The sequence below is a fragment of the Bartonella sp. DGB1 genome, assembly GCF_041345015.1.
In the GTDB taxonomy this organism is placed as follows: Bacteria; Pseudomonadota; Alphaproteobacteria; order Rhizobiales; family Rhizobiaceae; genus DGB1.
In genome coordinates this window covers 980,416-1,034,297 of the sequence record NZ_CP166769.1, presented here as the reverse complement: position 1 = coordinate 1,034,297, position 53,882 = coordinate 980,416, and the positions used below count along the sequence as shown (strand labels likewise).

Annotated in this window: 74 protein-coding genes, 3 tRNA genes and 1 pseudogene (2 of these 78 only partly in view); 44 read left to right on the top strand and 34 right to left on the bottom strand. The window is 31.6% G+C overall.

The genetic code is table 11. The features are described from left to right. Both asd and AB6T46_RS05270 read left to right on the top strand, forming a co-directional pair. A protein-coding gene (gene asd / locus AB6T46_RS05275; protein WP_370931103.1) for an aspartate-semialdehyde dehydrogenase crosses the window boundary here: on the top strand, positions 1–232 show its final stretch. 887 nt of this gene lie to the left of the window's left edge; the window shows 232 of its 1,119 coding nt (coding positions 888–1,119); the start codon falls outside the window, past its left edge; it ends in the stop codon at positions 230–232. Between the two features lie 60 nt (positions 233–292). Continuing rightward, a complete protein-coding gene (locus AB6T46_RS05270; RefSeq protein ID WP_370931102.1) occupies positions 293–1,198 on the top strand; it encodes an EamA family transporter in 906 nt (301 codons plus the stop codon). Between the two features lie 382 nt (positions 1,199–1,580). Here the strand turns inward: AB6T46_RS05270 and AB6T46_RS05265 are convergent, their stop codons facing one another. The 5 genes from AB6T46_RS05265 to AB6T46_RS05245 form a co-directional block, all read right to left on the bottom strand. Then, positions 1,581–2,351 (bottom strand): ABC-2 family transporter protein, encoded by a 771-nt coding sequence (locus tag AB6T46_RS05265; protein WP_370931101.1) that lies wholly within the window; start codon positions 2,349–2,351, stop codon positions 1,581–1,583. A gap of 1 nt (position 2,352) precedes the next feature. Continuing rightward, positions 2,353–3,186 carry an ABC-2 family transporter protein gene (locus AB6T46_RS05260; protein WP_370931100.1) on the bottom strand — a complete coding sequence of 278 codons (834 nt, stop codon included), beginning with the start codon at positions 3,184–3,186 and terminating at the stop codon, positions 2,353–2,355. Continuing rightward, entirely contained in the window at positions 3,161–4,180 is a 1,020-nt protein-coding gene (locus AB6T46_RS05255; RefSeq protein ID WP_370931099.1) for an ATP-binding cassette domain-containing protein, read from the bottom strand. The genes AB6T46_RS05260 and AB6T46_RS05255 overlap by 26 nt, the downstream gene beginning before the upstream one ends. Positions 4,181–4,479: 299 nt before the next feature. Continuing rightward, positions 4,480–4,569, bottom strand: a tRNA-Ser gene (locus tag AB6T46_RS05250). 113 nt (positions 4,570–4,682) lie between these two features. Next, entirely contained in the window at positions 4,683–4,949 is a 267-nt protein-coding gene (locus AB6T46_RS05245) for a CopG family antitoxin (protein ID WP_370931098.1), read from the bottom strand. Between the two features lie 559 nt (positions 4,950–5,508). Here AB6T46_RS05245 and AB6T46_RS05240 point away from each other — a divergent pair. Together AB6T46_RS05240 and AB6T46_RS05235 are read left to right on the top strand one after the other, a co-directional pair. Beyond that, positions 5,509–6,102 carry a hypothetical protein gene (locus AB6T46_RS05240; RefSeq protein WP_370931097.1) on the top strand — a complete coding sequence of 198 codons (594 nt, stop codon included), beginning with the start codon at positions 5,509–5,511 and terminating at the stop codon, positions 6,100–6,102. A gap of 1,148 nt (positions 6,103–7,250) precedes the next feature. Next, positions 7,251–7,427, top strand: coding sequence for a hypothetical protein (locus AB6T46_RS05235; RefSeq protein WP_370931096.1), 177 nt, complete (start codon positions 7,251–7,253; stop codon positions 7,425–7,427). Positions 7,428–8,108: 681 nt separating this feature from the next. Here AB6T46_RS05235 and AB6T46_RS05230 read toward each other — a convergent pair. Then, positions 8,109–8,183: transfer RNA gene (locus AB6T46_RS05230), tRNA-Thr, on the bottom strand. A 127-nt stretch (positions 8,184–8,310) separates the two neighbouring features. Between AB6T46_RS05230 and AB6T46_RS05225 the strand changes: the two genes are divergently transcribed. Further along, positions 8,311–8,475: a hypothetical protein gene (locus AB6T46_RS05225; RefSeq protein WP_370931095.1), complete on the top strand. Its 165-nt coding sequence runs from the start codon at positions 8,311–8,313 to the stop codon at positions 8,473–8,475. 33 nt (positions 8,476–8,508) lie between these two features. Continuing rightward, positions 8,509–9,375, top strand: coding sequence for an RNA polymerase sigma factor RpoH (gene rpoH, locus AB6T46_RS05220; protein WP_370931094.1), 867 nt, complete (start codon positions 8,509–8,511; stop codon positions 9,373–9,375). Between the two features lie 300 nt (positions 9,376–9,675). On the opposite strand, the gene AB6T46_RS05215 is transcribed toward rpoH, so the two are convergent. From AB6T46_RS05215 to AB6T46_RS05205, 3 genes are all read right to left on the bottom strand, one after another. Continuing rightward, complete coding sequence (locus AB6T46_RS05215; RefSeq protein ID WP_370931093.1) at positions 9,676–10,866, bottom strand: hypothetical protein; 1,191 nt, start codon at positions 10,864–10,866, stop codon at positions 9,676–9,678. A gap of 26 nt (positions 10,867–10,892) precedes the next feature. Next, positions 10,893–12,185: an adenylosuccinate synthase gene (locus AB6T46_RS05210; protein ID WP_370931092.1), complete on the bottom strand. Its 1,293-nt coding sequence runs from the start codon at positions 12,183–12,185 to the stop codon at positions 10,893–10,895. Positions 12,186–12,258: 73 nt separating this feature from the next. Then, a complete protein-coding gene (locus tag AB6T46_RS05205) occupies positions 12,259–13,428 on the bottom strand; it encodes a phosphoserine transaminase (RefSeq protein ID WP_370931091.1) in 1,170 nt (389 codons plus the stop codon). Between the two features lie 124 nt (positions 13,429–13,552). Between AB6T46_RS05205 and AB6T46_RS05200 the strand changes: the two genes are divergently transcribed. The 3 genes from AB6T46_RS05200 to AB6T46_RS05190 all read left to right on the top strand — a co-directional run bounded on the left by AB6T46_RS05200 (position 13,553) and on the right by AB6T46_RS05190 (position 15,833). Continuing rightward, positions 13,553–13,628 (top strand) — tRNA-Phe (locus AB6T46_RS05200). 815 nt (positions 13,629–14,443) lie between these two features. Next, complete coding sequence (locus AB6T46_RS05195) at positions 14,444–15,481, top strand: GNAT family N-acetyltransferase (protein ID WP_370931090.1); 1,038 nt, start codon at positions 14,444–14,446, stop codon at positions 15,479–15,481. After that, positions 15,459–15,833, top strand: coding sequence for an ASCH domain-containing protein (locus AB6T46_RS05190; protein ID WP_370931089.1), 375 nt, complete (start codon positions 15,459–15,461; stop codon positions 15,831–15,833). The genes AB6T46_RS05195 and AB6T46_RS05190 overlap by 23 nt, the downstream gene beginning before the upstream one ends. Before the next feature lie 383 nt (positions 15,834–16,216). On the opposite strand, the gene AB6T46_RS05185 is transcribed toward AB6T46_RS05190, so the two are convergent. The 4 genes from AB6T46_RS05185 to AB6T46_RS05170 form a co-directional block, all read right to left on the bottom strand. Next, entirely contained in the window at positions 16,217–16,435 is a 219-nt protein-coding gene (locus tag AB6T46_RS05185; RefSeq protein WP_370931088.1) for a hypothetical protein, read from the bottom strand. A 112-nt stretch (positions 16,436–16,547) separates the two neighbouring features. Beyond that, on the bottom strand, positions 16,548–16,760 hold the full coding sequence (locus AB6T46_RS05180) for a hypothetical protein (RefSeq protein WP_370931087.1): 213 nt from the start codon (positions 16,758–16,760) through the stop codon (positions 16,548–16,550). Positions 16,761–16,772: 12 nt separating this feature from the next. Beyond that, a complete protein-coding gene (locus AB6T46_RS05175; RefSeq protein WP_370931086.1) occupies positions 16,773–16,907 on the bottom strand; it encodes a hypothetical protein in 135 nt (44 codons plus the stop codon). Continuing rightward, positions 16,891–17,118: a hypothetical protein gene (locus AB6T46_RS05170; protein ID WP_370931085.1), complete on the bottom strand. Its 228-nt coding sequence runs from the start codon at positions 17,116–17,118 to the stop codon at positions 16,891–16,893. Before AB6T46_RS05170 ends, AB6T46_RS05175 begins: the two co-directional genes overlap by 17 nt. A 255-nt stretch (positions 17,119–17,373) precedes the next feature. Here AB6T46_RS05170 and AB6T46_RS05165 point away from each other — a divergent pair, with 255 nt between their 5' ends. Further along, positions 17,374–17,898: a Panacea domain-containing protein gene (locus AB6T46_RS05165; protein ID WP_370931084.1), complete on the top strand. Its 525-nt coding sequence runs from the start codon at positions 17,374–17,376 to the stop codon at positions 17,896–17,898. Further along, on the top strand, positions 17,858–18,289 hold the full coding sequence (locus tag AB6T46_RS05160; RefSeq protein WP_370930971.1) for a hypothetical protein: 432 nt from the start codon (positions 17,858–17,860) through the stop codon (positions 18,287–18,289). The genes AB6T46_RS05165 and AB6T46_RS05160 overlap by 41 nt, the downstream gene beginning before the upstream one ends. Before the next feature lie 72 nt (positions 18,290–18,361). Here AB6T46_RS05160 and AB6T46_RS05155 read toward each other — a convergent pair whose 3' ends face one another. Then, a complete protein-coding gene (locus tag AB6T46_RS05155) occupies positions 18,362–19,009 on the bottom strand; it encodes a Rha family transcriptional regulator (protein WP_370932050.1) in 648 nt (215 codons plus the stop codon). Positions 19,010–19,515: 506 nt separating this feature from the next. On the opposite strand from AB6T46_RS05155, the gene AB6T46_RS05150 reads away from it, so the two are divergent. Then, entirely contained in the window at positions 19,516–19,695 is a 180-nt protein-coding gene (locus AB6T46_RS05150; protein WP_370931083.1) for a hypothetical protein, read from the top strand. Between the two features lie 166 nt (positions 19,696–19,861). On the opposite strand, the gene AB6T46_RS05145 is transcribed toward AB6T46_RS05150, so the two are convergent. The 13 genes from AB6T46_RS05145 to AB6T46_RS05085 all read right to left on the bottom strand — a co-directional run bounded on the left by AB6T46_RS05145 (position 19,862) and on the right by AB6T46_RS05085 (position 25,678). After that, positions 19,862–20,080, bottom strand: a complete 219-nt coding sequence (locus AB6T46_RS05145; RefSeq protein ID WP_370931082.1) for a hypothetical protein — start codon at positions 20,078–20,080, stop codon at positions 19,862–19,864. A gap of 12 nt (positions 20,081–20,092) precedes the next feature. Further along, entirely contained in the window at positions 20,093–20,428 is a 336-nt protein-coding gene (locus AB6T46_RS05140) for a hypothetical protein (RefSeq protein ID WP_370931081.1), read from the bottom strand. After that, positions 20,425–20,802 (bottom strand): hypothetical protein, encoded by a 378-nt coding sequence (locus AB6T46_RS05135; RefSeq protein WP_370931080.1) that lies wholly within the window; start codon positions 20,800–20,802, stop codon positions 20,425–20,427. The genes AB6T46_RS05140 and AB6T46_RS05135 overlap by 4 nt, the downstream gene beginning before the upstream one ends. A gap of 27 nt (positions 20,803–20,829) precedes the next feature. Then, positions 20,830–21,582, bottom strand: a complete 753-nt coding sequence (locus tag AB6T46_RS05130) for a phage antirepressor KilAC domain-containing protein (protein WP_370931079.1) — start codon at positions 21,580–21,582, stop codon at positions 20,830–20,832. Between the two features lie 31 nt (positions 21,583–21,613). Continuing rightward, on the bottom strand, positions 21,614–21,829 hold the full coding sequence (locus AB6T46_RS05125) for a helix-turn-helix transcriptional regulator (RefSeq protein WP_370931078.1): 216 nt from the start codon (positions 21,827–21,829) through the stop codon (positions 21,614–21,616). Further along, positions 21,822–22,184, bottom strand: coding sequence for a single-stranded DNA-binding protein (locus tag AB6T46_RS05120; protein WP_370931077.1), 363 nt, complete (start codon positions 22,182–22,184; stop codon positions 21,822–21,824). Before AB6T46_RS05120 ends, AB6T46_RS05125 begins: the two co-directional genes overlap by 8 nt. 9 nt (positions 22,185–22,193) lie before the next feature. Beyond that, positions 22,194–22,388 (bottom strand): hypothetical protein, encoded by a 195-nt coding sequence (locus AB6T46_RS05115; RefSeq protein WP_370931011.1) that lies wholly within the window; start codon positions 22,386–22,388, stop codon positions 22,194–22,196. Next, positions 22,388–23,008: a lambda exonuclease family protein gene (locus tag AB6T46_RS05110; protein WP_370931076.1), complete on the bottom strand. Its 621-nt coding sequence runs from the start codon at positions 23,006–23,008 to the stop codon at positions 22,388–22,390. Before AB6T46_RS05110 ends, AB6T46_RS05115 begins: the two co-directional genes overlap by 1 nt. Then, complete coding sequence (locus tag AB6T46_RS05105; RefSeq protein ID WP_370931075.1) at positions 22,995–23,735, bottom strand: recombinase RecT; 741 nt, start codon at positions 23,733–23,735, stop codon at positions 22,995–22,997. The genes AB6T46_RS05110 and AB6T46_RS05105 overlap by 14 nt, the downstream gene beginning before the upstream one ends. Positions 23,736–23,744: 9 nt before the next feature. Next, positions 23,745–24,143, bottom strand: coding sequence for a hypothetical protein (locus tag AB6T46_RS05100; protein WP_370931074.1), 399 nt, complete (start codon positions 24,141–24,143; stop codon positions 23,745–23,747). 186 nt (positions 24,144–24,329) lie between these two features. Then, positions 24,330–24,839, bottom strand: coding sequence for a hypothetical protein (locus tag AB6T46_RS05095; RefSeq protein WP_370931073.1), 510 nt, complete (start codon positions 24,837–24,839; stop codon positions 24,330–24,332). A 196-nt stretch (positions 24,840–25,035) separates the two neighbouring features. Next, a complete protein-coding gene (locus AB6T46_RS05090) occupies positions 25,036–25,161 on the bottom strand; it encodes a hypothetical protein (RefSeq protein ID WP_370931072.1) in 126 nt (41 codons plus the stop codon). A gap of 205 nt (positions 25,162–25,366) precedes the next feature. After that, positions 25,367–25,678 carry a helix-turn-helix domain-containing protein gene (locus AB6T46_RS05085; RefSeq protein ID WP_370931071.1) on the bottom strand — a complete coding sequence of 104 codons (312 nt, stop codon included), beginning with the start codon at positions 25,676–25,678 and terminating at the stop codon, positions 25,367–25,369. A 96-nt stretch (positions 25,679–25,774) separates the two neighbouring features. Here AB6T46_RS05085 and AB6T46_RS05080 point away from each other — a divergent pair, with 96 nt between their 5' ends. The 9 genes from AB6T46_RS05080 to AB6T46_RS05040 all read left to right on the top strand — a co-directional run bounded on the left by AB6T46_RS05080 (position 25,775) and on the right by AB6T46_RS05040 (position 30,514). Beyond that, a complete protein-coding gene (locus tag AB6T46_RS05080) occupies positions 25,775–26,011 on the top strand; it encodes a helix-turn-helix domain-containing protein (RefSeq protein WP_370931070.1) in 237 nt (78 codons plus the stop codon). 39 nt (positions 26,012–26,050) lie between these two features. Then, on the top strand, positions 26,051–26,386 hold the full coding sequence (locus tag AB6T46_RS05075) for a hypothetical protein (RefSeq protein ID WP_370931069.1): 336 nt from the start codon (positions 26,051–26,053) through the stop codon (positions 26,384–26,386). Between the two features lie 14 nt (positions 26,387–26,400). Beyond that, entirely contained in the window at positions 26,401–26,895 is a 495-nt protein-coding gene (locus tag AB6T46_RS05070; protein ID WP_370931068.1) for a hypothetical protein, read from the top strand. 28 nt (positions 26,896–26,923) lie between these two features. Next, on the top strand, positions 26,924–27,169 hold the full coding sequence (locus AB6T46_RS05065) for a hypothetical protein (protein WP_370931003.1): 246 nt from the start codon (positions 26,924–26,926) through the stop codon (positions 27,167–27,169). A gap of 165 nt (positions 27,170–27,334) precedes the next feature. Continuing rightward, positions 27,335–27,565 (top strand): helix-turn-helix domain-containing protein, encoded by a 231-nt coding sequence (locus AB6T46_RS05060; protein WP_370931067.1) that lies wholly within the window; start codon positions 27,335–27,337, stop codon positions 27,563–27,565. Positions 27,566–27,612: 47 nt separating this feature from the next. Beyond that, on the top strand, positions 27,613–28,449 hold the full coding sequence (locus AB6T46_RS05055; RefSeq protein ID WP_370931066.1) for a DUF1376 domain-containing protein: 837 nt from the start codon (positions 27,613–27,615) through the stop codon (positions 28,447–28,449). After that, positions 28,436–29,023 (top strand): hypothetical protein, encoded by a 588-nt coding sequence (locus tag AB6T46_RS05050; protein WP_370931065.1) that lies wholly within the window; start codon positions 28,436–28,438, stop codon positions 29,021–29,023. The genes AB6T46_RS05055 and AB6T46_RS05050 overlap by 14 nt, the downstream gene beginning before the upstream one ends. A 6-nt stretch (positions 29,024–29,029) precedes the next feature. Further along, positions 29,030–29,911 (top strand): bifunctional DNA primase/polymerase, encoded by an 882-nt coding sequence (locus tag AB6T46_RS05045; RefSeq protein ID WP_370931064.1) that lies wholly within the window; start codon positions 29,030–29,032, stop codon positions 29,909–29,911. A gap of 96 nt (positions 29,912–30,007) precedes the next feature. Continuing rightward, positions 30,008–30,514 (top strand): hypothetical protein, encoded by a 507-nt coding sequence (locus AB6T46_RS05040; protein WP_370930999.1) that lies wholly within the window; start codon positions 30,008–30,010, stop codon positions 30,512–30,514. A gap of 225 nt (positions 30,515–30,739) precedes the next feature. Here the strand turns inward: AB6T46_RS05040 and AB6T46_RS05035 are convergent. Further along, positions 30,740–31,495: pseudogene (locus AB6T46_RS05035) on the bottom strand (outer membrane protein); the annotation flags it as partial. 442 nt (positions 31,496–31,937) lie between these two features. Between AB6T46_RS05035 and AB6T46_RS05030 the strand changes: the two are divergent. The 23 genes from AB6T46_RS05030 to AB6T46_RS04920 all read left to right on the top strand — a co-directional run bounded on the left by AB6T46_RS05030 (position 31,938) and on the right by AB6T46_RS04920 (position 50,387). Further along, entirely contained in the window at positions 31,938–32,147 is a 210-nt protein-coding gene (locus AB6T46_RS05030) for an HNH endonuclease (protein WP_370931063.1), read from the top strand. Positions 32,148–32,245: 98 nt separating this feature from the next. Next, a complete protein-coding gene (locus AB6T46_RS05025) occupies positions 32,246–32,701 on the top strand; it encodes a hypothetical protein (protein WP_370931062.1) in 456 nt (151 codons plus the stop codon). Continuing rightward, entirely contained in the window at positions 32,691–32,936 is a 246-nt protein-coding gene (locus AB6T46_RS05020) for a hypothetical protein (protein WP_370931061.1), read from the top strand. Before AB6T46_RS05025 ends, AB6T46_RS05020 begins: the two co-directional genes overlap by 11 nt. Before the next feature lie 2 nt (positions 32,937–32,938). Continuing rightward, on the top strand, positions 32,939–34,420 hold the full coding sequence (locus AB6T46_RS05015; protein WP_370931060.1) for a terminase TerL endonuclease subunit: 1,482 nt from the start codon (positions 32,939–32,941) through the stop codon (positions 34,418–34,420). Between the two features lies 1 nt (position 34,421). Next, on the top strand, positions 34,422–35,609 hold the full coding sequence (locus AB6T46_RS05010) for a phage portal protein (protein ID WP_370931059.1): 1,188 nt from the start codon (positions 34,422–34,424) through the stop codon (positions 35,607–35,609). Further along, entirely contained in the window at positions 35,590–37,338 is a 1,749-nt protein-coding gene (locus AB6T46_RS05005; protein WP_370931058.1) for a phage major capsid protein, read from the top strand. Before AB6T46_RS05010 ends, AB6T46_RS05005 begins: the two co-directional genes overlap by 20 nt. 71 nt (positions 37,339–37,409) lie before the next feature. After that, positions 37,410–37,994: a hypothetical protein gene (locus tag AB6T46_RS05000; protein WP_370931057.1), complete on the top strand. Its 585-nt coding sequence runs from the start codon at positions 37,410–37,412 to the stop codon at positions 37,992–37,994. 4 nt (positions 37,995–37,998) lie between these two features. Then, the gene (locus AB6T46_RS04995; protein WP_370931056.1) at positions 37,999–38,364 is read left to right on the top strand and encodes a hypothetical protein; all 366 of its coding nucleotides are present in this window, start codon (positions 37,999–38,001) and stop codon (positions 38,362–38,364) included. After that, positions 38,351–38,815, top strand: coding sequence for an HK97-gp10 family putative phage morphogenesis protein (locus AB6T46_RS04990; RefSeq protein WP_370931055.1), 465 nt, complete (start codon positions 38,351–38,353; stop codon positions 38,813–38,815). The genes AB6T46_RS04995 and AB6T46_RS04990 overlap by 14 nt, the downstream gene beginning before the upstream one ends. Continuing rightward, entirely contained in the window at positions 38,815–39,216 is a 402-nt protein-coding gene (locus AB6T46_RS04985; RefSeq protein WP_370931054.1) for a DUF3168 domain-containing protein, read from the top strand. The genes AB6T46_RS04990 and AB6T46_RS04985 overlap by 1 nt, the downstream gene beginning before the upstream one ends. Further along, the gene (locus AB6T46_RS04980) at positions 39,201–39,809 is read left to right on the top strand and encodes a phage tail tube protein (protein ID WP_370931053.1); all 609 of its coding nucleotides are present in this window, start codon (positions 39,201–39,203) and stop codon (positions 39,807–39,809) included. Before AB6T46_RS04985 ends, AB6T46_RS04980 begins: the two co-directional genes overlap by 16 nt. After that, positions 39,809–40,147 carry a gene transfer agent family protein gene (locus AB6T46_RS04975; protein WP_370931052.1) on the top strand — a complete coding sequence of 113 codons (339 nt, stop codon included), beginning with the start codon at positions 39,809–39,811 and terminating at the stop codon, positions 40,145–40,147. Before AB6T46_RS04980 ends, AB6T46_RS04975 begins: the two co-directional genes overlap by 1 nt. Positions 40,148–40,339: 192 nt before the next feature. Then, positions 40,340–40,927 carry a tape measure protein gene (locus AB6T46_RS04970; protein WP_370931051.1) on the top strand — a complete coding sequence of 196 codons (588 nt, stop codon included), beginning with the start codon at positions 40,340–40,342 and terminating at the stop codon, positions 40,925–40,927. 34 nt (positions 40,928–40,961) lie between these two features. Next, positions 40,962–42,932, top strand: coding sequence for a hypothetical protein (locus AB6T46_RS04965; protein WP_370931050.1), 1,971 nt, complete (start codon positions 40,962–40,964; stop codon positions 42,930–42,932). Then, positions 42,892–43,224, top strand: a complete 333-nt coding sequence (locus tag AB6T46_RS04960) for a hypothetical protein (RefSeq protein WP_370931049.1) — start codon at positions 42,892–42,894, stop codon at positions 43,222–43,224. The genes AB6T46_RS04965 and AB6T46_RS04960 overlap by 41 nt, the downstream gene beginning before the upstream one ends. 12 nt (positions 43,225–43,236) lie before the next feature. Next, complete coding sequence (locus AB6T46_RS04955; RefSeq protein WP_370931048.1) at positions 43,237–43,842, top strand: hypothetical protein; 606 nt, start codon at positions 43,237–43,239, stop codon at positions 43,840–43,842. Beyond that, positions 43,839–44,045: a hypothetical protein gene (locus AB6T46_RS04950; RefSeq protein ID WP_370931047.1), complete on the top strand. Its 207-nt coding sequence runs from the start codon at positions 43,839–43,841 to the stop codon at positions 44,043–44,045. Before AB6T46_RS04955 ends, AB6T46_RS04950 begins: the two co-directional genes overlap by 4 nt. Continuing rightward, on the top strand, positions 43,997–44,455 hold the full coding sequence (locus AB6T46_RS04945) for a hypothetical protein (protein ID WP_370931046.1): 459 nt from the start codon (positions 43,997–43,999) through the stop codon (positions 44,453–44,455). Before AB6T46_RS04950 ends, AB6T46_RS04945 begins: the two co-directional genes overlap by 49 nt. 25 nt (positions 44,456–44,480) lie before the next feature. Then, positions 44,481–44,957, top strand: a complete 477-nt coding sequence (locus tag AB6T46_RS04940) for a hypothetical protein (protein WP_370931045.1) — start codon at positions 44,481–44,483, stop codon at positions 44,955–44,957. A 23-nt stretch (positions 44,958–44,980) separates the two neighbouring features. Beyond that, positions 44,981–47,431, top strand: a complete 2,451-nt coding sequence (locus tag AB6T46_RS04935; protein WP_370931044.1) for a tail fiber protein — start codon at positions 44,981–44,983, stop codon at positions 47,429–47,431. A 485-nt stretch (positions 47,432–47,916) separates the two neighbouring features. Continuing rightward, a complete protein-coding gene (locus AB6T46_RS04930; protein WP_370931043.1) occupies positions 47,917–48,330 on the top strand; it encodes a hypothetical protein in 414 nt (137 codons plus the stop codon). Positions 48,331–48,471: 141 nt separating this feature from the next. Then, the gene (locus tag AB6T46_RS04925; RefSeq protein ID WP_370931042.1) at positions 48,472–49,149 is read left to right on the top strand and encodes a lysozyme; all 678 of its coding nucleotides are present in this window, start codon (positions 48,472–48,474) and stop codon (positions 49,147–49,149) included. Between the two features lie 590 nt (positions 49,150–49,739). After that, positions 49,740–50,387, top strand: coding sequence for a Rha family transcriptional regulator (locus AB6T46_RS04920; protein WP_370932049.1), 648 nt, complete (start codon positions 49,740–49,742; stop codon positions 50,385–50,387). Positions 50,388–50,448: 61 nt separating this feature from the next. Here AB6T46_RS04920 and AB6T46_RS04915 read toward each other — a convergent pair whose 3' ends face one another. The 6 genes from AB6T46_RS04915 to AB6T46_RS04890 form a co-directional block, all read right to left on the bottom strand. Further along, positions 50,449–51,015 carry an ImmA/IrrE family metallo-endopeptidase gene (locus tag AB6T46_RS04915; RefSeq protein ID WP_370931041.1) on the bottom strand — a complete coding sequence of 189 codons (567 nt, stop codon included), beginning with the start codon at positions 51,013–51,015 and terminating at the stop codon, positions 50,449–50,451. Next, positions 50,958–51,257 carry a hypothetical protein gene (locus AB6T46_RS04910; RefSeq protein ID WP_370931040.1) on the bottom strand — a complete coding sequence of 100 codons (300 nt, stop codon included), beginning with the start codon at positions 51,255–51,257 and terminating at the stop codon, positions 50,958–50,960. Before AB6T46_RS04910 ends, AB6T46_RS04915 begins: the two co-directional genes overlap by 58 nt. A 142-nt stretch (positions 51,258–51,399) precedes the next feature. Further along, entirely contained in the window at positions 51,400–51,639 is a 240-nt protein-coding gene (locus tag AB6T46_RS04905) for a helix-turn-helix transcriptional regulator (protein WP_370931039.1), read from the bottom strand. Next, on the bottom strand, positions 51,629–52,285 hold the full coding sequence (locus AB6T46_RS04900) for a hypothetical protein (protein ID WP_370931038.1): 657 nt from the start codon (positions 52,283–52,285) through the stop codon (positions 51,629–51,631). The genes AB6T46_RS04905 and AB6T46_RS04900 overlap by 11 nt, the downstream gene beginning before the upstream one ends. Positions 52,286–52,374: 89 nt before the next feature. Continuing rightward, positions 52,375–53,514 (bottom strand): tyrosine-type recombinase/integrase, encoded by a 1,140-nt coding sequence (locus AB6T46_RS04895; RefSeq protein ID WP_370931037.1) that lies wholly within the window; start codon positions 53,512–53,514, stop codon positions 52,375–52,377. Positions 53,515–53,653: 139 nt separating this feature from the next. Continuing rightward, positions 53,654–53,882, bottom strand: partial view of an outer membrane protein gene (locus tag AB6T46_RS04890; protein ID WP_370931036.1) — the 3' end only. It continues 419 nt past the right edge of the window; 229 of the gene's 648 nt are visible here — the last part of the coding sequence; the start codon falls outside the window, past its right edge; its stop codon occupies positions 53,654–53,656.

The window sequence follows — 53,882 nt, the reverse complement described above, 5'->3', positions numbered from 1 at the left end:
AAAAAGCGCCCACCCTTGGGTGCATTATATACCAAATAACAAAGAAGAGAGTGTCAGTAAATTGACTCCAGCAGCTATTAGTGGTTCGTTACAGGTTGGTGTTGGTCGATATAAGAAAATGTTGCTCAAAGATGAACAGATCTATTCTGTGTTTACCGTAGGAGATCAGTTATTGTGGGGGGCAGCGGAACCGTTGCGCCGTATGCTCAATATTTTGCTTAGACGAATGTGATCATCTGTCAATAATTGCCAGTGCTAGAGAAACTTAAATACTCGGTGTAAGGGGGTATATATGCGTCAATATTTTGGGTACATAGCAGCCTGCGGTTGGTGCTTTATCACAGCATTTTCTATGCTACTAACCAGTGAAGTTAGCCAGCGCTTAAGTCCTTTTATTGTCTGCTTTTTTACATTTTTTTTAGCCAATCTCATTTTCTTGGTCTATAATATTTGCAATATAAGGTCTTTGTGGCGGCGTATTCTGAAAAAATCTATGCTGAGTCAAGTTTTTGGAATTAACGTCAGTAGCTTTGCTGGTTGGGGACTGATGATTTATCCGCTTACTTATCTTCAGCCAACTCTAGTCGCTACATTAATACTTGGTATTAATCCTATTGCTACAGTGGTGATCTCTCGACTATTTTTCAGACAGGCGTCTCCAAAAAAACTTGAAATTATTAGTTTAGCACTTTTTAGTGTGATTTTTCTTCTGAGCGTTCAAACATTTCATGGTGAAAATAATATTTTTGGTACATCACATTTTCAGATGATCATGTCATTATTATGCTGTTACTTGTCTGGTATCGCCACATCGGTGAACAATATTCTAACAAAAAAAATTATGATGAATGGTTTTAGTATTACAGACGTGATGTGCTCCCGTTTCTATTTAACTATCATTATTTCTGGAATTGTTGGGTTTTCTACGCATAAGGTTGCTATTGATCAGGATTTAGTATTTTCTGTGTTTATTACGACGATGACTTTTGTTATTGTTCCTTTGGTACTGTTGCAGGTCGCGCTGAAAAAACTTGATCCGTTACGGGTAGCAATTATTTCACCATTAATGCCGGTTTTGCTGGTAATTATGCAATTATACAATTCCGCAAGTTCCATTCCAGATATTACAGTCGGTGCTACTTTGGTGATTTGGCTGTTGGTATCTCTAGGTACCTATTGGGCGATGCGTAAGGTATGATGCTACCATTCGCTATTATTTTTATTAACTTCTTAGAAAAAGCGATATAAACAATAGTTTTTATATATTTAAATATTTGTAAAATAGCATTGATTGTAGGTTATCTTAAATGTATTTTATCCGTATAATTAAAAACTTGCTGATTTAATAAAATATATTCTTAGAAAATATAGAATTTTTATAATATAATCATTGTTCAATTGCTCATCGAAATATCTTAATTATGTTCTAATCAGAAATTTGTATATGAGTCTATTTATGCTATAACAGGTTAAAAAATAATAGTCTATGATATCATTTATTACTGAATGATTGGAGTAAGCTTTAGATAAAGTTTTTTAGCTAATGAGTTTTATTTTTTTGGTTAAATAGTCCTCTATATTTACCCCCCGAAACTATTGAATTTAGAAATGCTTTTTTGATATGTAATATTAGTTAGAAAAAAAATTATACTAGTGCTGGCTATTAATATTTCAATCGACCATTCATTTTTGTTTAGCAAGAAAGATGCAGGTAATGACGCTGAAAATATCATAGGTAATAAAAATAATAACCATTTTATAATTTCGGTTGGATAAATGGTTATGGGTAGGAATGAAAGTTCATAAATTGTTGCATGAAGATAAGCAACAGGCATTTTTCTGCTGGTAATGAAAGTTAGAAAATTTAAAAGTAGAAAAAAACAAATATTAATTATTAAAATACATATTAGAGCTATTATAAATTCTAAATAATTTACGTAATTACCTGATAAGGGTGGTAACTCGATGTAATAATAAGCAAATAATGCAAGGATGCAGAAATTTATAAGGTTAAGTGGTTTACACCAACCGAATAACATTAGTAATAAGCTAGGTACAGGTTTTGTAAGATATGGTTCAATTTTTCCCTGGGCGACTTTTTCAAAAAACATCTCTATTGAAGTTGTAAAGATACTTAAAAATAAACTGAGTAAAATAAAAATAACAAAAATCAAATGTATTTCATCTTTACTGTAGCTGCCTAGTTTTTCAACGTATGAGGATACTTGATCAATATATATGAACTGGATAAGATAACAGCTCATGGATAGAATAAATGTACCAAGTAAATTTTTTTTATATGCGCATTGGCGTTTAATATTCAATAAAATATAGTAGAAACTTATACGCATATTATCCTCCAGCACTATTATAAGTTTTTAAGCCTTTGGACCAAAAGAAACAGATTAGTAAATAAAGAATATTTATATAAAATAGGCTACCTATTAAAAAATGAATTAAAATTGCACTGTCATAGGTGGTAAAATATTGCGCAGGAGCAGAAATCGTAAAATGATATGGATTATAAGTCATGATAGGAATAAGCCAATTTGGCCACAATGATGGTGGTAAAAGCGTTCCTCCAAGTAGTGCTGAGCTAACAAAACTAAAAGAAAGAAGAATATTATATTCTATGACCCAGAAACTGAGTAAAGCTAGAGTAAAAGAGAGTAAAAAAGAAAGTAACTGAGACAGAATGAGAATTATAATAAGACTACCTAAACCACTCAATATAGAAAGATTTATGTTATTATCTGTTATTGACGAAATAGACCGGATAAGGTGCAATATTATAATTGGTAAGGCATAAAGGAGACTTTCTCCTAAAAATGTAAATAATCTTTGTTTAATGTAGCTAGAGGGTTTTATTAGCCAAACATCAAGCGTACCTTCTCGTATGTTTGTGGAAAGATATTTTATAACATCATAGCCATTATTTAATCGCGCTAATAATAGGGCAAAGGCATAATAATATATAATATCATCAAATGTAAAATTTGGTACAGTAGCCTTTTGGTTTGAAAAAACAGCGTTCCACAGAATTAGCTGAATAATAAAAGGAGACAGTGTTCCCATGACAAAATCGGTAAAAAATAGAGCTCTATCATTTATCACGGTAAGCAGACCGTTGCGCGCATAAAGATAATAACAATAAAATAGATTAATTAAATTCGTTAAACTTAACACGAAGCATCTCCTCTAATGAGGGGGTAGAGATAGAAAAAGAGCAATTTAATTGTGTGGTTAAAGCTTCTATAAAATGTACACTATCTTTTCGGGTTAAGACAATCTCAAAATTAGAACTTTCCTTGATAATGCGTTTACTGAAATGTTTAATACCTGTCCTATGCGCGACCGCATCAATATTTTTCTCAATTGTTTTTAATATATTTGGAGTTTCACCATAAATTGTTATAGTGATAACGGATGGAGTTATAGCTTTAAGTGTTTGAATATTACCATGAAATTTTATATTTCCATTATGTAGTAAAATAATCTCATCCACATACCCATCAATATCTCCCATATCATGACTAGTTATGAGATAACCTAATCCTCTTTCTTCTTTTAAAGATTTTAATAATTCTCGAATTTCATGTTTTGATGTGATGTCTAGCCCAATGGTTGGTTCATCAAGAAAAAGCAGTTTAGGACGGAACACGAGATTACATACTAGTTCACTCTTAACCCGTTCTCCAAGACTTAATAATCTAACTGGTTTATTTATAACATGATTAAGATTTAATAAAGTTGTTATTTCATGTAAATCTTTCTTAAAGGTTATAGGGTCTAGACCATAAAGTGGACAAATCATTTCAAAACTATATTTTAAAGGAAGATCCCACCATAAAGAATTTTTGTGACCAAATACAACCCCTAAAGATTTGAATAATTTTTTATTATTTGTATGAGGATTTAAGCCTAAAATATTAATTTGTCCTGTATCTGGAGTTTGTATGCCGGTTAATATTTTAATTAAAGTGGACTTACCGGCTCCATTCGGTCCAAGTATGGCTATTGATTGTTTAGAATGTAAGGTAAAGTTAATATCACTTAGAATTTTATTTGTTGTATAACTAGGGTTAATTAAGGCAACACAACGCTTCCAAAATCCGGATACTTCATTCTTAACTTGATAACTTTTAGAAAGTTTTTTTACTTCAATCAAAGGTAATTTCAAGGTTCACCTATTTCCCCTAATTTTTTAGATAGGCAATTTAGTTGTAAATAATCAATATTATTATAGTTATTACGTATTAGTTGAGATAGCTACTTTTTTACATAAAATTACATAACAAACTATAGAAGATTGCACTGGAAAGTATAATAACAGACTTAGCGGCCTTTTTAAACACCAGAAGATACTTATTAGAGAACTTTTATAAAATAAATTAACTACAAGAGAGCGTATAAAAATGTAGCTTAATATATTTTAAACAGGCTATAAATAGTTAGTTTGTCAGATTTTTTAAGGGGTAATGGCGGAAGGGGTGGGATTCGAACCCACGGTACAGTCTCCTGCACGCCGGTTTTCAAGACCGGTGCCTTAAACCGCTCGGCCACCCTTCCTTAGGTATTATTGTTTATCTCAAATTATTTATAAAAGGTCAATAAAATTAAAATGTTTTTAACAAGAATACTGGACAAATTTAGTCTTGATCCAATATTCTTTAGTTAGGTTTTTAATTAAGATCACCTTGTAAATTTTTTTCTAAAATTTGTCGAACATAACAAGTATAGGAAATTCCTTTAATTTTTGCTTTGGACTTAATTATTTTTAGTAAGCTTTTTGGTAGACTTAGACTTAAACTAACGTTTTTTGGTTTGGGACTAATATTTTCGGTATGAATTTTTACTAGATCTCTTTCTAATAAGGTTTCACGTACGACTATACGTTGTTCATCAAAATTATTAAAATTATTGGGTTTATTATAATTTTTTTTTGTCATAATTATCTCCCTATATAAGTCCAATTAATTAAATATAGACCGCTGATATTGTAGTTTCTATGTTGAAACTTTATCAGTTACATATTTATAATATAGTTCTTTATTTAAAGGGCTACAAGTTAATTTTAACAAAATCTATATATTATTGATCTTTGATAATATTAAATATTTATTAGATAAATTAAACAAATCTTAGAAATATGACGTTGAAAGAATTAATTATAAAAGTAGTTAAGAGAGTTTTAATTTGATTTTAAAATATAATATAATTAATCTTTAATATATATATTTGTTGTTACTAGAAGCAGGTGAGGAAATAGAAGTTTCGGATTAGAAATCAATTGATAAGGAATTTTTAAACTTTAGAAATCTAAAAAAGAATTATTATAATTAATGAATAGATAATCTATAAGAAAATCTGATTTTGTATATAGATCTAAATTAAGCTAAATGGTTGAATTTTAGAAATGTATCTTTGTATATTTCATTATATGAAATTTAATGCACGGTATGTCAATATTTATTGGATGATATACAGTGATAATAAGGAGTTAGTTTTATGGAATTAAAAGATTTTACTATCTTAAAAAATGATGATTGCTTCTCTTTTATAAAAGTAAAGGATATTTTTTTTCATGTGCAAGGTGGAGGACAGCCACATGATAAATTATTAGATTCTAATGGCGAACTTATAGAGATAGTAAAAGATGAAGGTAATCTTTTATTAAAAGTAAAAAATAATATGATTATAGATAATAAAATTGATGTTTTCATAGATTCTGATTATAGACAACTTTGTTCAAGACTCCATAGTGCTGGTCATTTACTATCATTATTTGTTTTTGAAAGTTTTAAATTAAATACAATTAAAGCGCATCATTTTCCAAATGAAGGATATATAAAAGTAGAGGGTTTAATAGATAAAGATAAAGCTGATTATATAGAAAGTGGGGTTAATGCCATCATTGATAAGGGCTGTAAAGTTATATCTTATAATAAAGAATCAAATAAAAGATTCGTAGAGTTTTGTGGTATAGGGGGTTATGAATGTGGTGGAACTCATGTTTCAGATATTTCGGAAATAGGAAAATTTTTTATAAAAAATATTTCAAATAAAAAATCAATGACTACAATAAAATATGATATATTCTGATTGTATTTGGTATATCTTTTTATACTATAGTTAATATAAGTATGTGATTTGAGTAGTTAGAATATTATATAATTATGCATTATTTTAACAAGTCGCTTAGTAAAGAAATTAATGTTATAGAAAGTATTAATTGCAGCAAATATAAAAAAAGATCAATAGCTATATGGTTTAAATCGGCAACCCTACCTTAAACAACAGGGTTCTTAGATTTTTTTATTTTATTATTTATAGTGACACAGCTATACAGAAGTAAATTCTTAAAATTATTATTGTTGATGCTGGTTAAAGTCTCTTTTATTTGTTGTTATAGTTATAGTTATAGTTATAGTTATAGTTATAGTTATAGTTATAGTTATAGTTATAGTTATAGTTATAGTTATAGTTATAGTTATAGTTATAGTTATAGTTATAGTTATAGTTATAGTTATAGTTGTAGCTTAGGCAATTAAGATTACCTAAACAAGTGAGATTAAGAGACAGTAAATATTAAAATTAAAAATAATATAATAAATTTTATTATTGTGTAATCTCTTATAAGCTCGTCAATTATTTGGTTATATTTGATACTAATCTTAGTGCATATTACATAAGGTAAGAGTTATAATAGTTAAAAAGTTATGTCTTATAACAATTTTTCAAATAAAAAATTGTGAAATTCCGTGGTATAGGTGGCTACAAATATGATGTAACTTAATAATAAAAAGGCTTTGACAAAGAAAATATTATATGATTGAATATTTTAATAGTTGTTGAGTTTCAAAACTATTAAGTAATTTAAATTATAAAAAAGAGATAAATTATGAAAAAGTTTAATTCTTATGTAATTTCAGTTATTTTAGTATTTTTTGCTTATATACCCCAGTTAGTGCTAATAGTTACTTATCGAAAAATTATGCGATTGATGAAGTTGTGCAGTATGTTTCTTCAATGTATGGTTGGAGAGAAGTTTTTGAGGATGCAGCGGAAGGAGCAGCTAAAGGTCTAGTTGTGATCACAGGAGCTGATGGAGGTTCAGCTGTTTAAGGAGTTGCAGGAGCGCAGCTAAATGTGCAGTGTCAGGAGGAGTAGTAGTCGCTGTTGGAGGAGGGGTAGACCCTATTCGAAAAGGTCGTTTGAATGAATAATAATTTATTAATATAGGTGATATTATGCAATTAATTAAAGGATCATTATTAGTTATGTTAGGTATTCTAGCAGGTGCGATAGTCTATGCTATCGTCGGCTGGTTGCTTAAAGGAGGAAATTTTTACATTGGTTTTAAAGATGGGTTTGTGCTTGCTACTGCAGTAATTACTTCGATAACGGCAGCTAAGTTGCGAAAATAATTTAGTCTTTAAACATCTAAATCCTACTCTAAAAAGTGGGATTTAGAGGCTGTTGGTTTTTTGGTGCTTTGGTTGAGTTTTAGCTAAGAATAAGATAATAAAAATTTATCATTGGTTGATTATAATATGGTCAATCATTTGATGATATATGATCTTAATATTAGTGCTTATTGCGTAAGTGTGGCGTTACGATAACGAAAATAGGTAATTGTATTTATCTGTAAAAATAAATTTTATTAGTTCAGAATTAGTAAAATAATTGGTTAATATACAAAATGACACAATGGTTAAGGTATAATAGTGATAAGGTTATACGTATAACAGAGAAATAGAAATAACATTTTTGACAATCTGAGATAGTAAAGAAATTTGTAATATAATTTGCTAATTATTATTGAGTAAAGTTAGCCGGTATTTATTTTAATATTAAAATATTTTTCTTGTTGGCTACATTGTAATGTTAATATTTATTATTCTAATAAATTGGTAAAGATTCTTAACAGCTATAGATAATATCGTTGAATGGGTAAAGATTATTTAATCGGGGGTAATTTTTTAAATTTAGCTAAAATATATACTCGATTCTAATTGATTGAATATAAAAGGTAAGCAAAAAAGTATAACAATAACAATCTGAAATATGTCGTAAGTCGTTAGTTTTATTAGATTTTTATGAGATAATGGTGCTGCGAGAGAGGATTGAACTCTCGACCTCTCCCTTACCAAGGGAGTGCTCTACCACTGAGCTACCGCAGCATAAATAGTTTTTTTACATATATTTTACAAATAAGCAAGAGACACAGTTAATTTTTTACAAAAAAATTTATTTTTTACTTTTTATTTAAGTGTAAAATTGTTAAAATAAGCTATAAAAGGGTATTTCATGGATAAAAAATTAGAAAAAGAAAAAAGGTTGGCGCAACAATTACGAGAAAATTTGATTAAACGTAAGCAAACCTCTAAGAAGTTATCTCAGAAAATATTAGAAAGTCAATTGTCTTTAAGAAAAAGACAATTGGGAAAGTCTGCTATAGATATTAAGAATTAATTTATTATATAATAGCAATTAGCTTTGGAGTAAATGATGACATCTATTTTGCCGTTAAATTTAACTGGAGAATTGGGTCTTCAACAATATTGGAAAGAAGTTCAAAAGTTTCCTTTATTGTCTAACCAGGAAGAATATAATTTAGCACAAAATTATCGGCAAACCGGTAATATAGAAGCTGCGCATAAATTAGTAACAAGTCATTTGCGTTATGTAGTAAAAGTAGCCTTGAAATATAGAGGTTACGGTTTACCAATGAATGAAATTATTGCAGAAGGTAATATCGGTCTTATGCAAGCTGTGAAAAAATTTGATCCTACTAAAGGGTTTAGGTTAGCAACTTATGCTATATGGTGGATTAAGGCTACTATGCAAGAATATATTTTAAAGTCTTGGAGCTTGGTAAGAATTGGAACTACTATAAATCAGAAAAAATTATTCTTTAATTTGAAAAAATTAAAAGCAAAAATACAAGAAAATGATCAAATTTACTTATCAGATGCACAAACTGAAACAATATCTAAACAATTAAATGTAACTCCAAAAGAAGTAGTATCTATGGAGCAAAGATTAATCGGTGATAGCTCATTGAATGCACCGATAAAAAATATTGAAGGTAATAATCTGGAACTCCAGGATACAATTGCAGATGTGTGTGATAATCAAGAGATTCTATTGTTACAAAAAGATGAGCAAACTCAAAAGCATAATTTGTTAGAAAAAGCTATCGCGACTTTAAAAGAAAGAGAGCAGGCTATAATAAGAGCAAGAAGATTACAAGATCCACCGGCAACTTTGGAGAGTTTGTCAATGGAATTTTCTGTCTCAAGAGAGAGAATTAGACAAATAGAAGAGAGAGCCTTCGAAAAATTACAAAAATATTTAATAGAATATAAGTAAATTTATATGATGAACTGATTGTAAGTTATGCAATGGTTAATCATAAAGAGATATTATTTAAAAATTTAATATCTCTTGTGCTTTGTTAATATCAGTTATTGATATTAAGCTAGAGAGCTCTACTAAATAATTGGGTATTTAAAAAATGCTCATATATACTAATAAATCTAAGCAGCTCGATTGTGCAGAGCCTGTGTGTGAAAAAGTAAATTTTCTCCTTATTATTATTTTTTATCATACTGATGAATGACTAAGGAAAAATGAGGTAATTTAGTTTACTTCAATTTATATAATAATTAACTATGGAGAAAATATTAAATTTTCAAATAATATCTCTTGTGCTTTGTTAATGTCAATTATTAATAATAAGCTGGAATTATCTTCTAAAGTGATTGGTATTTCTAAAATTTTCATATGTACTAACAAATCTAAGTTACTTAATTGTGCTGACTCTGTATTTGAAAAAGTGAATTTAAACTTATTATTATTTTCTTTTTTTATTGTACCAATGAAAAAGCGAGGAGGAACTGTGCTTTTAAGTCTTCCTTGGGGTGTACCTATGGCCATTATTTTTCCGTTACCTAATTCCTCTGCTTCAGGAAAATTAAGCACCATTTCATAAGATGCTTCTCCATTGAGGTTATTCTTACGACCGAAAGTAATATTTCCTATTTCACCTAAAGAATCTAAATTAATGCTTGCTATTATAGCAGCATAATTGTCATATTCATTATTTGGTGCTGTTGACCAAGAAATTTGCCCTTTTATGGATGATTCTAATTGACCTGATGCATCACTTTTATTTGCAGTAACATAACTATCATTTTCCTCTAACTTAACTGATGTATCGTCTGTTGTAGAATTATAATTGTCTAAATTATTATCTATATCAGAAAAAGGGACGTTTTCTTCTGTTCCGTTCGCTAGTAGACGATAGGTATTTTTATTGTGTGCTAGTATAACAGGACTGTTATCATTTATATCATCTTCGTAAGAATTATTATTATTTCTAAGATTTGTAATAAAATAAACAGCAAGTAAAAGGAAGATAATAGATAGAGCAACAAACGGCCACCAAGTAATTAAATAATTACTAAACTTATTAGTCTCCTCAGTTTTTATACCCCACTTATGTTTGAGATCATTATTTTTTGTATTACTCACAGTGTTTGAGTTAAAATTAGTATCCTCTTTTAGTTCCTCTGTAAGAAAAATTTCACTATTTTCATTCTCGATTTCTGCGTGAGGTGTTATACCTTTTTCTAAAGCTTCAATTTGTTCATCTATAGAGGCATATTCTAATTCTACTTTATTTATAGCTAATTCTAGTTTGTTTATATATTTTTTAATCTTATTTTCATCAAGATTTTCATCATTAAGTTTTTTTAGGTAGCTTTTACGTACATATGAATAAATTCCATTACGTACTTCAATAGAAGCTATAGGTTGACTATCAATAATTTTTTTTAATAACGTTACAAAATCTGTCATTAATTTAGCTTCTTTAAATGATTTTTTTAATCTTGAAATGGATCCTTAACTAATATTGTATCTTCACGTTCTGGAGAAGTGGAAAGCATGGCTACCGGAACTCCGATTAGTTCCTCTAAGGATTTTATATATTTTATCGCTTCAGAAGGTAATTCGTTCCAGCTTCTTGCACTTAGAGTTGGTTGCTTCCAGCCTTTAAAAGTTTTATAAATTGGTTTTACACTAGCTTGTTCGTTCATCTCAGTGGGGAAATAGTCGATTATTTTACCATTTAGTTCGTAGCTTACACAAACTTTTATTTCATCTAAGCTATCTAATACATCTAACTTAGTTAAAGCTATTCCATGGATTCCACAAACTTGGATCATTTGTTTAACTAATATTGCATCAAACCAGCCACAACGACGCTTTCTGCCTGTTACAGTTCCAAATTCTTTTCCTCTTTCGCCTAAGGTTTGACCTATTTCATTTTTTTGCTCAGTAGGAAAGGGTCCTTCACCAACTCTGGTTGTATAAGCCTTAACTATACCTAATACATATTGTAAGATATTAGGTCCTAGTCCTGAGCCTAGCGCAGCTTGGGCAGCAAGAGTGTTAGAGGAGGTGACAAATGGATAAGTACCAAAATCATTATCTAGTAATGCTCCTTGTGCTCCTTCGAATAATATTCTTTTTCCAGAGGATTTATAAGATTGTAATAATGACCAGGTAGAATCACAAAATGGTAAAATTTGATTAGCAACAGACATTAGTTCTTGGTAAATCGTTTCAGATTTAATTTCTGTTTGTCCCATTCCACGTCGTAACGCATTGTGATGTACTAATAATCTATCAATTTTTTCTTGTAAATTTTCAGGTGTTTTTAGATCTACTAAACGGATAGCTCTACGTCCTACTTTATCTTCATATGCTGGACCTATACCACGTTTAGTTGTACCAATTTTAGTACCAGTTTTGCTATTTTCTTCTCTTAAAGCATCTAGATCACGATGCAAGGATAAAATTAAAGGTGTATTTTCAGCTATTCTCAATACATCTGGAGTTATATTAACTCCTTGAGCAGTTAATTTTGCAATTTCAGCTACAAGATGGTGAGGGTCTACAACTACACCATTGCCAATTATTGACATTTTACCTCTGACAATACCAGATGGTAAAAGAGATAATTTATATTCTGTACTATTAATAACTAAAGTATGACCAGCGTTATGACCGCCTTGATAACGTACGACAACATCGGCTCTTTCAGATAACCAATCAACAATTTTTCCTTTGCCTTCGTCTCCCCATTGGGCGCCGACTACCACCACGTTAGCCATAACAGACTCCTTATATTTTCAGGATTATACTCATTTTATTGTAGTTTATTTTTTTATTAATTACAATTATCTATTATATTATAGTTAATTTTTCTTGTTCAAAAGCCCAAGTTAGCCAAGGTAATAATCTTCGTATATTTTCTTGCTCGATGGTAGCTCCACACCAAATTCTTAGCCCGATGGGCGCTGTTTTATAAGAAGATATATCATATGCAACTTTTTCTTGCTCTAGTCTTAAGATCATATTTTTAATAAAATTACTCGCTTGCTCGGTTGATAATTGTAAAAAACAAGGGTCAATTATTTTTATACATACGGATGTATTAGAATAGCTCTGCGGATCTTGGGCTAAATTTTCTAACCAAGGGGTTGTTGCAATAAACTTCCAAAGGATATTAGCATTTTTGTTACATCTATCTATTAAAGCAGGTAAACCTCCTATAGAAAGCCCCCATTCAAGTGCTTGTATGTAATCTTCTAAACATAACATAGAAGGAGTATTAATACTATAACCCTCAAAATATCTGCTAATCAATTTACCATTTTCTGTTAAGCGAAAAATTTTTGGAATAGGCCACGGTGGATTATAAGTCTCCAGTCTATGAACGGCTCTCGGGCTTAAAATCAGCATACCATGAGATGCTTCACCTCCTAAAGATTTTTGCCATGAAAAGGTAGTGACATCTAATTTATTAAAATCTAATTCTTGAGCAAAAGTAGCAGATGTAGCATCACAAATAGTTAACCCAGAACGATTAATTGGAATAAAATCAGCGTTAGGAATTTTTACGCCACTGGATGTAGCATTCCAAGTAAAAATAACATCATTAGAAAAGTTAATTTTAGAAAAATCTGGCAAATAGCCATAGTCAGCTTTTATTATTTTGGAATCTTTGATTTTTAATTGCTCTGTAACATCTTTTACCCATTCTTGTCCAAAATGATCCCAGCTTAAAATATCTACGGGTCGTTGACCTAACAATGACCAAAAAGCCATTTCTATTGCGCCGGTGTCGGAAGCGGGTACCATAGCAATTATATAATCATTAGGAACTTGTAATAATTCTCTAGTAAGATTAAGTGCTTTTTGTAGGCGTGTAATAGCAACTGTAGAACGATGCGAGCGACCTAACAAACTATTTTGTAAGATAGATAAGTTCCAGCCAGGATATTTTGAACAAGGACCAGAAGAAAAATTAGGGTTAGTAGGACGTAGAACAGGTTTAGGTAATAAAAAAGTCACAAAATATTCCTCATTTTATAAATATAATATAATATCTAAATAGGTTAATCAATTTATTTTGTGTATTAATAAAAATATTGCTAGACAGTTTGCACAAATCTTTATAAATTGTAGCACATAATATGTCCAGATAGCTCAGTCGGTAGAGCAGCGGACTGAAAATCCGCGTGTCGGTGGTTCGAACCCACCTCTGGGCACCATTATATTATAAAAAACCTAATAAAACCAATGGTTTATAGCATATGTAAGGCTAGGTTGCTATCGTTTCTCACCCCTTTTTACATTTATTAGTTTTAAAAGAATCTGTAATAATTATCCCCTTGTAAGCAATTTTTTTACTTATTAATATACTGTTTATAGTTGTTAAAAATTTTGACCATAATAACAATATTTATTGTTATTATAATCTTTTTTTATTCTAGCAGGATCAAGTTTAAAGAGAGAGTAAGCAAGGATTAATTTTCTTTACATTTGTTTTTTTTGAGATGTTAAAAATCGTTTTTATCTATCATGTATAATTTTATTACTATTGGGAAATCTTAGTTTAGTTATTCATACTAGCTTAATAATTGTTTTATTAATTGTGAATTAATAGAAGCTAAATTTTTTAATATTAAATCGCTTGGACAATAAATATAGTTAGCTATTTTTTTATTTGCGAGTACTTATTTACGTAAATAGATATGAATAATAGTATCAGATTTTTATGCGGGTTCTTTTTTAATCTTATGCCAATTAACTGTAAATTTTTTAATGTTACTGCTTTAAGTTAAATAACAAAAAATTAGTTATAACCGTCTAAGAAATGTAGAAATTGGTGGATTTTTTTGTTGACAAAATAAGGTGATTTTTAGATTTTGGTAATAAGGTAATTATTCATCTAGTTGTTGCCGTTACTAATAAAAATTTAATAATTAAAGTTTTGAATAAAGCTAGTAGAATTTACTATCTTTAAAAATATGGTTATATATTTTAATCTTAGTCGGTATGTAGTTGACTATGGAGGAATAATATAATGAAAAATTTAGAATATAAATATTTTGCTGATGTGGATTTGTATGATAAATTTTTTGATAGTTTAAAAGAAGATTATCCAGGCTTTGAGGATTGGTTTAATAGAAAATCAAAAGAAAAGGCTTTTGTTTTATATGGTAAAGAAAATAAAGTTGTCGGCTTTATGTATTTAAAAAATGAAAAAGATATAGATCCAAAAATTATTCCTCCTCTTAAAGGCGAGAATATATTAAAAGTAGGTACTTTTAAATTTATACCTGAGGGTACTGGTAGGGGAGAAAAATTTATAAAAAAAATATTGGATAAAGCTATAGAAGATAATCATGATATGGTATATTTAACGGTATTTGAAAAACATGATTATTTAATTAGATTATTTGAAAAATATGGTTTTTTAAAACATGGTAAAAAAGAAAATGAATTAGTATATGCTAGAAATATGAAAAAAATATATAATGATATTTTATTAGATTACCCTTATATAAAAACTAATAGCAAAAAATATCATTTAGCTATTTTTCCTAAATATCATTCTAGATTATTTCCAGATTCATTGTTAAAGACAGAACCGCCTGATATCGTTAAAGACGAGTCTCACTCAAATAGTATTCATAAAATATATATTTCTGCTATAAATGATTTACAAAATTTGAAAAAAGGAGATATTATTGCTATCTATAGAACTTGTGAAGATGGACAAAGGGCTGCATATACTTCAGTAACTACATCAGTTTGTGTTGTAGAGGAGGTTAGGACAAGAGAATCGTTTGCTGATCTAAATGATTATTTGAAGTATTGTAGTAAATATAGTGTTTTTAGTGAAGAAGAATTAAAATTTTTTTTTAGGGCAGAGCAATATAAATATGTAATAAAATTTACTTATAATGTGGCTTTAAAGAAACGTTTAATTAGAAAGACTTTGTTAGAGAAGGTTGGTTTAGCTAGAGACGTATATTGGGGGTTCTTTGAAATTAAGGATGAGGATTTTAAAAAAATTATAGAGTTATCGGAAACAAATGAAAATTATTTTATCAATTAAACCTGAATTTGTAGATAAGATTTTTTCTGGTGAGAAAAAATATGAATTTAGGAAATCCATTCCTAAGAGACTAGGTATTAGCAATGTAGTAGTTTATTCTACCTTACCTGTAGGAAAAGTAATAGGTGAATTTACTTTCAGAAAGATATTATCTCTTACTCCTAATGCATTATGGGACATAACAAAAGATTCTTCTGGTATAACTAAAGAATTTTTTGATGATTATTTTAGAGATAAATCTTTAGCTCATGCATTTGAAATTGATAGCTTTAATCTTTATTCAGCTTATCTTGATATATCTGAAATATTACCCTCTGGATTACCGCCTCAATCATATTGTTATATTGACTGATAATATTAGTTAACTAAGTAAGCGTTATAAGCTCGGCAAAAATGCTAGACTATTAATAAATCGTGTTTGTAATAGTCTAAAGGGTTTATTTATTGTAAGGAAGGTAACTTAGTTTTTTCTTTAGGATAAGCCACACATTAGTGCGTGTTTAGGTAAATTGAAATATAGCGTACGTTGAGTTATAATATATAGTTATGTGAGGAATTTTTTATATTTATTCTTGTTAATTCAATAGTTTGCAGTATCATTTTTAAATAATTTTATTAAATTTTTGTACTATAATATGTTGCACCGTACTAATTATATTAGATTTGTTCCTGCAAAATAAAGGTAATAAAACTTATAAAAATAATAGATTTTTAAAACATATATAAAAATTATATTTAGAAATAATAACTTAAACCAATATTTATTTCATGACCAATAAGAGCTTCTAATCCGTAAGTTACAATATTATCTTTTTTTATTTTTTTGTTTCGTTGAGTATAAATTATTTTTTTCTCTTGATTAGAAATGATATTATTATAACGATACTCTGCGCGTACAATAATCTCTTGCTCGGTTTTATGTTCAATTCCTACACCCACCGCCATATTTTCCATAAAAACCTAAGAATATCAACGATTTATAGCTTATTTAGGATTATGATATTACCTTTTTACACACCCTTTTAAGCTCAATGTACTTGAAAGCATACGAAAGAATCTGTAAAACTTATCCCCTAGTAAATAATTTTTTTACCCATTCAAAGATGTTATCTATAGCTATTAAAAATCTTTGACCTTCTATAACAATGACAAATATTGTAATGATAATCCATTTTAACCAACGTGATAAAGTTTTAAATGTAGAGTAAGCAGTAGCTAATTCTCTTAGCATCTGTTTTTCTTGTGTCGTTAATGGTGTTCTTTTCTTTTTATCTATCATTTTATAACCTTATCACCACGTGCAAACTTTAGCACCAGTTTCATTATGTCTTAATAATTGTCTAGCTAACTGTGGGCTAATAACATCTAAATCTTTATATTCTAAATAAATAGGAGCAAATAAAATACAATTATCTGGTCTCGTCATTACCGCGCACCCACTTACGCAAAGCGTCACGGATATTAGCATCAGATTTCTTATTAATGTCATTTTCTACCTTTTGACGTATACCAATAGATTTTAATGTTTCTTTATCTTGCTTATTTCGTTGGTCTTGCTGTCCTAATTTAAAAGCTTTAGCTAAGGCAACAAAAAAAGCGGTTATAACCGCTCCAGCAATATATAAATATTTTTTCATGCTTTGCTCCAATGCGGTTTTATCACAATGAATCATAACCTAAGGATTTTAAAATTAACAGAGTCTGTAGACGCTAAAAAGCCCCACCATAAAAGCGGGGCTTTCTTGTTTACTTTTTTATCCATTTCGCCATAAACACGCCATTTAGGCTGAAGTTGATTTCAATTAATGCATATTGTTTCATATTTTTTGTTGTGGTAAAATAGATTGGTTAGAGCAAATTAATAAAAATTTATACTTAAAGGAGCTATTCTGATGCATGAAGTTCAAAAAATAGCTAACTTTTTTTTAGAGAAAGCAAGAACTGAAGATATCTATATTTCTCCTATGAAAATATTGAAATTAGTCTATTTAGCTTATGGATGGGTTATAGCACTAACTAAAAAAAAGTTATTTTCTGAGAAAATAGAAGCTTGGGGGCACGGACCAGTTATTCCATCTTTATATCATGAATTTAAATGTTATGGTAATAGGTCTATAGCAAATTATTCTAATATTTATGATTTAGATAGCGGAGAAATTATAACTCCTACCCTAAGTAAAGAAGAAAGAAAGAGCGATACTGGAAAAATATTGAATATAGTTTGGGAGTCATATAAAAATTATTCTGCTTGGCAGTTGCGGGAAGAATCGCACGTAGCAGGAAGCCCATGGCATAAGGTTTATGATTGTACTAACCCCTATTCTAATCCACCGCTTGAAGACGAGGACATTAGAACATATTTTGAAAGAACCATAAATGTCTACATCAGAGAATCTAGAAAAAAGCAATGCCATTGATATTTTAAATAATCCTAAAGAGGTAAAAGAGGTAATAGCACATCTTCAATCTAATAATAAATCTTCTGGTGATACGGTTGAAGTGCATTGCCCTAAAAGACAAGTTGTTTATTTTTCTATTACCGAGCATGAAGCTGAAATGCTACAACAATATTGTGGCGATAATCAAATTTTAGCTAGTATAATATCTTTTTTCGCTACTTCTATTGCAGGCACAGTGTTAACCATGTTTTTAGAAAAAAAATTTACCATTATAGTTTGTGTAATTATTGTTATTTTAACTGTTTTGTGTGCTTTTTTGGCTTTATGGTACTATAATAAAAAAACAAGGTCTGAAAAAATGTGGGTCAAGATTAAAACAGAATCTGGGTTTTTTGACAAAATAAAATAAGTTTCAGATTCTGTTGCCTCACTAGCTTGGCAACAGATGAAGCCCCACCATAAAAGCGGGGCTCATTATTTGCTACATAGCTTTTCCTCGTTGTTTGTCTGCACTAAGGTGTATTTTCTCTATAGCTTTAATATCTCTAGTGAGTGATGCCCGTAAAGCAGTAAATAAGATATGGTGACTAATACGATTTTGTGCTAAAGCTGTATCTACTACATCAAGATATAAAACAGTTTTTAAACATTTATCAATTTTACTATGTGTTACTTCTCTTTTACTACCAACAGCATTACCATATGTACGTTTGGTTAAATATTTTTCAGCTTCCAAACGATAAACATTAGATAATTGTTCTGCATGTTTTCTAATGCAGTCTTTTATTCTTATTGGTAGCTCTCTTTCATCAGCTGGTAATTGATATATAACTTCTTCTTGATCTTCTATTGCTAGTTTAGCTATAGGAATAACGTGCTGTTGTTCTAATTCCAACCAGCGGTCAACAATCTTTGCTCTTAGTGTTGTGCTATAACCAGATACTAAAATTAAACACTCGCGTTTAGGTAGGTGATAGCATTTTTGTTGCTTTTTGTACTTATCAAAATAGATGCCCTCAAATTTGAGGAGATCTTTTTCAGCATACAAATCCTCTAACATTTTCTTGATATCACGCATAACATTATCATGTCTTTTATTACACAATGTTGCAATTTCATGACTAGACATAGTTAACACTGGTGTTGCTACATCTTTTTCTTGGGCTTGTTTTAATTGAGAGTTCTTTTTAGCTTTTTGGGCATTATTTATATAATTGATTAAACCGTCCATGGTTTTTCTCCTTGATATATTAAAGTTTTGATTAAACACCATATAATGGTGTCGGGTGCTCAAAACACGGTATCAAGTCCGTCGTTATGCTTTCCCCTTGCGGGTATTTTATGACATAACTACACCCGACATAAAACGCATGCTTAAATAGCATAGTAATAAATCGAATTATTTGGAAACGGTAAATAAATTTCGGTTATTTATCCGCTTGATATTTAGTGTTTTGAGGCACTGTATATTCAGGCTATAATATTTTTTAGCCTTTGTCAAATGGTTTTTATGGGGAAAGAAAATAGCTAAAGCTTTAGGGTTATACAAAGCCTTGTTATTAATTGTTTGACTCATTGTTATGTTCGTGAAATATTAATATCATTAAACATACTAAAATATTAGAGGAGCTTATTATGAAAACATTAAAATATTTAATTCTCGCCTTGTCTTTATTAACCGCAGTAACCCCAGCGTCAGCTAAACTGTCAGATGCAGCTCTCTTGTTTATTGAGAAAACCTGTGCGTTTAAGGCAGTTCCAGCAGGAGACTTTAAAACTTTTGAAGAATGTATGAAGCATTTAGTCCCTAATTAATATTATAACACGACAGCAAAGTGATGTGAGGCAATATTATGTTTGTGCATCACTTTGTGTATTATTAAACCAGCTTATAGTATTTATATCTTTTGGCCAGTATTCTGGTTTTTCCGGATAACTGAATATTGATGCTAATTTACTAATGGTTTCGTTTAGTTTATTTCTAATCCTTAAGCTTTGCATATATACCCGTATCAGTGAATGTTATATCTGTCCTAGGATTGTGCTCTATAAAAAAACATTCATCAATTACAGCATCTATAAGATACTCAAATTCTTTATTTACTAAATCCTTTAACTCTCTTTGAGTGAATCCTAAAGGATTAGCAGATTTATTATTTTTCATTATTTCGCAAGTAATTTCTAAAATATCATTTGACATTATAAAACCTCCTTAACATTTATTAAGAGCGTAATAATACACTTCTTTATGCTTACCGCCGTTAGGGTTTCTATTCACTCCTTTAAAGCGGATAACATCGCCCCTATCTAAAAGAAAGTTCATATAACTATTAACATCTCTTCTGCCCATTCCTACAAGGTTGGTAATTTCTGTAACAGCTAAACCATCCTTATACTTTTCTTGCTTTAATAATTCTAATATTTTTTGTCTTTTAACCTTGTTTAAACTAGCAGAAACAATACGCTTATCGTCCTTATCCAATAGCTTATCTATCTTGCTTATAATAGAATCCATTAATATAGGTATTTGGATATGCTTATCAATCATTTTTTGCTCTCCTGAAAATCTTGATAAAACATATTATTTAGAGTTATATTTGGGTTAGATTTATCTTTACTGTCTATAATTATATATCCAGCCTCTGCTAAAGCCTCTATATCCGTATCAGAGAAATAGGTTAACTTAACCATTTTATACTCAGAGCTTTTTATAAATTTTAAAGTATTAAGCAAAGAGTCAGAACCGCCTAAACTAGCTAAATGTTCTAAAACAAGCCCACTTCCAGCCTCTTTCATAAAATCACGCTCAATTTTTAAGTACACCTCGTGAAAGCCGTCCGCTTTAGTATCGAATTCTTCCACACATTGTTTTACTAAGCCTTTGTTAATTTTTTTCATTTCTGTTTCTCCTTTATAAATCATCGTTAATCCTTTTACTTGGCTTACTTATTATGCTACCTGTGTTGCTTGTAATTTTTCAGATAATATTGCTAAGCCTTTGGTTGTGATTTTTGCTTGAGCTATGATTTTTTCACTTCCATCAGGACGATGTATTGTTGTGGTAGGACAATCCATTAAGCCAGACTTTAACTTGTCTTGATAAGGGATAAAATTACTTGTACCTGCGCGTTTATAAATCCAATTGTGTTTTTGTAAATATTGGAATAAATCTTTAGGGCGCATGTTTAAAACTTTAGCAGTATCAGTAATACAAAGTAATCCATCAGCACGTGTTAAATGTTCTAAAGCCTTAACTTTTGGTTCTTGTTCTTTAACTATTTCTTGTAATTTTATAACTTTATTAACGTTATCTAATAATAATGCTTTTAAATTGTCTGGGTTATTTAATACCTCCGTGATATTAGCGGTATTAGGTTGTTTTAACTTTTTCTCACATCTAATAAAATATTGGCGGGCTTCTTTGCCTTTGTCGTTACGTTCTACCATTGATAGCTCTTTAGCCATGTCTAAGGTGAGGTGGTATTCTTTGCGGTTATGACCACCTCGACCTTTGCTCCCCAAAATTGGGGAGCAAACAAAATCCTCACCCTCTTTAAAATTATATTGATTTATACGGTCTGTCATCCAAGTACTAAAATCTTTACCTATTTGTAAAAATTCATGTAATTCACGAGCGTTAACAGTTTGTATTGTGTCGTTAGCTATTTGTGTTTGTTTGATTTCCATTAATTGATTGTCCATAATAAGACTCCTCTTTCTGGTATAATTACAATTACTGAGTTCTTACTCCGCGAGGTTGGCTATTTATATATTCCTCTATATCTGATAGCTTCCACCGCGTTGAATTTAATATTTGGACTGGTTGAGGAAAGTTGCCTTTTTTCATATGAGCATAAATTGTAGTCACACATATATTAAGCATTGAGGCTACTTCTCTTGCGTTGAGTAATTTATCAGCTTCTTTTACGTTGGTTAGTTTCTCAGTCATTCTGAATATCCTTTTTACGCAATAACACTAATTTACCTGAGTATTTATCTAAGATGATTTCTGCGGTAGTGTGCTTGTGACCTTCTTTATCTTTCCAGTTTCTGGTATGAAGTCGACCTTCAATCATCACACCATCGCCTTTTTCTAAAAGGTTATTTGCTAAATTTATAAGAGCATCATTAAAAACAGCGATAGTGTGCCATTCTAACTGTTCGTTAACTTCTCCGTCTTTATCTTTCCATCTCTCAGAAGTAACTAAACGAAATTTTAGCAGTTTTATTCCAGACTTAAGTTCAAAAAAGGTTAAATCTGTTGCAACATGTCCTATCAAGGTAACTCTATTTAATCCATACATGTCATTGACCTAATTAATAGTTTTAGATGGGTTATTGATATAATTAGCTTTGTTAGTGTCAGTTGTAGATTTGTCTAAAGAAAGAATAATATTATCAATAAGCTTTATTGAGTCTTGACCTGCTACAATATCTTTTCTTAATTCAAGCAATGTTTCTTTAACTGCTTGAGCGATTATCTTTACTGATTTTTCTTCTATATCCATTATTGCGTCTCCTTTAATTGTGTTTCCATATCTTTTATTTCTTGTAAAAATTTACTAACTTTTACTGTTATTTCGGCGATGAAATTATCATCACGTAATATGCGCTTTTCTTTAATTCTTAAACCTGCTGATTTACCTTCAAAGCGTGGGTCAAAACTAACAAAGTCACACCAAGCTCTATCTGTGCAAGCCATTTGCCACTGCATTTGTGCTATATATTCGGGTTTGATTTTATCATTAAGTAAAAAATCTAAATGTGTGGTAGATTGAGGGCATTTAACTTCAATAAGTCCATCTGCATTAATTAATCCATCAGGACTTGCGCCACTCATAGCTATAGTAGGGTGGTTTATAAAACCGCATTCAGTTATTACAACATCATTTAAAAATTTATATTCTTCTTTAGCTTGTGCTTCATATTCTACACCCCAGTCCATATATTTATTAGTTGGTTGTGAGAATATTTGCCCTGTTAGCCTTTCACTTAACAATTGCATTTTATAATCAGAATATTTCTTCAGAGGCTCTCCATTTTTCTGGCTAGCAATAATATCGTAAATACGTGATGCTGTTACTTTACCAAGCCTTGCTTGAAACCATTCTGCGCTATTCTGTTGCATCTTTATACTCTAAGTAACTATTGTTATCCTTGGTTAACTTCTTTTGGCTTTTTTGTAATTTCTTTAAAGCTATTTCCGCTTGGGTTTCTGTTAATTCTTCTAAGCTAGCTATGTTAAAATGTTCTAAGATAGTATTTTCATCTATAGCTGTAGCTTTTAGTAAGTTTTTAATTTGTTGTATTTTTTCTATATCAATTGTTGTAACTTCTAACACTGGCTGATTTATACGGTGGGCTTCATCTTCGTCAAAGATACCGCTATAACCAAAAGCATATCTTGCACATTGAATTAAGGCTTTATGACGTAACATGCGAGAAGGGTACTTTTTCCAAGTGTCACTATTTTGCATACATTCACTTAGATATTCAGTTACCTCTATTGGCATGGTTACATTTGCTAATTTTATACAGCAGGTTATAGAGATTAACTTACCATTTTCGTCTAGATTATCTCTAAATTGTAACCCGTCAAACTTGTTATTAGAATGAATTATTTTGACCCAGCCATCAACAGATACGATTGGCATAATACCACCGCCCCGTTTAGGGAAGGCATAAATTTCTTTAGTTAGGGGATTTAAACCATATTCATTTGCTACTGAAATAAAAGCGTGAAATTCTTCTGGTTTAGGGTCTCCTGACATACATGTTTTTACTACTGTTTCTTTGAATTTCTCAGGTGAAAAATTATATTTTTGTGCCATAAGGGCTAAAGGTGAATGTGTCATATTAATATCCTATAAGTATCTTGTGTTTAACATCTCACTAAATTCCAGTTCTGCATTTTGTTCTGCTTCATCTACTAACATTTGATAATAGTCAGATTCTTTTACGAAAATTGGTAAACAATCATTCTCAAAGTTTAATCTGCTAGCATGTAGCTTACACCAGCTTCTAGACATGGCTTCTTCGTTAGTATTGCCCATAGTATTATTTTTATGATTTACCCAATCTATTCTCTCTGCATCATTTTTAAAGTAAGCTATGTCATAAAAGATATCGTCTAATAACTGCTCTAAATCATTTATAAAGACATCTATATCTGTGTTAGGAGCTAGTTCAAATTGCATTGGATTATCTTTAAATAAATCCTTACAATGACCACCTAAGATAAGTTTAACTTTTATAACACTCATTTTATTATCCTATTTTAGACAAAGCACATCCGTGGCGAGAAATCGCATTAATCTTTAAATTGTTTGATAATCTTTAGTTATTACCCCCGTAAAGGGCAGGGTTGATTTACTGATTTGAATTAGGCGAAATAGCTAAAATAATAAACAGAGCTATTAATACACATAATAAAATTAAGCCAATATTCATTAATTAACCTTTCTTGATAGTTTTATTCTTAGTTCTTCGTCAGTCTTTGACATTTGATTATATATAATCCATAAGAATATCCTTTTTAAGGATTTCCATTGACAGTCTTTAGGGTAAGGAATAGGACTTTTCTTTTCGTCTAATGCATCTACTGTTTTGTTAAACTCATCAAATTCTTTAATAATAGCTTGGGGTAAATATTCTCTTCCTTCTAACGATATATTTTTATATTGCTCGTATATACTAGGAACAACATATATCCCGTTGATATTTTTAAATTCCTCGTTAAATAACTCAACCTTAAAAAATCTTTTAAAAAAGCTATAACTATAATGTAAAAAAGCATAAAGTTTTATAATGCTAAATGGTTCTTTAACATCAAAGCTTGAAATAAATTTACCGCTGTAATCAACTGTACGGTAGGTTTTTGTTGCGGTTAGAGCGCCGTAAAAATTAGCTATTGCTTGAGGGGTTAGACCTTCTACTAACTCTTGGGTAATAGGCTCCATATTTTTATACTCCTAAGTAACGTCTTATTTTGTGGCTAATCGCCGAAATCAATTAACCACTACAGTGCCTGAAAACTTTAACTTACTGCCTGTTCTAGAGCGGGGACAATCTTTCTGCTTATTGCGCCGTTAGGTAATTGTTTAATAATCATTACTTTATTAAAACCTACTGGTATTTTTTTAATCATTTCGTACCTCATAATTTATCTTTAGCCTTATCAGCTAGGGCGCATAGTAAGCTGTATAATTGTAAATTAAGCCTATTATCACCTGTGCTTATTATCTGTTTAGCTAATTTCTTTATCTCTTCTAATTCGTTCATTTTATGACTTCTTATCTTCTTACCTAGACCAGATCTGCGGTTGCTTCTTCGTGGTCTATGGGTTATAGTTTAATAACATTCTGTGATTATGTCAATAACAAAATGTTATTATTTTAAATAAGGGAAATAAAAATGTGTAAAAAGCGGGATATAGAATTTATAATTGCAATAGAAAAAGAATTAACGTCAGCGCAAATTGATGAGGTTATTTTTTTATGGTATTTTTATAGTTTTCTAAAAAATTTAAAAACATAGACTTTTCTTCGTCTTTTAAATCTTTAAATAGAGCTAAAAGACGACTTTCTTCTTCTTTTATTATGCCAAAGGCGGAAGAAAGTAAGGTCGCTGGGGTTGTGTCTAGGGCGGGAGCTAGCTTATCAGCCCACTCTTTTGTTATTTTTCTTTCACCCTTTTCCAGATAATTTATTTGGCTTTGGGAAGCTCCTACCTTCTCAGCTAAATCTTTCTGAGTTAGCTTTTTTCTTGCTCTTAAATCTTTGATAATATTATTACTCATGTTTAAAAAACCACAAAAAGAGATTAAAGTTATTGACACAATCACAAAATAAGTTTATTTTTTTATTACAATTCACAAAAGGTTATTAATTATAACATGTTAAACAAGTTTTTAAAAGATAATAGACTGTCACAAAAAGATTTTGCGTGTCTTATAGGCGTCTCTCAAGCATCTGTATCGTATTATTTAACAAGGGAGCGGTTACCTAAGCCTGCAGTTATAAAAAAAATATTTGAGGTTACGGAAGGGCAGGTAACCCCTAACGATTTTTATAACCTAACGTCCCCGCAAGATAATAGTTGCGTTGGCGAAATACAACCTAAGGTTGAATAGATTAACACAAACAGCCCATAGTAGGAAAAGGAAACTAAGATGGAAAACATACAATTACAGAGAAATACAATTAATCTAGCTCCAGAATGGCGGGAGATGTTCAGTAATAACGCAATTACTCAAATTACAGTTGTAACAGAGGATAACTGTAAGTTTCATTGTGCAAATACCTATCTGTTTAAAGATAGTCCTAATTCTGGTGTCTGTCTCTTAGATAACGGGGACATAATGATGTACGCTACACATGTGTCAGATATTGATGGTGCCTGGATGGAAGTGACAGGAGTTAAGAACGAAGACTGGGGAGATGAGGCAATCTATTTCCCGCGGAATAGGATAAAATATATAAAATTTAGAAGTAAAAAAACCACTTAACAAAGGAAACTAACATGACTGCAATCTTAATATTAATAGCTACTTTACCATCTTTGGTTTTTTATTACGCTTTTAGAAAATTACAAAAGCAAACTAAAGAAGCCAGACGACTGGATGGGTTAGTGTTACATAACAAATTAGAAGAAGAGAAGAAACGGCTAGAGACTGAACTTAAAGAACGTTATGGTACAGATGGACATGTAAGAACCTATCCTAATAATATTATCTCAAGGTTAATTTTAAACAAAAACTTAGAATTACAATTTTCAAAGAATAATAATTTTAAGTTTGAGGCATCCAGAGACCGTTACGGCAGGGATATATTAAAAATTTTCCATGGTGAAGAAGAAATTATCTTATATGCAGGAGCAGTTTCTGGTGGCTTTCTTTGTTGTCTAGAGTCTGAAATTAGAGAGCATAATAAGCAAGTAGATTATAACAATAGCCAGAAAAAGGACGCGCCTACTGAAATAACAGATGCGAGCCAAATACCAGAAGCAGTTAATTAGGTGAATATGTCAATTATAGGAGCGTGCAATGATTAATATAGAAGAGATAAAGCAATTTCTAGCTAGTAAGGGGTTATATCTACACGACATTAAAATACATGCGGGTGGAGATAACACTGTGACAGCGAGCATTAGAATAGCAAATCATAATAGTATAGAAGCTGGGTATATTTGGTTAGATGAACGTTTACCAATGCGTGCTAGCGTAGAGAACTACATTGTTGATGATAAGAGTCCAACTACAAGATATTTTAAAATATGTGATGATGATTAAAGTTATCAGTCTGATGGCTGGTAATAGTTGCAGGTTCTTTAGTTATGAGTTTATTCCTCTCTAAATTGTAGTTTGTTTTTTGTCTCTCTAACTTTACAATTTTCTAAATGAACCTGCAACTTTTAATAGAATACTACTAAGACTAAGCAATAAGGAAAGTAAATAATGAAACATCTTATAACCAGCCCTGAAGACATCGGCTTTACTCTTGATAAAGTACGTAAGCAACAAGGGTTATCCTTAGAAGATTTAGAAGGCTTGTCTGGCTGTTCTTATTCTTCATTATATCAATGGCGTGTAGGTAATAAGGAACCTAAGCTAAAAACAATTTTAAAAATGACAACAGCCTTAAAGGTAAAAGTAATTTTTGAAGTAGGGAATACTGAACAGAAGTAAGTGTTGCTATTTTTTAAATTGTTAAAGAGATTCAAAGGAGATTAACAATGAGTGCAAATAATAAAACACCGTGGGTTAGATGGTTTGCTTCTGATTGGCGTGCTGGTGTGGCTAGTATGACCGCGGTTGAGAAGGGGGTTTATATTAGTTTAATATCATTAATGTATGATAAACAATCACCGATAACTAAAGATTTTAAAAGATTAGCATATGATGCAGGTTGTACAGTTAAAACATTTATTAAAGCTCTAGACTTTTTATTAGAGGATGGCAAAATAATAGTTACTTCTGATGATAAATTGTGGTCCACAAGAGTTGGAGAAGAGCTTAGTGTCTCTATAGAAAAGAAAGCCGAAATCAGCGAGAAACGTTCACTTGCTGGTAAATTTGGAGCTGAGGTTAAGAAGCAAAACCAAGCAAAAAATAATTTTGCTAACGATTTGCTACAAGCAAACGACAAGCAAAATCAAGCTAACCAGAACCAGAACCAGAATAATAAAAAACCAAATACTAAAGTATTTGTCAAAAAAGCAAAAATCCCTCCAGATGATTTTAATATTTTTTGGGAAGAATATCCGCATAAGGTCGGTAAGTCAGTAGCTATCAAAGCTTATAGCTTGGCTAGGGAGACGGTAACTTGTGATGTTATTTTGGATGGTTTGCGACGATACAAGCAATCCAAACCTGAGAGTTATCAATGGCTTAACCCTTCAACATTTTTAAACCAAAAGCGTTGGGAAGATGAACCAGCAAAGGTTATTAACTTACCCGTTACTAGCTGGAACAATGACCATAAGCGACAGGCTGAAACAGTGAAAGATATGGATTTTAGTAAGGTTTTTACTGATTTTGGACAAAAGGAGCAAGTAAATGCAACAGGCTAAACTTAACGAAATTGAAAGGAAATCTGAACAAATAAAGCGGTTGTTCACGGTTTTACGTTCACCAAAGCTAACCCTAATTGAAAATATCAGCATGTTTATGACTGAATATGCTAAGGCGGTTGCACCTCTAACAGCTAATGAAACTAAGAAATTAATTGATGATTTGTTTATGGGGCATCATGGCGAATTAAAAGGTTATGTTCCTTCAATTGACCATTTTTATAGGCTAGTTAGAGCTATCTTGTCTCGTCGTGAATCTGAGAATAACTTAACCAAATCGCGAGAAGAACAGCTTGAGCTAGCGATAAAGCAATATGGTAAAATTGTGTTAGAGGATGTTTGTCCTTTTGAATATAACAAGCTAGTTGCAGATGGTTTATTAACTAGGGAAGATTATTATCACTATGGTTTAAAAACTATTCACTCACATTCTGCAGACCTTGATGCGATTAACGCTTATGTATTGGATAATTTCTCTTGGCGTCAGCTTGAGGGAAGGAAGTTAACTCCTGATGAAGTAATATCAAAGTTGCGAGAAGTTAACCGTAATTGTAAGAGCTTGTTTGTGGGGTAGGTAGTTATGGAAAAGCTTAAAGAGCAAAATTATTTATCCGCTGTAACATTAGCAAAAGCAGGTTATTATATCTTTCCATGTAGGGGAAAAGGTAAGCGAGCTAAAGCACCTTTATTAAAACAAAGCTGGCGCGCTATTTCAACCTTAGATTTAGAGCAGATAAAACTTTGGTGGGACAATTACCCAGATGCAATACCAGCTATAGATTTAGGAAAATCTAACTTAATAGTGTTAGATGCTGATAAAAAAGCTAATGTTGATGGTGTGGCTAATCTATTAGAGCTATTTAAACACTATGAATATGATATTAGCAATATTTTTACAGTTATTACAGCTAATAACGGCATTCATTTTTATTTTAAACAACCAAAAGATGTAATGCTAGGTAATGCTACAGGAGATTTGCCTCAAGGGGTAGATGTGCGTGGTGCCGGTGGTTATGTTATTGCTAGCGGTGCTATTCTGGAAGATGGTAAGAAATATATAGCTAAGGGTAGTTTTACTAATATTGTTACTTTGCCTAACTGGATAAAAGACATAATCACAAAGCCTAAGCCCGCTGTTAAGCATGTTACTAGAGTTAAAAAGCCATCTGTAAGTTCTTTGCTTGACGATAATTTTCGTCGCTATGTAGATAAATTAGTGGCTGAGGAAATGCAACAGCTTCGTTATTCCGCTACTGGTACAGCTATTAATAAGTTATCTACCTCGGCTTTTAATCTTGGTACCTTGGTTGGTGCTCATGTGTTAAGTAAGATAGAAGCTATATCAAAATTAGAACATAATAGTTTCTATTTAGGATTAAAGGCTAAGGATGTATTAGCGACTATTAACTTAGGTTTACAAGCTGGTATAAGAAAACCACGTGATTTAAATGTGGATATATAAGAGTTAGTTAATATTGTTAATTATCACGGTATGTAAGGTATGGTATTTGTAATATATTAAAACATGTTATAAGTTATTTGTGAAATGGAAAGAGTTATGTATAGAAAAATTTGTTTACCTATTGTGTTCTTTTGTTGTTTTGGATTATCTGCTTGTGGTTCATTTAATATTGTCGAAAGAACTTTAACTGCTGATCATGGGTATCCCCCATATAAAGTAACTCCAATTAAACTTTCCGATTCAATAGAAAATAAAGTTAAAGAAGCTGTTAAAAGTTTAGTTAAAGACCCTTATTCTGCGCGCTATTCTTTTGTACAAGCATCTAAAATTTATGTTGCTGGGGATTCTCAACCGTTGACTTATGTATGCGGATTGGTAAATGTTAAAAATCCTCAAGGTGGTTATGTAGGAGATACTCCGTTTTTTGCTTTTACCCCGAAAGTAACAAGGAACAAACTGCCTGATGATTATTTCGCTGTTTTTCTAGGTCGTGATTATGGATTTTCTGATTATGAGAAAAATTTTAATGAAGGTATTAGGAAAGTTTGTAAAACACATGTTATGAAAATTTTTCCATTAAGTCATAATGCTGAATTACTCTAATTTTTCGAGCAGTTGATAGAAAAAGCTCCGTAATAAATGCGGGGCTTTTTTTAATGAAGTGCTTGCTTGGGGTTGTGCTAAAGGTTTATATCTATTAAGTTATTTGCTTTGTGGATTTAAAGCAGTGATGTTAAGTTCTAACACTAGTATTTGTTCCCTTAAATAAAAACAATAAAAAAACCCTATAAAAAAATTATAGGGTTTTACAGAGTCTATATAATGGTCTTAGAAATGATAGCTGAAGCCAATACGTACATCATGGCTACTGAGACCGTTTAATCCATAAGTTAAAGTAGTATTTTCGTTGGTATCTGTTTTGTTGGTATAAGTTATTTTTTTCTCGTAATTAGAAAAACTGTTACTATAACGGTATTCTGCTCTAATACTTGTATTTTTATCTAGTTTATATTCGAAACCCGCTCCTAATGTCCAGCCAAAATGTAAGTTATTATCCTTTTCAACTTTTGTTATTATGTTCTCTAGTTTGTCTTTTCTGTCTATTATCTGTGTTAATTTATTTTTAGCGAACTTTTCAATGTCATATTCTGGTAAATCATACACTGCATTAATACCACCAGCAACATAAGGTAAAAAATCACCTAAATTCCATCCTAATCGAGCACGTAAAGTACCATCTAAATAGTCATTTAAAGGCAATTCTATATGCTCAATCTTCCTAGGGAGTTCATCGTCTTTTGGCTCACTGGCTCCTTTATAATGTCGATGAGATAAAGTTAATTTAGCATATATATCTAATTCCGCACCTACAACTATTTGCTCGGTAATTGCATGATTATAACCTAAGAACAAACCCGTTAAAAGAGATCTGGAATTAACCGAATTCATTTTACTTTTGCCAAGTTCCTTGGTTTCATAATCTGAACTCGAACCGTCCTTTTTTGTAGTTATTGTTGATTTTATAGAAGGATTTTTTATGCGATTTATCGCAAAAGAATCTGCCGCACCTAGATAAAACCCAGACCAATTGTCATCATTCTTTTTGTTATTTAAAACTTTACTAGCGGATGCTTTTGGTAAGTAGGTTTTTTTTACTTACAGTAGTAGCAGATACTTGACTCATTGAAAAAACTGAACCAAGTAAAATATAAGACAAATATTTTAATTTCATAATAACCTCATAAAATAATTAATAAATACAATAAATAATCGATAATTAGCTAAGTAGATATTGACTAGCATAATAAGAACATCTTCTTATATAATAATAAACTTAAATATATAGTTATAAACATTTATTTTTATCGATTTTATTTAAAATTACGTTCTACAGACTCTGTTACTTTGTTTATAGCAGTAGTAAATTGGTTGTATGAAGATATCATTTAATAAATCATCTATAGGCAGTAGTGTTAGTTCCATTGGTTTTATACCAAGGGTTAAGGATAGTTTTTTTTAGTCTTGGATGGAGTGGTTATCATTACGTAAGCAGGCTTTAAAGCGTGCATGTTATAAGTGTAGCTGGTGTAACTCCACCAAACGTTTATATGTTGACCATATTAAAGAGATAAAAGATGGTGGAAGCCGTACAGATTTAGGTAATCTGCAGGTTTTATGTGCTTCTTGCCATAATAAGAAAACCTCCCTGGCTAAGAAAATGCGACAAAATAATTAAAAGGGGGGGTAATAGTTAGCTTTTTAGGAGGCTCTCTTTTGTTCGGGAGGGGGCTCAACTCTGGAGATTTTTTTTTTAAAAAAAACTTTGATTTTGGGATGATTTTTGCAATTATGAAACATGCTAAGCAAGGAAAAAATAACAAAAACGTAAGTTTTCCACAGAAAGTTACTAATATTTCCACGGTAATGACCCAAGGAATAATGCGTAACGGTGTTTATACGCCTTCTACAGAAGAATTAGAGAAGGTTAAAAAATTATTGGGTTTAAATTGGTCAGATGAAAAAATAGCAATTTTGCTAAAGCTAGAGCTATCTGTATTTCAGGTGTCATTTGCTGGTTTATTATCGATGCGTGAATATTTTATTTTGCAAAAAGAAGAACAGCTAACAGATTTCTTATTAGAAAATGCCAAACAAGGAAAAGAAACCGCAGTAAGAAGTCTTTTAAAAATGATTAAAGGCGACGAAAGGTCTAGCTATGTTAGTAAAAAGGAACAAGCTAGCGAATTGGCAGATAATTTTAATCCTCGAGGTTGGGTAAATGCAAAATAATAAATATTGGGATTTATCCTTTCCTAATTGGTGGGAATCTTTACAGGCTGGTAAAAGCTTAGTTCCTGATTTACCACTTGATAAGGAAAGAGCAGATTTTGCAGTTGCTTGTTTTAATCGTCTTTGTTTACCAGATGTTGCTGGCACTCCTTTAATGAAGGATTCAGCGGGTGAATGGTTTAGGGATATTGTTCGTGCGATATTTGGTTCATGGGATAGTAAAAATAATAGGTAAGAATGATTAATCATATTTTTTGCCTTGTACCTAAGAAGAATAGTAAGACTACTGGCGGTGCGGCGATAATGTTGGTTAATCTGATTTTAAATGAGCGCCCTAATGCAGAAATGCTAATAGTAGCTCCTACATTGGATATAGCCAAGATATCATTTGAACAATTATGCGGAATGATTGAAATAGATACGTATTTAAGTAATTTATTTCATATTACTTACCATAAGAGAGAAATTAAAAATTTACAAACCGGAGCAGTTTTAAGAGTTAAAAGCTTTGATGTTAAAACCCTTACCGGAGTAAAACCTGTTGCCGTATTAATTGATGAATTGCATGTTATTGCTTCTTTGCCACAGGCTGAACGAGTTATTACTCAGTTACGTGGTGGTATGGCTAGTGTTGCAGAAGGTTTTATTTTAACTATTACTACGCAAAGTGACCAAGCTCCTAAAGGAGTATTTAAAGAACAGTTACAAGTTGCTAGGAAAATACGTGATGGTGAAATAAGAGACACTAGAACCCTGCCAATATTATATGAATTTCCGCAAGAGGTTCAATCAGGTGATGATGAGCAATGGCGCGATGTTAATCTTTGGAAATATGTAACACCTAATTTAGGTTTATCCGTTAATTTAGATTTTTTAAAAGAGGCTTTTAATGAAGCCGATAGAGCAGGTGAGGCTAGTTTAAATCGTTTTTTATCACAACATTTAAACGTGCAAATTGCTACTGATTTAACCGGTGAAGTTTGGGGAGTTGCTCCTTATTGGAAGGATTGTATAGATTATTCGTTAGCCTCAGTTGAGAATCTTTTAGCCAAAAGCGATAAGGTAACTATTGGTATTGATGGTGGTGGTTTAGATGACTTACTAGGTTTATGTGTGCTTGGTTTAAATTCCTCTACAGGTAAATATTATAGTTATTTCCATGCTTTAGCCGATAGGATAATTTTAGAACGTCGTAAAGATATAGCAGTACAATTAACTGATTTTGAGCGGGAAGGTAGCTTAAGCTTTTATAATAAAAGCGGTGAAGAAACTAGCTTTATTGTTAATTTAGTAAAGCAAGTTAATGCTAGTGGTAAATTACCTGCTATTGCTGGTATTGGTGTAGATAGTGCCGGTATTTCTAGTGTTTTATTAGAATTACAAAATGCAGGTTTTACTATCACTCAAAATGGTGTAGCTGGAGCTGTTACTGCAGTTCCGCAAGGTTATAAATTAAGCGGTACTATTCAAGAGATTGAAAAACTTATTAAAGATAAAAATCTGTTTCATAGCGGTAGCTTACTGATGGAATGGGTTATTGGTAATGCCAAATTAGAACAACGTGGCAGTGCTGTTTATATTACTAAGAAAATCAGCGGTAGAGCGAAGATTGACCCGTTAATAGGTTTATTTAATGCACATCATATATTGATGAGTCAATTAATGGATGTGCGGTCTAATTCTATGAACCACTTTTTAGATGTCTTTAGTGGGGGTTAAGATGGCTATATTGGATTTTTTTAGAAAGAAAAAAACAGAAGATAAATTTATACCTGTAATAGATTTATTCAATGCACATAATATTTGTAATAATAGTCCATTGAAAATATCTGCGGGCTGGGCATGTATTAACCTTATTGCAGATACTATAGCTACTTTACCAATTGAGATTTTAACAAGGGATAAGCAAGGCATTGAGATTGATAATAAAGATAGTGTTTTATATGACTTGTTAAAATTTTCGCCTAATGAACATCAAACTAAAGAAGATTTTTTTGCTTGTATAGTTGTTTCGTTAGAATTATTTGGTACTGCTTATATTAAAAAGACTATAGCTGGAAATAAATTAATCTCTTTAATACCGTTAAAGTTTGATGATGTTAGCCGTGTTACTGAGAATGAGCAAATTTATTATTATCATAAAACCGAAAAATTAACCTCTGCTGATATTATCGAGATTAAAGGTCGTGGTGGCGGTATCGTTAAAGCTTGGCAACCATTGTTTTTTGGCAAGGGTATTTTTGAACATGCCAGTGCAAGCGAAGAAGTAGCAAGGAAGTTTTTTATCAATGGCTTAATGTCTCAATATGCTTTGGAGTTTACTCAAGATTTAACTAAAGAGCAATACCAAGAAGTAAAACAATATTTAGCTGAATTAGCTCCTTTAGGTGAAAACGGTGGTAAACCGCCTGTTTTACCACCTTATACAAAGCTTACTTCTTTGCAAGCTAATTTTTCAGAAAGCCAAATGTTAGAGAGCCGTATTTTTGCGGTTGAAGAAATTTGTCGTTTTTTTGGTATTCCTCCACATATGGTAGGTGCTCCTTTTAAGGGTAGTTCATTAGGTGGTGGAATTGAAGCTACTAACGCTATGTTTTTACAATATTGTTTACGTGGACGTATTAAGCGAATTGAGTCAGCTTTTGAAAAATCCTTATTTAATTTATCTGAACGTAAGCAAGGTTATCGGATTAAGTTTAACTTTGAAGGTTTATTAAGAGCCGATAGTAAAACCCGCGCAGAAAATTATCAGAAGATGTTAGCTAGTGGAGTTATGACCATTAATGAAGCTAGGGCTTTAGAAGGTTTATCTCCAGTTACAGGAGGCGATATTCCTAGAATGCAAATGCAATATGTTCCAATTACTCAAAATCCAATGGAGGCAACTGATGGAAACAAAGGCAATTAAATTAGAGGTTAAAGAATTAGCAGAAACAGGTGAATTTAGTGGTTATGCCTCTGTTTTTGGTGTTGTTGACCATTCTAATGATGTTGTTGTTAAGGGAGCTTTTAAGAAAAGCTTAGATAAACATAAAAGTAAAGGCACAAATGTTGCGATGCTTTGGCAACATAAACGAGATAGTCCTATAGGTGTTTGGCAAGAAGTAAAAGAGGATGATAAGGGCTTATTTGTAAAGGGTAAGCTTGTTACTGGTACCACTCAAGGTAGGGAGACTTACGAGTTATTAAAAGCTGGTGCCTTATCTGGTTTGTCGATTGGTTACTTCGTTAGAGATTATGAATATATCGGCGGAGCCAAACATTTAAAAGAAATAGAATTACAAGAAATATCGCCGGTTACATTACCTTGTAATGAGCTGGCACGAGTAGAACATGTTAAATCACAAAAGGAAATCATAGCCATGGAAACATTAGAAGTAAAACAATTGGTAGAACAATCTACTAAGAATTTAGAAGAAAAAACTCAGAAGTTAGAAGAGACTTTTAAAAAGTCTTTAGAACAAGAAACTAAGACTTTAAATAGTAAGTTAGAAAAATCTGAAGCAGAAAATAGGCAGTTAAAAGAAGAAGGTCAGCAATTAAAAAAATCCGTTGATGAACTTAAGGATAATTTTTTAGAGTTAGCTCAGAAACAATTAAATAGATTAGATTTATCGGATGAAAGTACTAAAAGTATAGGACAGCAGTTTATTGAGAGTGAGCAGTTTAAGTGTCGCCCTAGTTCAAAAGAGAGTACAATTTCTCTAGAGGTTAAAAATGTTATTAGTACGTTATCTTCTAGTGTAGGTGGGCTTGTAAAGCCACATATTGAAAGTGGTTTTATAGCTTTACCTCGTAGAGAGTTAAAGATTAGGGATTTATTACCAATTAGAAAAACTTCTAGTGACTCTATACAATATAGTGTAGAAAAGGATTTTTCTAATAAAGCTTCTATAGTTAAGCAAGGCGAATTAAAACCTTATTCTAATTTTACTATTGAAACTAAGACGGCTCCTGTAGAGACCATTGCTCATTTATTTAAAGTTACCGAGCAGGCTCTGGATGATATTCCTACCTTACAAGGATATATTAATGATAGGCTTGTTTATGGTTTAGATTTGTTTGAAGAAGACCAACTTTTAAATGGGACAGGAACTAACAATCAGTTAACAGGTCTGTTGAAGGTTGCTAGTAAATTTAAAGATGTTACTAAATTTCAAACACAAGATAATTTACGCACTCCATTAGAAAATTTAAGATTAGCTAGAGCACAAGTAGCACTTTCTGGTTTTTTTGCTGATGGTATTGTCGTTAATCCTATTGACTGGGAAAATATCATGGGTCTTAAGGATACGACAGGTCGTTATTTGCATGGTGACCCTTTTAAACAAAGAGAAAAAACTATTTGGGGTATTCCTGTAGTTACTACAGAGGCGATTGAGCAAGGTAAATTTTTAGTTGGTGCTTTTAAGATGGGCGCAGCTATTTATGACCGCTGGTTTACTAGAGTTTCTTTAGCTCGTACAGGAGACGATTTTGATAGAAACCTTATTAGCTTAAGAGGTGAGCGTCGTATCGCGTTAACTGTATTTAGACCATCTGCATTTATTCATGGTGCTATTAACGAAGGTGTTCCAGAAGGGATATATACTAATGTTAATATTATTGAAGGTAGTAAATCAGGTAAGAGTGCTTAATAGCAACTGACAATTGTTGCCTATCTTTATGTTTAAGGTAGGCAACAGCTACTAATTTTTGTGAGGCTGGAATGAATAATCTTTATATGCAAAGGCAAGGTAATTTTACTTTTAGCTTTTCTGAAGAAGTTGATACTGCAGAATATGATGATTTTGTCAAACATTGTTGTCTTGATGGGATTACTGCGCAAGAAGGTTACCAGCTAAAAAATTATATTTTATCAGCAAAAGAGCATTTAGAGCAGGTAATTAATTATCCTATAAGAGAAGTGAATGTAACTTATGACGGAGAATTCACTAGAGAGCCTATTGAGTTGCCAGTTGCTAAATTATCTAGTGAGATAGATAAGATATTATTTTATATGGGTGATGAAGTTATTAGTGCATCTGCTAAGATAGAATATATTGATGATAAAATTTTTGTAACTATTAATCCTCCTGAACTTAAGCAATATAATTATAGTGACATTACTCGGCTTTCTTTTTCTTTTAGGGGTAGTTTTTTAGCTTATCCATTACCGCATGCTTTACGCCAAGCGTTAAGATTACATGTTGCTAGTATGTGGGAGTTTAGAGGCGAAAAAGGCACGATAAAAGCTTACGAATTAGAAGAATATGAGCGTTTAATCTTTCCTTATAAAAAGATAAGGATTTAAGACAATGAGAGCTTTACATGCATCAGTTATATTTTACTGTCAGCAATTAGTAGAAAATGCGCATGGTCTTATAATTGGTGAAGAATTTAAAGAATTTTATCAAACTAAGGGCAGTTTTTTTGTTAAATCAGCGGTTCAAATTTACCAAGCAGGAGCCTTGCAAGAAAGCAAGAAATTATCATTAAGAATAAGAAATATTTGTAAGGCTAAAAGCTTAAAAGCTGGAGATATATGTAAGCGTGTAAAATCTGATGATGCAAGCTGTTTAGCATTTATTTGTAAATATAATATTTTATCGATTTTTCCAGATAATAGAGATGCAAAATATTTAATCTTAGAGTTAGAGGAGATTAAAGGTGATAACAGCTAGTTTAGATAAGGTAAATAATTTTACTAAGCGACTTAAATTATTGCGCGAGCGTAAAATAGAAATGTTAGAAGCTACGTTTGAGGTTATGGAGCAAGAAGCTAATAAAACTGTACGTCAAATGCGTGAAAGAGTGCCAATAGATAGTGAAGCTTTAAAAAATTCTATTAGTTGGACTTGGGCTTCAGGGGCACGCCCTAATAATATTTTAGCTGGTTCTTTCAATAAAAATAATTGCGAATATCGAGTTTATATTAGTGCTGGTACTAGAGATAAATATTTGGGCGATAGAGATGCTTATTATTTTCATTTTGTTGAATTTGGCACGATAAATCAATCGGCGCAACCTTTCTTTTTTCCAGTTTGGAATGGAGGAAAGAAGCAAATAAAAGCGAAGATAAGAAAAGAGTTAAATTGTAAAGTTAAACAATTGAAACAAACAGGTCTGAATTAATGTCAGTAGCTTTAGATGTACAAAATGCTTTAACAGCAAAGATAAAAAGCTTAAAGGGCTGGGAAGATATAAATATATCAGATTTTCCAGTTAATAATCCAAAGTTACCTTATGTAACCTTTGGTAGTTTTTGGACTGATAAAACTAACGAATTTGACAGAATTATTTTTGATATGCGTGTTCAAATTGATATTTGGAGTAAGGCTTCTGATGAGAGTAAAAATATCAAGCTACTTACCTCAGATTTAGAGCATTATTTATTAGGTAAATTAGCAATAGCCGATGTTCTAATAGCAGAAGTATTAGAGATTAAATCCATGTCGTTATTGGATAGAGATGGCGAAACTAGCCATGGGATTTTAACATTAACCATAGAGGTAATAAAATGGCAGAAAAAGTAACAACAGAAGATAACACCCGCATTAGAGGTGAGAAAATCATCGTTTATTTAGGTGAAATAATCCAGATGGACGGTGAGAAGAAAGTAAGATTTAAAAGTTTTTGTGTTGGTAATTCTAGAGCTTTACAAATTAATAAAAGTTTTGCTGAAGAAGAGCAAATTACTTGTAATGATAATGGTAATTTACCATGGACTTCGGTAATGCCAACAACTTTAGCTTGGTCGATGAATAGTGAATTTGCAATTGATAAGGATTTTTTACTTACATGGCAAGAGGCATTTTTATCCTCCACGCCTAAGATAATAAAGATGGTAGTACAATTTCCAAAGCAAGCTATAATTTATAAAGGTTGGGCACATATAGAAAATTTTGAGATTGGTGCTGAAAGAACTAGCTGGGTTAAGGCTACTATTAATTTTAAAGGTACAGGGAAATTAACTATAGAAACTTTAGATAAATTAGACCCTAAGCCAAATGAAGATTTACAAGATGTGAATATATTCCCAGAGGTAAGTGCAGATGCTGTAGCTGATGATGAAAAGCCAAAAGCAGTATTATTATCTAAGGTTGATAAAAAGCAGGAGATAAAATAATGCAATTAATTTTAGATAAAGAAAAATATCCGCTTAAGTTAAAGATAGGACAATTGTTACAGTTAGAGAAAATGTTATCTGATAATTTAGGCAATATTTCTCAGCGTTTAGCTTTGGGTAACTGGAGTGTTGCAGATGTGCAAGCGATAATTTACTTAGCCCTTTGTGGCGGTGGTTTAAATGAGGTTAAAGCACAAGAAATATCAGATAGTTTTTTTGATAAAGAACCAATTTTAACCGCGGTTAATGCTTGTGGTAGCATTATAGCCACAGCTTTAACTGGGGCTGTAGCAGATGAAGTTAAAGAAGATACCAGCAAAAAAAAAGCCGAGCGTTAAGTGAGGTAGATTTTTATGGGTGGGGAGCGGTTGTAGGACTTTCTCCTACCCAGATTGATTGTTTATCGTTAGAACAATTTTTTCATATGATTAAAGGATATATTAAAATTAAATATCCTCAGGTTGAAAAGCCCTCTTTTGATGATGACGATATAGAGTCATTTTTAACAGCAGTTAAACAAGGAAAGTTCAATGAGTGATGCAGTAATAGTAAAGCTTGGTGTTAATGATAAAGAATTCCAGCGTGGTATGGCTAGGGTTGAAGGTATCAGTAATAAAAGCTTTAATAATATTGACCGTCAAGCTAAGGCATTTTCTAAAAAGATGCAAGCGACTAGTCAAGGTTTAGTTAATGCGATGAAAGCTCCCTTGTTAGCAATAGGTGCCGGTTTTGGTGGTAAAGAAATTTTAAAATTGGCTGAAGAATGGGAGATTTTAGCTGGTCGTATTAAATTGGTAACGGGTGACTTGGGTACAGCCAATGGTATTTTATCGCAATTAGGAGAAACAGCTTTAAAAACGCGTTTTTCTTTTAAACAAACAGCAGAGGATTTTATTCAATTAGCCGATGTCATGAATGAATTAGGCAAATCTAATCAAGAACAAGTTAAATTTTTAGAAGCTTCTAACATGGCATTATTGCTTTCTGGTACTAGTGGTCAAGCTGCAATACCAGTTATGCAGGCTCTAAAAGGGGCTATTATTAAAGGTAACTTAAGTATGGGTCAATTTAGAACCTTAGCTAATCAGGCAAGTAGTAGGTACCGGTGCTTGGGCTAAGAGTTTAGGTAAGACTACTCATCAGTTAGGTAGAATGGCAAGCGAAGGTAAACTAACAGCTGAAGTAATGATAAAAGGTTTAATAGATGCTATTCCTGAGATGCAAAAAGAAATGGAAGCTCTACCAATTACTTTAGCTCAGTCATTCACTAATTTAGGTTCAGCTTTGGCTATTTTTGTTGGTAAAAGTAATAATGTAAATATAGCGAATAGAGCCTTAGCTGACAGTATAAATTTTTTAGCTAATAATTTTAATACGTTAGCCAATATAGCTATTTCAGTTGGTTTTATTTTTGGTTCTGGTGTGTTAGTTCGTGCTTTAGGTGGGATAACAATAACAACTATTGAAGCAACAAATTCAGCAGTAAAATATGTTAAATCATTAAAAGATATACGACGCGCTAGTTCAGCGTTAGAGGGGTTAAAATTTTTAGCACCAATGTTAAATGGTGCTGGTTTAGCCTTAGGTGCAGTTGGTTTAGCTTGGTACACATATAATCAATATGCTAATCAGGCTTCTAACACTACAAAAGAAATTACCGAAGAGATGAAAGCTTTAGGTGTGGTAGCCTTGAAGGTTAAAAGCCAAGTATCTAACGTTGAGATTAATTTCAGTGCCAAAGATATAAAAGAGGCTAGGGAAGAAATTAAAAAAATAGATAAACACAGCGGGGCTTTACCTCACACAATAGCGAAGCTTAAGACTTCTTTTGAAGGAGCAAATAAAGAAATAAAAGACTTAGGAGAAAGTTTTTTATTTCTTATTGAAAAAGTTAGAAAAGGTCAACCTGTATGGGACGAAGTAAACAAAACAGCACAAGCTATTGCAGATAAGAAGCCTCCAGAAAAAATATTAAATCTTTTAAATAATAGTTTAAGTGTAACAGCAAAATTGATTATGAATTATGAGAAGCTTAATAAATCTGGAGGGGAATTAATTCCTCGTCACCAGCTTATAGCGGAATTTTATAAGAATTTACCATATGACGCAAAAAAGCATATTGTAGGGTTATATAAATCACTGCAGGAAGAAGCTATCACTTATGAACAGTTTTTGAAAGAGTTTTTAGCTAAACTTGCGGAAATTAAAGGCGGTATTCTTGAACAAGACGCGAGACAAGCGGAAAACCTAGCAAAACAATTAGGGGAAGATTTAAACAAGATAAATTTAACAAAATTGAATGAGCAGATATCAGATATTATAAATTCCAATAAAACGAACCCTTCTAAAGAAGCATTTGATGAGTTTATAGAAGCACAAGAAAAATCTTTAGATTTGAAGAAAGAAGAAACCAAACAACAGACTATTTATAATAAATTAGTGTCAGATGCAACTAAACAACTTATAACTTTGGACGACACGAGAAAAGAGAAATTAGCTGAGTTAGCAAAAAAAATTGTTAGAAATGAAGCTCTTGAGGGTTTTGATAAAATACAGCAAAAACTTAAAGAAGAAATTGCGTTAGTTGAACAAGAAAATGATGATTTACTAAAGCAAGGTAAATTAACTCAAGAACAAATAACTTTAGAATTAGAAAAACAAAAAAGACTGCGCCAAGAATATGATTTGATAGAAGCATTAGGTTTAGATAAGAAAGACAAAGAAAAAAAGAAACAAGAAGCTAAAGAAAATATAGATGAAATATATGCGGGTAAAGCAGAAAATGCACAGCTTAAGGGAGGAAAGAACGATAGATTTAAAGAACTTAAAAATATTTTAAGTGATGTTAATAGTCAAACTAAAGAATTAATCAGAAATATTTTTGATGGTAAGAAGGCTTTTGAGGCTTTTGGTCATGCTACGGCTAATGTTTTAGGTAATTTAGCTTCTAGATTAATGGATAAGAGTTTAGATTTATTTTTTAATGCTCTAGGTAATAGTAGTGCAGGTAGTGGTTGGGGTGGAGCAATAATTGGTGCTTTAAAAAGCTTAGCTGGCTATAGTGATGGTGGTTATACAGGTGATGGACATAAATATCAAGTTAAGTTTAGTTCATGCTGGTGAATATGTATTTCCACAACATGCCGTTAAAGCTATTGGTTTATCAAATTTAGAAGCTTTAGCTAAAGGTGGTTTACCGCAATTACCTAAGGTACAGCATTTTAATCAATCGCAAAAATCTTCTAATATCTTCAATTTTAGCATTAATGTAGAAAAAGATGATACTGGCTTAGTTGAGCAAATAAAAAATGTTGTTATGGAGAGTGTTGAAGATATCGTAGATAATCGGCGATTTAAGGAGGGTGTAAATAACTTTATGAACCTACAACAACGCAATAAATATTATAAAGTTTAGAGGGTGGATGTTATGAAAATAATAGATATTCTGAATATTCCAGAAGCTAAACCGATAGCGGGTATAGATGATTATATACAAAGTTATTTTTATGTCTCTGCTTTAACGCTTAACTTAGTGAAAGATGTTATAAGTGATAAATCTGGCAAGACAGTTCAATATAATAATATTACTCCTAAATGGAATGTTTCTATTAACTCCAGAATATTAACTTTAGCAGAATTTGAACATGCAAAATCTTTAATAAATTTACTTATTAGCCAAGGCTTTTATTTTAAAGCTTATGCTCCTGATTTATCTAATAACTTACCTGAGAGTTTGCCTATTAAACAGGTTGTTAATCTAAAAAATATTACTTTAGATGCTAAAGATTTACTATTACCTTTTTATTTTAATGTGATTTGGCAAGATAAAGTAACATTACATCAAGCTTTAGAAATAGAAGATAATAAAATTTTCTTTGAGCCGGCTTTATCTTTTGGCGTTGGTAAAAGTGATGTATCTAAGATTTTTTTACATAATCCTTATGTTTTGATGAAAATTGACCCTAAAAGCGTAAAAATTAATAAGACGAGCCATAAGATAGGTAAGCTAACTTTTTCAGGGGTTGAAATATGATGCTAGATATGGAGGAATTAAAATCATTATTATCAGCAAATATAATAATGATGGCTAATTTTGTAGTTATTGGGGTAAGGAAGCGAGATGTTTTTGGTCTGGTACAGACAACATTGAAATTAAGATATATGGCAAAAGTTATAAGTGTCAAGGGGTGGGTGATATTTTTTTTAATGAAGATGTGCCTAGCGATAATTTATTAGGTTTTAAAAATTATAATTTAAATATTAAAACCCAAGATATTAATTTACGGCGTTTGTTTACCTCGCAAGCAATTAAGAATGAAAAGCTAACAGCTTATATTGGTTTTTTGAATCCTGCTACCGGCTTATTGTATAAAGATTTTACCTTATCTTTGACGGGTATAATTATTGCTAGCCAAGAAGAGATAAGCTCAGATAATAAAAGTTCAATTTCTATTAGTTTAAATAGTCAAGCTTACCAGCTTTCGTTAGCTGGCATTAAGAAAAGAAGTAAAGCAGACCAACTTAAAAGACAACAGAATGATTATAGTTTTTCTCATACAAAAACCATTGGCGAGAAAAAACTTTCTTGGGGTGGGGGGGAGAGACAAAGCTCTTCGTTACAGATGGGACATTTTTTGGAATGGTGAACATTGGATATAGGAGCATTCTAATATGTTAATTTCATTTCTAACTAGTCTGGCTATCAGTGTTACAGCAGAGGCAATAAGGTGGGGAGTTTCGCGTCGTAGCACTCCATCGGTTAGTTCTACTCTTGGCGGTACTGGTGAAGTTCCACGTACCCTTGTAGTTGGTCGCACTATGGTAACAGGTTCAGTTATTTATGCCACTACTACAGGTGACCATGATGAATATTTAGTTCAAGTAATAGCTTTAGCTGACCATCCTATCAAGGGAATAAACGCTTTTTGGGCAGATGATGTTAAATTTACTCTTAATAGTTTTACTAATTCTGACCCTTATAATAGTCATAAAGGAAGAGTATTTTATATTAAAGGTACAGATGATACTAGCGAGAGCAGTGGAACTAATAGTCAGCGTCATTGGGTAAAATTTTTTAATGGTACGCAAACAGCAAGCGATAAATATTACAATCAGTTGCAGGTAAGGACTGGAAAGATACAAATATAGTTAAAGATGTTGCTTATGTTATTATGACTTCGCAAATATCATCAAAGAGCAATAATTTTCCTATCTTCAGATTTGAAATTGAAGGCGCTAAACTTTATGACCCTTCTAAAGATAGTAGTGTCGGCGGTAATGGTTCGCAACGTTGGGCTGACCCTAAGAGTTGGGGTGGTGATGGTGATAATTTACCAGCAGTGCAAATATATAATATTTTACGAGGGTTTAAGGTTGGCGATGAGATATTATTTGGTGTGAATGACCCACAAGCAACAGAGTTAATTACGAAAGATTGGATTAAATATATAGAAAAATGTCGACAGCCAATTGTATTAGAAGATGGTACTATAGAACCACAATATAGTTCTGGTTTAGAAATTAACACTTGTGAACCAGTAGGAGATGCAATAACAGAATTATTACTTGCTTGTGCTGGTAGCTTTTCAGAAAGTTTCGGTAAATTTAAAATATTTGTTGGTGCTCCAGATGAGCCTATTTTACATATTACAGATGGTGACTTATTAGCTGATGGTAAATTAATATTTAGTCCTTTTAATGATACTACGCAAAATATACGAGAAGTTGTCGCTAGTTATTCAGAGCCTAAAGAAAATTGGTCTAAGAAAGAATTAACTATCACAATAGATAAAGAAGAGGGTGAAAGCGAACTATCTTATAAACGTAAAGGTGGTGCTAATATCACTTATAAAGCTGTTCATAGTGGTTACCAAATTAAAAGATTGTTACGTTCTTTTATCGATGAAAGTAAAAAATCCTCAGCTCATGAAATTTCGTTACCAAGTAGATATTGGCATTTAGAGCCTAATGATGTGATAAGCTGGACTTCTGAATATTTTAACTATCAAAAGAAATTATTTCGTATTATTTATGTTTTACATAAAGCTGATTTAACGGTTGAACTTCGTATGATTGAGGTTGACCCTAATCATTATCTTCCGCATGCAGATGATTTAAAGCCGTTAGATTATACACCAGATATTGAACATGTAATAACAAAACAATCTATCAGTGATTTTATGGTATTTGCGGAGGTTTTAAAAGATACCCGAGGTGTTGATGTTCGCAATGGTATTCGTATTAAATGGGATAAGGATGTTTTAGATGTTGATTTTGTTGAATTTGAAATAAGAGAATCTGCCAGTAAAAAAACTATTCATTCTGGTAGGTCAGACAGACCACGTCAGGGAGAAATATTTATTAGTCCTAACGCTTTACAGCCTTTAACTAAATATGCGGTTAGAGCTAAATATGGTAAATATAAAAAAACTAAAGAATTTATTTGGTCACATTGGGAAGAAATTACTACCCAACAAATTAGACCAATATCAAAAGATTTATTACAAAAAGATATTAAAGATTTTATTACGGCCGACCTTGCTAAAAAGCAAAAAGAAGATATACAAGAAGTTAATAATTTAATTGAACAAGGTGCAAAGCATTTTACCCAAAAGTTAGCAGACCAAGGTGCAAAATATGAGCAAAAGATAGTAGTAGTTACTAATGCTACTAAATCTTTAAGTGCTAAGGTTGATAATAATAAAGCTGAGTTAGATGGCACAATCAGCCAAGTGCAAGATAGTTTAATTAATAAGTTAGAACAGACTAACGATGGTTTAACTGTCTTAGCTAGAAAGATTAATTCTATTGATTTAAGTCTTGGTAATGTTGATGCTAAAGGTTACTTTCGTGCTGAAGCAACTTACATTAAAGATAAAGCAGAAGTGCGTGTTGGTTTAGGTGCTACCTTAAATAGTGATAAATGTAATAAAGATATCAATTTACACCATTCAATAGAGTTAGTTGTCTCTGAACAACGTGGTAATTATGCTATTTTAAATAGTGATAAAGTAGTATTTGCAAATGGTGTTGGGACAGCTTACTTTAATTTATCTCCTAAAACAGATAATAAAGCAAATGCTTTTGAATTAAAGACTATTGTAGGCAAGACAGAAAATAATTTAACTTTTACTGAAACTAAAGAATTAACTTTTAATGATGAAGTTGTATCCACTCCTATAGGTATGATCAGTGCCTTTGTTCATACAAACGACATTAGCGGTTGGATGTATTGTAACGGTAGATCATTACCGAAAAAAGATTATCCAGAATTATATAAACTTATAGGTGATGATTGGTGGGATAATAAACAATCTGAGTTAAATAGGTTAAATGAAAATATATGCCAAGAGTTTTTAACCAATCCAGCTAATGAGGAGTTAGATGAAGAGATAAAAAAATATTTATCGTTATTATTAGCAAACATAGAGTTATTTAAACAAAAAGATGAAAGAAATAGTGATAGTACAATAAATAATAATGTCAGCTCAATGAGTGGCTTATCACAAAAATTAATAAATAATAATAAAGATAAAAATGTTGTTGAGACAGATTTGCTAGAAGTATTTACTAGATTAGTATCTAATTATATATATATTGGGAAGAGGAATATAGAAAGGTAAGAGGTTCTGTAAGATATTGGAAAAATAATGATGGTAAAGAGCCGAAACTTTCGCAGATAAGAGAAGTTTTTAGTAAATTCCAAATTAGGGCTATTCCTTGGATAAGAGATGTAGATTATTTTAAATTACCTGATTTACGCGGTAGCTTTTTACGAGGTCTAGATGGTGGTAGAGGCTTAGACGTTGATGGTAAGGATAGAAAGATAGGAAGTTATCAAACAGATGAATTAAAAAGCCATAGGCATTATAATATATATGAGACAGGTAATTATGCTAAGCCTTGGTCTCTTGCCTATGGTTCCCCTTTATATGGTGACGGTAATGAAAGAGCAACTCGTTCAGAATATACTGGCGGTAGTGAAACCAGACCTAAAAACTATGCTGTAGCTTATCATATAAAAGTTAGGTAATTAGGGTCTATAGACCCTGTTAATTTATTCTTTAGTTGGTAATAATCTTTATTATTTTTTATGAAAGGATAAATTATGAGTTTAATAAAACAAGGCAGATTAAGTGATGAAATTAATCTTAATTTTCAGAGCAAAATTATGCATTTTAAACCTACAGAAAAAGAAGATAAATTTGTAGATGTTTTTAGTGGTGATTATTTAATACGTAAATATAAGGTTCATGACGGTAATTTATTTAAAATAATCTTAGGTTTAGCTAACGACTTACCGAATGAGTCAATTAAGACTATCTTTAAATTATCTGACAAGAAAGAATTTTTAGGAATAGATTTAACAGATAAAATCTTTTTAAAGAATAAGATATTTGCTAAAGGGTACGAGTTAACAAATGAATGGTCAGGGATAACGTTTATATCTGATGAAGATATTGTTACTATGTTTGCTACCCCCATCAATCTGCTGAGTTTGATACTAAGCCTAAAATATTAGTTATGCACCTACTACAGCCAGATAATTTAACGGATTATAACTTATCTAGTTTTAAAGAACATTCTCTATAAATATAGTCTAGTCTACAGACTCTGTTAAGCTTATTTACTCCATGCTATTTTTTTATTTTATGGAGTAAACATGCGAAAAATAAGTAAATATGGTCTTTCTTGTATTAAACAATGGGAAGGTCTACGTTTAGAGGCTTATCGTGATGTTGCTGGTGTGTTAACTATAGGTTACGGTCATACAGGAAAAGATGTAAAGATAGGACAACAGATTAGCCGTAATCAAGCAGAAAATCTTTTATTAAAGGATTTAGCTAGATTTGAAGAGGCTGTTTCAAAATATGTAAAAGTTGATTTAACAGATAATCAATTTGCTTGCTTAGTTTCTTTTGCTTTTAATATTGGTGTTACTGCTTTTAAAGGTTCTAAGTTATTAAAGAAGCTTAATAAGGGTAACTATGATGCTGTCCCGCAAGAGCTAATGCGTTGGACTTATAGCGGTGGTAAAATATCACAAGGATTAGTTAATCGTAGGTCAGCGGAGGTCGGTTTATGGGCTAAAGGTTCAAGAGTATCCTCTCAATGTGTAGATTGTGATAGAGACGAACAAGAGCAGATAAGCAAAACAAAAGAAGGTAAAGCCGTTGCAGTTACCTCTATAGGTGCTTTAGGTGCAACTTTTACCGAGATAGCTAGAGAAATACAGCCACAATCAGAAAATTTTACCATCTTACGTTATCTCTTTGCCATCCTAACCTTGCTTGGTATTGGATTAACTTTGTTCGCGGTAATTAAGCGGATGAGGGGGTAAGAGGTAATACTGAAATATATAGCAAATCTAAAAATAATCATTAGATAATAGATATCTAAGGTTATTTCCAAAATTGGAAAAAACTTAAAACTTAGGATTATATAGTTTTCGCCAATTCTGGCGAGAACCTCCGTAACTGATTATGTTTGCTCCCCAATTTTGGGGAGCAAAGGTATAACAGTTAACGAATCATCAACAGTAAATTACAAAAAACCATTTGACAAAGGCTAAAAAATATTATAGCCTAATCTTACAGTGCCTGAAAAACACTAAATACGTAGCGGTCAAATAACCGAAATTTATTTACCGTTCCCAATAATTCGACCTATTACTATGCTGTTTAAGCATGCTTTTTATGTCGGGTGTGGTTATGCTATACAATACTCGCAAGAGGAAGGCATAACGACGGACTACGTACCGTGTTTTTCAGCACCCGACGCCCTTTAAAGGCATAAATGAAAAACTTTAACATACGTAGGAGAAAAACCATGGACGGTTTAATTAATTATATAAATAACGCCCAAAAAGCTAAAAAGAACTCTCAATTAAAACAAGCTCAAGAAAAAGATGTAGCAACATCAGTGTTAACTATGTCTAGTCGTGAGATTGCAACATTGTGTAATAAAAGACATGACCACGTTATGCGTGATATCACTAAAATGCTAGAAGATTTATACTCTGATGGAGGTCTCCCCAAATTTGGGGGCACCTATTTAGATAAGCAAGGTAAGCAACAAAAATGCTATCACCTACCCAAACGCGAATGTTTAATTCTAGTATCTGGTTATAGCACAACACTAAGAGCAAAGATTGTTGACCGCTGGTTAGAATTAGAACAACAGCACGTTATTCCTATAGCTAAACTAGCAATAGAAAATCAAGAAGAAGTTATATATCAATTACCAGCGGATGAAAGAGAGCTACCAATAAGAATAAAAGACTGTATCAGAAAACATGCAGAACAATTATCTAATGTTTACCGTTTGGAAGCTGAAAAATATTTAACTAAGCTTGTATATAATAAGGCTGTAGGTTATCAAAAAGAAGTAAGTTATAGTAAAATCGATAAAGGTTTAAAAACTGTTTTATATCTCGATGTTGTAGATACAGCTTTAGCACAAAACCGTTGGAGTCATCATAGTTTATTCTGTGCGTTAAGGTCTATGCTGGATAAAGATATTAAAGCTATAGAGAAAATACACCTTAGTGCAGACAAGCAACGAGGAAAAGCTATGTAGCAAACAATGAGCCCCGCTTTTATGGTGGGGCTTCATCTGTTGCCAAGCTAGTTAATAAGTTTTAGTTAAACTTAGATATGCAAAGTTTCTTGTGGACTGATTCAGCAAAATAAGATTCAGATAAATTAAAAAATTGTTTTAATATTTCTATTGATAATGGGAGCTCATTTATTAATTCATCAAAAGTAAATTTTCCACTTTTTATAAGTTTTTTGACAACATAATTTAGCAAGAGTGGCTCTTCAAAAGCTAACGCTCCCGGTCCTGAGTCTAGAGGTTCATTTGTTCTCCACTTTTTATAAGAGATTTGTTTTTGTAAATTTAAGATTTGATACTCGTCAAAAATACCTAGTTGTTTACACCTCTGAACCATAGATTGAATTGATACTTTCCATCTAGATTTTAAGTGTATAAAAGACTCTACTTTAGTTGAGTAAATTTCATTTAGAAATGATCGTCTAGGTAATAAAAAAGCTCCAGCAAAATGATCAGCCTCTTTTTCAATTTGCTTAAGTCGTTTAGGGTCATCTAGTTCTTCTTCAGTAACCCAGGTATGTAAGCAAAGATGCGCTAATTCATGGGTTGCGTCAAATCTTCTGCGAACGGCACTTTTTTTATCCGAAGCCAAAAAAATAAAAGGACGATCTCCACTCCAATAAGAAAAAAAGCATCAATGTTTTCTTTTTCAAGAGCTAAATGACAGATAAAAATACCCATTTGCTCCAATAAACCCATAACATTTGAAATTGGTCCAAGTCCTAGACCAAGTTCTTCTCTCAATTTTTCAGCATATTGCTCAATTTCTTCCTTTGTGTAATTATTGGCAACTTTATTTATTGGTTCAAAACTCGGTAATTTAACTTCAGGCAAATTTAGAAAAGGTTCTAATAATTTTACACTTGCAGTAAACCAAGAAGCATAAATTGCACATGCTCTATTTTTCCATTTGTTATCTACACCTTTTTTTCGAAAAAAGTTAGCTCCTTGTTGCCCAAAGACAGGATAGCTAGTATTAGTGAAAAATTTTATGGTTGTTTTTTAGTTCTTGTAATATTTTATGAAATGTTTCTGGGTCAGGAACTCTATTTCCTTTTTCATAATTGGATATTGCCTGTCGGCTGACGTTTATGCGAGCAGCTAACTGTGTTTGTGTCAAACGTGCAATTATCCTAGCTTCAGTTAAGCGATTAGGAACCAAGGCTATCGGTTTTTTTCTAGAGTTAATTTCAATAACTTTAGTATTATTTCTCATGGTTTATTACAGAACTCTTTAATGTTTCTTTTAGTAAGTTCATATCCTCAGGGTTATAACTTGTATTTTCAATTTCAGCTGATGTTCCTGTTACTAGGTGCGGTTCATGAAGCCAGTTATTAGAGACCCACTCCCATTGAGATCGCTTATAGTTTGCGGGAAGACCAATTCTTAAGTCATTTAGAGAATATCCAGATGATGAAAAGGTTAGTATAAAATGAGGATAAGGTTCGTAAATGATATCAGCAAAACAGTTTTCTTGATAGTTAAATAAAGTTTTATTACCTACAAGTTTCTGTTCACGGAATATGGCTTTCTTGGGCGGTTTATTACAATTAGCAACTGAATTTATCGAAAATTTAGAACCATGCCCTATTATTTCTAAATATTTTCCTGTTGGTTTAGCAAAATTTTTCCATCCACACGTAAATGGCAAAATTCCGCTTTCTATGTTACGTTGTATAACAAAATGAACCCCAATAGATAAGAAGTAACTTTTCATGTTATTTACCATTGGTAGTCCTAGCGCAAGATCATCCTTTCTCATATTTCTTATAACTTTATGACCTTCATTAACGCACTGCATTAATATTATCTTATCTTTTATGGGTATTCGGGTCTTTATAAAATCTTCTGGATGTATCATAGTTCTTATTATCTTATTTACTTAAAAGAATAACAGTATCAATATGGAGATAACTGTGTCATTGATACTATAGCAACACTATACGAAAATTACCTTTTTTTGTCAACAACAAAATCTGACCATTTTTGCATTATTTCTCGGCGTTGTTCTAAAAAATCAGTTCTTAAATAAGCCCGTTGTACTTTTTGACCTACTACATGAGATAAAATAGTTTCTGCTATTTCATAAGGGGCTTTTAGTTCTTCTGCTAACCAATTTCTAAGACTAGACCTAAAACCATGAGGACGAGCATCTAAGCCCATATCTTTCATAAATTTAGACATGGTAGCATCAGATATTGGTTTACCTGCTGAACTAGAAAATACTAAATCGTTAACTTTACGTGTTTTTGCTATAGCTAGCACTTCTAAAGCTTGTTTTGATAAAGGTACACGAAAATCACTAATCTTACCTAATTGACCTTTTAAATATTCTGCTGGGATTGTCCAGATATCTCCTTTAATTTGTGACCAACGCATATTACGTATAGAACCACTCCTTACACCAGTTAAAATAAGTAACTTTAAAGCTAAATTACTGATTAACTCATTATTTAAACATTCAAAGAATAACGGTATTTCTTGCCAAGGCATAGAAGGTATATGATTATTGGATTCTAGGCTTTTACCTAATAATATCTTAACGTTGGGAACAGCTAATAAATCTACTTTAAGACCTTTTGCTACAGCATATTTCATAGCTAGGTTAATTCTAGATAATATTTTAGAAGCAGTGTCACTTTTACTTAACCAAAGAGGTTTTAAACAATCGTATAAAATATCTTGATTAATTTTTTCTATTGGCATATTACCAATTTTAGGGAATATGTGTAATTTTAAAGGGCTAAGCCAATCGGATTTGTGATTATTTTTTAAACTAGCTTTCTTACTTTCGAATAAAGCATAAATAATTTTTTCTAAACTATTTTCTTTTTCTTCTGATTTAGATTTAGGTAAAATTCCATCATGAATATTTTTACGTAATATTACTGCTTTTTCTCTTGCCTCTTTTAGGCTAACAAATCGTATAGAGCCTAAACTGATAGTTTTACGTTTACCATTAGCTGAGTAGCGCAAAAACCAAACACCAGCTTTTAGATTGCTTTTTTCTAACCATAATCCACCCCCATCACAATATCTACCTTTAGGAGCATTTTTTACAACAAAATTATTTAACTGACAGTATTTCAAATTCTCACCTTTTTACTTACCATTGAACCGTTAATTTAGATGAAATTATACATAAAACATCTTATGAATTTGAAATTTAAAACTATCATTGAATCCCTAGAAAAGCAAGGCTTTTACTATGGGTTTAAAAGGGTGCGAATCACCTTAAAAAAGGTGGTAAAACGCCTACACCCAATGTCCAACCAAGATACAATTTATCATCACCGTTAATGTTTATTTGTATATCTTTATCTACGGCTTTTTTAATAGAATCTTGAGCATATTCTATCATATCTTTGTTTGGTAAATCATATACGATATTAATTCCACCAGCAATATAAGGTAAAAATTTTCCTAAATCTAACCCAAGTCGCGCACGCAGAGCTCCG

What these genes read in the sequence shown, in the direction of transcription:
- AB6T46_RS04980 (WP_370931053.1), top strand. Translation starts at nt 39,201, where the DNA reads ATGGCAGAAAAAGTAACAACAGAAGATAACACCCGCATTAGAGGTGAG.
- AB6T46_RS05215 (WP_370931093.1), bottom strand. Translation starts at nt 10,866, where the DNA reads ATGACAGATTTTGTAACGTTATTAAAAAAAATTATTGATAGTCAACCT.
- AB6T46_RS04935 (WP_370931044.1), top strand. Translation starts at nt 44,981, where the DNA reads ATGACTTCGCAAATATCATCAAAGAGCAATAATTTTCCTATCTTCAGA.
- AB6T46_RS05110 (WP_370931076.1), bottom strand. Translation starts at nt 23,008, where the DNA reads ATGCAACAGAATAGCGCAGAATGGTTTCAAGCAAGGCTTGGTAAAGTA.
- AB6T46_RS04985 (WP_370931054.1), top strand. Translation starts at nt 38,815, where the DNA reads ATGTCAGTAGCTTTAGATGTACAAAATGCTTTAACAGCAAAGATAAAA.
- AB6T46_RS05245 (WP_370931098.1), bottom strand. Translation starts at nt 4,949, where the DNA reads ATGACAAAAAAAAATTATAATAAACCCAATAATTTTAATAATTTTGAT.
- AB6T46_RS05140 (WP_370931081.1), bottom strand. Translation starts at nt 20,428, where the DNA reads ATGATTGATAAGCATATCCAAATACCTATATTAATGGATTCTATTATA.
- AB6T46_RS05020 (WP_370931061.1), top strand. Translation starts at nt 32,691, where the DNA reads ATGCAAAATAATAAATATTGGGATTTATCCTTTCCTAATTGGTGGGAA.
- AB6T46_RS04900 (WP_370931038.1), bottom strand. Translation starts at nt 52,285, where the DNA reads ATGATACATCCAGAAGATTTTATAAAGACCCGAATACCCATAAAAGAT.
- AB6T46_RS05005 (WP_370931058.1), top strand. Translation starts at nt 35,590, where the DNA reads ATGGAAACAAAGGCAATTAAATTAGAGGTTAAAGAATTAGCAGAAACA.
- AB6T46_RS04940 (WP_370931045.1), top strand. Translation starts at nt 44,481, where the DNA reads ATGTTAATTTCATTTCTAACTAGTCTGGCTATCAGTGTTACAGCAGAG.
- AB6T46_RS05120 (WP_370931077.1), bottom strand. Translation starts at nt 22,184, where the DNA reads ATGTATGGATTAAATAGAGTTACCTTGATAGGACATGTTGCAACAGAT.
- AB6T46_RS05090 (WP_370931072.1), bottom strand. Translation starts at nt 25,161, where the DNA reads ATGAACGAATTAGAAGAGATAAAGAAATTAGCTAAACAGATAATAAGC.
- AB6T46_RS05095 (WP_370931073.1), bottom strand. Translation starts at nt 24,839, where the DNA reads ATGGAGCCTATTACCCAAGAGTTAGTAGAAGGTCTAACCCCTCAAGCA.
- AB6T46_RS05100 (WP_370931074.1), bottom strand. Translation starts at nt 24,143, where the DNA reads ATGAGTGTTATAAAAGTTAAACTTATCTTAGGTGGTCATTGTAAGGAT.
- AB6T46_RS04925 (WP_370931042.1), top strand. Translation starts at nt 48,472, where the DNA reads ATGCGAAAAATAAGTAAATATGGTCTTTCTTGTATTAAACAATGGGAA.
- AB6T46_RS05025 (WP_370931062.1), top strand. Translation starts at nt 32,246, where the DNA reads ATGATTTTTGCAATTATGAAACATGCTAAGCAAGGAAAAAATAACAAA.
- AB6T46_RS05265 (WP_370931101.1), bottom strand. Translation starts at nt 2,351, where the DNA reads ATGCGTATAAGTTTCTACTATATTTTATTGAATATTAAACGCCAATGC.
- AB6T46_RS04950 (WP_370931047.1), top strand. Translation starts at nt 43,839, where the DNA reads ATGATGCTAGATATGGAGGAATTAAAATCATTATTATCAGCAAATATA.
- AB6T46_RS05115 (WP_370931011.1), bottom strand. Translation starts at nt 22,388, where the DNA reads ATGGATATAGAAGAAAAATCAGTAAAGATAATCGCTCAAGCAGTTAAA.
- AB6T46_RS05225 (WP_370931095.1), top strand. Translation starts at nt 8,311, where the DNA reads ATGGATAAAAAATTAGAAAAAGAAAAAAGGTTGGCGCAACAATTACGA.
- AB6T46_RS05190 (WP_370931089.1), top strand. Translation starts at nt 15,459, where the DNA reads ATGAAAATTATTTTATCAATTAAACCTGAATTTGTAGATAAGATTTTT.
- AB6T46_RS05055 (WP_370931066.1), top strand. Translation starts at nt 27,613, where the DNA reads ATGAGTGCAAATAATAAAACACCGTGGGTTAGATGGTTTGCTTCTGAT.
- AB6T46_RS05270 (WP_370931102.1), top strand. Translation starts at nt 293, where the DNA reads ATGCGTCAATATTTTGGGTACATAGCAGCCTGCGGTTGGTGCTTTATC.
- AB6T46_RS05165 (WP_370931084.1), top strand. Translation starts at nt 17,374, where the DNA reads ATGCATGAAGTTCAAAAAATAGCTAACTTTTTTTTAGAGAAAGCAAGA.
- AB6T46_RS04960 (WP_370931049.1), top strand. Translation starts at nt 42,892, where the DNA reads ATGGACATAAATATCAAGTTAAGTTTAGTTCATGCTGGTGAATATGTA.
- AB6T46_RS05155 (WP_370932050.1), bottom strand. Translation starts at nt 19,009, where the DNA reads ATGTCTAGTCATGAAATTGCAACATTGTGTAATAAAAGACATGATAAT.
- AB6T46_RS05195 (WP_370931090.1), top strand. Translation starts at nt 14,444, where the DNA reads ATGAAAAATTTAGAATATAAATATTTTGCTGATGTGGATTTGTATGAT.
- AB6T46_RS05150 (WP_370931083.1), top strand. Translation starts at nt 19,516, where the DNA reads ATGAAAACATTAAAATATTTAATTCTCGCCTTGTCTTTATTAACCGCA.
- AB6T46_RS04955 (WP_370931048.1), top strand. Translation starts at nt 43,237, where the DNA reads ATGAAAATAATAGATATTCTGAATATTCCAGAAGCTAAACCGATAGCG.
- AB6T46_RS04975 (WP_370931052.1), top strand. Translation starts at nt 39,809, where the DNA reads ATGCAATTAATTTTAGATAAAGAAAAATATCCGCTTAAGTTAAAGATA.
- AB6T46_RS05065 (WP_370931003.1), top strand. Translation starts at nt 26,924, where the DNA reads ATGATTAATATAGAAGAGATAAAGCAATTTCTAGCTAGTAAGGGGTTA.
- AB6T46_RS05125 (WP_370931078.1), bottom strand. Translation starts at nt 21,829, where the DNA reads ATGACTGAGAAACTAACCAACGTAAAAGAAGCTGATAAATTACTCAAC.
- AB6T46_RS05240 (WP_370931097.1), top strand. Translation starts at nt 5,509, where the DNA reads ATGGAATTAAAAGATTTTACTATCTTAAAAAATGATGATTGCTTCTCT.
- AB6T46_RS04970 (WP_370931051.1), top strand. Translation starts at nt 40,340, where the DNA reads ATGAGTGATGCAGTAATAGTAAAGCTTGGTGTTAATGATAAAGAATTC.
- AB6T46_RS04905 (WP_370931039.1), bottom strand. Translation starts at nt 51,639, where the DNA reads ATGAGAAATAATACTAAAGTTATTGAAATTAACTCTAGAAAAAAACCG.
- AB6T46_RS05175 (WP_370931086.1), bottom strand. Translation starts at nt 16,907, where the DNA reads ATGACGAGACCAGATAATTGTATTTTATTTGCTCCTATTTATTTAGAA.
- AB6T46_RS05180 (WP_370931087.1), bottom strand. Translation starts at nt 16,760, where the DNA reads ATGATAGATAAAAAGAAAAGAACACCATTAACGACACAAGAAAAACAG.
- AB6T46_RS05040 (WP_370930999.1), top strand. Translation starts at nt 30,008, where the DNA reads ATGTATAGAAAAATTTGTTTACCTATTGTGTTCTTTTGTTGTTTTGGA.
- AB6T46_RS04995 (WP_370931056.1), top strand. Translation starts at nt 37,999, where the DNA reads ATGAGAGCTTTACATGCATCAGTTATATTTTACTGTCAGCAATTAGTA.
- AB6T46_RS04920 (WP_370932049.1), top strand. Translation starts at nt 49,740, where the DNA reads ATGTCTAGTCGTGAGATTGCAACATTGTGTAATAAAAGACATGACCAC.
- AB6T46_RS04930 (WP_370931043.1), top strand. Translation starts at nt 47,917, where the DNA reads ATGAGTTTAATAAAACAAGGCAGATTAAGTGATGAAATTAATCTTAAT.
- AB6T46_RS05075 (WP_370931069.1), top strand. Translation starts at nt 26,051, where the DNA reads ATGGAAAACATACAATTACAGAGAAATACAATTAATCTAGCTCCAGAA.
- AB6T46_RS05145 (WP_370931082.1), bottom strand. Translation starts at nt 20,080, where the DNA reads ATGTCAAATGATATTTTAGAAATTACTTGCGAAATAATGAAAAATAAT.
- AB6T46_RS05210 (WP_370931092.1), bottom strand. Translation starts at nt 12,185, where the DNA reads ATGGCTAACGTGGTGGTAGTCGGCGCCCAATGGGGAGACGAAGGCAAA.
- AB6T46_RS05050 (WP_370931065.1), top strand. Translation starts at nt 28,436, where the DNA reads ATGCAACAGGCTAAACTTAACGAAATTGAAAGGAAATCTGAACAAATA.
- AB6T46_RS04965 (WP_370931050.1), top strand. Translation starts at nt 40,962, where the DNA reads ATGGCAAGCGAAGGTAAACTAACAGCTGAAGTAATGATAAAAGGTTTA.
- AB6T46_RS05010 (WP_370931059.1), top strand. Translation starts at nt 34,422, where the DNA reads ATGGCTATATTGGATTTTTTTAGAAAGAAAAAAACAGAAGATAAATTT.
- AB6T46_RS05130 (WP_370931079.1), bottom strand. Translation starts at nt 21,582, where the DNA reads ATGGACAATCAATTAATGGAAATCAAACAAACACAAATAGCTAACGAC.
- AB6T46_RS05060 (WP_370931067.1), top strand. Translation starts at nt 27,335, where the DNA reads ATGAAACATCTTATAACCAGCCCTGAAGACATCGGCTTTACTCTTGAT.
- AB6T46_RS05080 (WP_370931070.1), top strand. Translation starts at nt 25,775, where the DNA reads ATGTTAAACAAGTTTTTAAAAGATAATAGACTGTCACAAAAAGATTTT.
- AB6T46_RS05000 (WP_370931057.1), top strand. Translation starts at nt 37,410, where the DNA reads ATGAATAATCTTTATATGCAAAGGCAAGGTAATTTTACTTTTAGCTTT.
- AB6T46_RS05045 (WP_370931064.1), top strand. Translation starts at nt 29,030, where the DNA reads ATGGAAAAGCTTAAAGAGCAAAATTATTTATCCGCTGTAACATTAGCA.
- AB6T46_RS05170 (WP_370931085.1), bottom strand. Translation starts at nt 17,118, where the DNA reads ATGAAAAAATATTTATATATTGCTGGAGCGGTTATAACCGCTTTTTTT.
- AB6T46_RS05105 (WP_370931075.1), bottom strand. Translation starts at nt 23,735, where the DNA reads ATGACACATTCACCTTTAGCCCTTATGGCACAAAAATATAATTTTTCA.
- AB6T46_RS05085 (WP_370931071.1), bottom strand. Translation starts at nt 25,678, where the DNA reads ATGAGTAATAATATTATCAAAGATTTAAGAGCAAGAAAAAAGCTAACT.
- AB6T46_RS05015 (WP_370931060.1), top strand. Translation starts at nt 32,939, where the DNA reads ATGATTAATCATATTTTTTGCCTTGTACCTAAGAAGAATAGTAAGACT.
- AB6T46_RS05235 (WP_370931096.1), top strand. Translation starts at nt 7,251, where the DNA reads ATGCAATTAATTAAAGGATCATTATTAGTTATGTTAGGTATTCTAGCA.
- AB6T46_RS05160 (WP_370930971.1), top strand. Translation starts at nt 17,858, where the DNA reads ATGTCTACATCAGAGAATCTAGAAAAAAGCAATGCCATTGATATTTTA.
- AB6T46_RS05030 (WP_370931063.1), top strand. Translation starts at nt 31,938, where the DNA reads ATGGAGTGGTTATCATTACGTAAGCAGGCTTTAAAGCGTGCATGTTAT.
- rpoH (WP_370931094.1), top strand. Translation starts at nt 8,509, where the DNA reads ATGATGACATCTATTTTGCCGTTAAATTTAACTGGAGAATTGGGTCTT.
- AB6T46_RS05135 (WP_370931080.1), bottom strand. Translation starts at nt 20,802, where the DNA reads ATGATTTATAAAGGAGAAACAGAAATGAAAAAAATTAACAAAGGCTTA.
- AB6T46_RS05070 (WP_370931068.1), top strand. Translation starts at nt 26,401, where the DNA reads ATGACTGCAATCTTAATATTAATAGCTACTTTACCATCTTTGGTTTTT.
- AB6T46_RS05185 (WP_370931088.1), bottom strand. Translation starts at nt 16,435, where the DNA reads ATGGAAAATATGGCGGTGGGTGTAGGAATTGAACATAAAACCGAGCAA.